Genomic DNA, 57,671 nt, shown 5'->3' with positions numbered 1-57,671 from the left:
GCCGGTCGTAGCGTTCGAGGTCGAGATGGACGCCGGCCAGCGTCGTCACCGTGCCGGATGTGCCCAGCAGATGGAATTTCGGGCTGGCCAGCACATGGCTCAGCCGATCGCGGCCGTCGAACGACTTCAGCCGCACCGCGACATCCTCGACCATGGCGGCAAAGATTTCGCGCGTCACCGTGCGGCCGCCAAAGCGTTCGGCCAACGAGACAACGCCGACCGGCAGCGAGGTCCACGACACGATGTGGTTGGCAAGCCGCGGCGAACGCTGGCCGGTGAGGTCGATCAGCGCGATTTCGGACGAGCCGCCGCCAATGTCGAACAGCACCACGCCTTGCGTGTCGCGCTCGACCAGCGAGCCGCAGCCGGAGACAGCAAGCCGCGCTTCGGTCTGGCGGTCGATGATCTCGAGTTTCAAGCCGGCCTCGTGCTCGACGCGCTGCAGGAATTCGACGCCATTGTCGGCGGTGCGGCAGGCCTCGGTGGCGATCAGCCGGGCTTTTCGGATCTTGCGGTTGCGCAATTTGTCGCCGCAGATTTTCAGCGCCTCGACGGCGCGGTCCATCGCCGCCTGGCTCAGATGCCCATTGGCGGTCAGCCCCTCGCCCAGCCTGACGATGCGTGAGAAGGCGTCGATGACGCGGAACTGGCCATGGCGCTGCGGCACCGCGACCAAAAGCCGGCAATTGTTGGTGCCGAGATCGAGCGCGGCAAACACCGGCAGTTCCTGCATCGGCGGACGATGCATTGGCTGTTCCGGTCGGGATTGTGGCGCCGAGGGCAAAGGCACCGGCGCTGGAGCGGCCGGGCCGACGGAGGCCGGCGCACCAACCGCTGCGGCCGTTGCGAGAGGGCTGTCGTCGCGCGCAAAAACCTTGCGCCCACGCCGGCGCTTGCGCCGCTTTCTCGCCTTGCCTCGCTGATGCTGGGCTTCGCCGGCCTGTCCGTTACCGGACTGAGGCCCCGCCTGGCGGGGCCGCCCGGCGGATGGGCTTGGCCCGCCTGACGGCGGCGAAGCCCTGGACACGCCCACTTCCGGCGCGCCAGCGCCGGTGTCGTGGTCTTCCACTTCAGTTCCTTCCGGCGCCGCGCGAACCGGAAAACCGGACGCAGCAGGCGCTTCAATCTTTTAAGTTGCCGCCAGAGTAGCAGCGCCGGACCGGATCACCAAGAGCAAGGGCTCAATTTTTGCCGGCTGCGTCCTGCCAGGTCCCCGCTGCTTTGCAGCGTCCCGGCGTTCGCTAGCCTTTCTTCGTGCCACTGGCACGATGAATTCGCCGTTGGCGAACCGGCTGCTCACCCTTGCCGGTTGAATAGCCGGCTTCGATGAGGCATTTCTGAAATGAGGGGGAATTGGTGAATCGCGGACGTTTTAACGCCCGCCTGGGCGATGGGCAGCAACACATGACGACAACTCCATGAATTGGGGGGCCACGAATTGGAAGCGCTATCTGTGGCCGGTCATCGGTGTCGCGGCGGTCATCGGGTCGCTGTTGTTGCTGTGGCATGAACTGCGCGGCATCTCGATCGACGATGTCTGGGACGGCATATCCGCCATCCCGACGCGCGGCTGGATGCTTGCGGCACTGAGCTCGGTGGTCGCCTATGCCTCGCTCGCCGGCTATGACCACATCGCGCTCTTGCATATCGGCAGACGAGTGTCGTGGCTGTTCGTCACCTTCTGCTCCTTCACCACCTACGCGCTGTCGCACAATATCGGCGGCTCGGTGTTTTCGGGCGCCGTGATCCGCTACCGCGCCTACGGCACCAGGGGGCTGACCGGCCAGGATGTCGGCATTCTGGTGGCGATCTGCTGGATCACCTTCGTGCTCTCCAGCATTCTGGTCGGCGGCCTGGTGCTGGTGTTCGAGCCTGCGATCATCGACCGCTTTTCCGGAGCGCCGCACCACGGGCTGGCGATCGCCGCCGGCATCGCTTTGCTGATCCTGGTCGGCGCCTACATCTTCGGCAGTTGGCTGCATCTGAAGCCGCTGAAAATCGCGGGCTTCCAGTTGCACTACCCGGCGCTGCCGATCGTGGCGCGGCAATTGCTGATCGGCCCGATCGAGCTTCTGGCGGCGGCGGCGATCATCTTCTTTGCCCTGCCCGTTGCCGGCAATCCCGGCTATTTCGTCATCCTCGGCGTGTTCCTGGTCTCGTTCTCGGTGGCGCAGATCTCGCATGCGCCGGGCGGGCTCGGCGTGTTCGAGGTCGTGTTCCTCGCCGGCCTGTCTGATATGGACCCGGTCGGCGTGCTGGCGGCACTTCTGGTGTTCCGGCTGTTCTACCTGATCATCCCGCTGCTGATCGCGCTTGGCGTGGTGCTGTTCTTCGAGCATTCGCAATACAGCCGGACGGAGAGCTGAGGATCATTGGGTGCGGCGCGCCACCCGGGCGTAATTGCCCCTATGAAACGCTGTGATTGAAACGCAGCTTAGGCTTGACTATTTTCCGGCGGCGGCTACAAGGCACGCGCGGCTGCTCCGGCGGCCCACCAGCGCGACAGCGCCTGCTGGGGAATAGGTTAACGGTAGACCCACGGACTCTGACTCCGTTAGTCCTGGTTCGAATCCAGGTTCCCCAGCCAAATGTCTCCTGGTCCATTCCGGACACATAGGTTACGGTTTATATCGGAGACATGGGTAACACTTTTGGCCCGAAGGGGTTTTGGAGTGGTTCGAGCCTGCATGTCTCATCATCGAAGTAGCCCAAATCATAATCCATGAAGGATGCCAGCCAGATATGGTCCTCGACCTGTTTGATGCCGACGGTCTGGCCGGCAAAGACGAGGCTGAGGTTGATCTTCTTGCGATTGTAGCAGATGCGGCCGCAGGTGGTGACGGTGACGGCCTTGTCGTGAAACGGATAATCGAGATCCGGCAGGCCGGCAATAGATGCGCGGTGACGGCGTGTAGCGCTCGGCTGGACAGGCCATGTCGAGCGCCTGATGTGGGCGTTCTGAGTTGAACTCATTGATGAAGTCATCGAACCTGGCCTGCTGCTGCAGGAAATTGGCGCCAGCCGGTTTGGTGGTTTCCTTCTTGAGAGTCAGGTGCATGCGCTCATGGCGCCCGTTCTGCTGCGGACAGCCCGGCTGGATGCGCTCGATGTCGATGCCCAGGCGCAGCCACCAGACCGACAGTTTGCTGAGATTGAACAGCGCGTTTGGGCTGGCAAAGGGAACGCCGTTGTCGGTCCTGATGGCGCTGGGCAGGCCGAACTCTTTGAAAACGCTCTCGAACACCGTGAAGGCATAGGCTTCCTTGGTAGTCGACAACGCCTCGCAGGCGATGAGATAGCGGCTGGCGAAGTCGGTGATCGTCAGCGGGTAGCAATAGCGCCGATCGGCGAGCATGAACTCGCCTTTGTAGTCGGCACACCACAGATCGTTGGGCCGATAGCCGTTTGAAAGTGGTGTTCCCATCGCCCTGTTGCGCCTTCGCTTGCGGCGCTCGACCAGGCCATGGCGGTCGAGAACCGCATGCACCGTCGAGATCGCAGGCCGGTGAACGTCAGGATACAGCCGGGCCAACCGTTCGCGTATCTTTGGCGCACCCCAGGTCGGCTTGTCTTGCTTGAGGCGCACAATCAGCTTCTCGATTTGAAACGGAAGCTGATTGGCGTGGCGGTAGGGTCGGCGTGATCGATCCGTCAGCCCCTCAAGGCCACTGTCATTGTAGCGTGTGAGGATCTTGTAGCCGGTCTTGCGCGAGATATCGAACTCACGGCAAAGCACCGATATCTTCTCGCCGTCCAGCAGCCGGGCAATGAACTTCAGCCGCTCTTCCATGACGTTACACTCCTTCCAAGGCACCTTGCTCTCCTTGCAAAGGGCCGAAAGTGTAACCCATGTCTCCGGAATGAACTGTCACCCATCTCTCGGGAAGGGCACCTGACTTTGAGTCGGACTGTCTTTTCCAATGATGCTTTTTCGTAGCCTCCTTGGTGCGCGAGAGTTCCTCGAATTCGATGAATTAAACCAGCAGGGGATTGAGCCAAAGGCGGTACTCTGGTCTCGCTAAACTAGGCTACGCGGGAACTGCCAAGGCGCGCCTTCCTCTTTCAAGGGCATCCACAAAGCGGTCCAGCCCATGGACACCACCATTCACCGCGCGTCTCGCTTCCCTAAGGTCGTTATTTGCAAGTGCCCGCCTCACACGCTGCTCATGGTTTTTCAGAAACTGCGCTAATATCAATCCGGCTGTAGCAGGGGCATTTGCAAGTTCTGGACTGGTTACAAGTCCGACCCCGATTGCATCTCCAATTGTCTGGTAGTTGGCCCTACCGGTCAATTGTACGTAGCCCCGCCCTCGAAAGAGTGGCCCGTCGCCTGCAAAAATATTGCCGAGATCGGCACGCCCCTCATACCGATCAAATGGCGTTGAAATTGTATTGAATCTACTCCGCCCTTCGCTTATCGGAACGAACCCTTCGGTTTCCGCACGAATTGTAGCAAGTGCCATCAAAACCATTTCCGAGTCAGTCAAGTCAATCCTCACAAGTCCCTGAAGGACAAATGGCAGGTTGGCAGCAATGTTCGACTTGGGCGTCACTGGGAACATTTTCGTGACAAGATCGGGGGTGAATTTGTCGACTGAATCGGTCGCGCCAACATTCTGAGCAGGAACAACAACGCCCTCGTTGCCGCCCTGCTGCAAGAAGCTGGTAAGCACGAAGCCATCGGCGACACCATCCGACTGCAGGTCTACCATCGACCAGTCGCCTTGTTGAAGCAGTACTGCGACCGTCGTGCCGAACGGCAACACCTTGACGATTGTCGCAGTTTGAGTTGGGCCTGAGCGCAAGCGAAGGCCGTTGCGCGCATTGACAATACATGCGCCAGCGCTGAGTGGTTGCGCGTTTGGCAGATTTGCATCGCCTTCGCCGAAGCCGCCGACAATTGCGTGGCCAGCAGCCGCGCCTGCGACGGTTGCCGTATCGATCCCGACAGCCAGGTCCTGTGGCGACAGGTCGATTTGAAAATGCATGCAATCCTTGCGATCTTCAAAGCGGCCACCCCACAGGAAAACTCGCTCGCCAGATTTGGTGCAGATGGCGGTAACGTCATCGATCATGGCCGAACTCATGTCGGTATCGGCTTTCCCAGCACGCACGTCGCCTGCGCGTTCATCTTGCGTTAGCTTCTGCGAAAACCGGACACTGCGTACTCCGCCATGGTCAATGTAAGGATTGGTAGTCCAGTTCACATCAAGCGCGATTCCAAATGAGTGCAGGCTCTTCGCCGTGCCACCTGTAATCGCCCGGCAATTGTAGCTGTCGGTGTCTTGAACCCTGATAATGTAGTCGTGATGTGCCATTACCGTTGCAAGCGCCTGGAAAGCCTCAGCCGTCGGGGGCGCTATCCGGATTTTGTCGGGACCGAACGGCACCACCACCATGGTCGTTTCGGAGCATTGGAACGACTGCCACTTCTGGCGAAGCTGCGCGGTGTTCAAGATCATTGTAAAATCTCCACGATCGCAATGGAAACGACGATCCCTGTGAGCAGGTCCAGCGTCGTTCCTTGATGAAGAACAAAAGCGTGACGCAACGAACCGTCATTCCACGCGGCTAATGACCTGCTGTTCAGCCACTTGCATTTGCAGCAAGCTCGGCATCCGATTTTGGTTTGTTATCGGGCGCTTTGGCGTCGTCCGCCGCGCCCCTTTCCTCTTCATCCGGCTCTTGTTCGCTCGGAGGATCCTGGACTGCCGGCTGATCTGCGGCAGCTTTCTGCGCAAGCAGCCGGGTCGCGTCCGCCTGAGCTTCGAGCGCCTTTGTTGGATCGCCCGATGACCTCGTTCCAAAATAGAAGCTGGATATCGATGTAACCAAGGTTCCGACAAGTATTAGAAGCTGCTTCGCAAAATCGACCCCCGCCGCTGAAGATTCCGTCCTGACCCAAACGCGATATGTACCTTTGTCGGTCAAGACCGAGATCACGTCCCCACCCGGGTGCATTTGTGTCACCTGATCCTTCTGACCTTCACTGAGGCCATCCAGTGCGGTCAGTTGACCAGAAGAGATACTGCCGAAGAGATAGATCGCGAGAATTGCAAATAGCACGATGAGCATGAGAGCGATGACCGCTCGTATTGATCCCTCCGGGAGGGCCAAAGCTTGCGTTTTGTCCTGGAGATCGAACGATGCGTAGAGGACTGACATCGACGCCAGAAGGCAAAGCATGACAACGACAGCTCCAACCACCAGCATTGGCAGGCCAACGACGACAGAAATATCAGATTTTATCAGAAAATAACTCGCCGCCAAAATCAGTATAAGGACGAGAGATGCAAGAAGTCCGATCATTATGGAACGCATTGCTTACTCCTGTTGTCCATAGACTATTATTGGAGATTATGGTTGGACGAAATCCATATTTCTATTGATTCGAGATAGACGGATGACGACTCCACCCCTCTTTGGATCCGGGAACAATACCTCGAGATCTCCATTATCAAGCATATCCTCTACGAGGATCGGCGCTTGCCTCATCCGTTCCAGCCGACGTCTGTTGATTGCCGGGTCTTCCTTGTCAGCTTTGGAGTCGCTTGGCATAAGGTCGGCGAGCGGCAAGGTTGGCCCAAGATGAACTGCTCCCGCACACCTTCCGTCCGCTCCGATTGTGAAAAGGGCCAGTTGGAGCGAATAGTTTTCGCCCTGCAGCTCCTTCGAAAAAATGCGCGACAACACAATTGTCTCGCTCCCGTCTCTCCCGCCGATGCCAATTGGCGGCCGGACCAGCCAATCACCGGGAAGATCCGGCGCGCAACTCGTTGAGTCGGCAATTATCGATGGGAGAACGCCATTTTCGTCGCCATCCGCCAGCGGCGGCAGATGCCATTGGCGGACCAGCAAGCGTTGCTTGCCTGCCTTATCGACATTTCGGAGGCTGACCAGGCTCGGGTGTGATGTTGTCCGCCCTGCCACGATGAGAGGCTCATCCGATTCTTCAAGATCGGCGAGCTCCACCGTTCCACGGGAACGGCCTGTGTAGTCTTTAGGCGCATCGCCCTTATGGGATATGCCCATACGCCTCAAACTGGCACTCGATTCGTAGTCGGCGTCTCTACGCAGCCAGACGAGGACAGGCTGTCGATCGCTGGTTGTGAGGATGAGAGGATGGGAAACGAAGTTCCGATATCGGTTGTTGTCTTGCTGCTTCTTCCCTGGAACCTCGGGTGAGAACCGATCCGTTACACGAAGAGGTTCCTGCTGCTGTAACTTCTGACCGCTGGTGGTACTGATCGAAATATCACGAAAACAAAGGCTGTTGGCGCCTTCAAGGCAACTGTGAGTCTGCAACGCGGATAACAGAAGCGTATCATCTTTGATTCGACCATAGTAGGCCGGTACGAGTTCTGAGGTTTCGATGTCATCGTAGTGCTTAGGCATTCCAAGAAATACGGTCAACATGGACGTCGTCTTGGTGTTGCATGGCTTGCCTTCGTCGGCCATCGCATCAGGCATTGCGGACAGATACAAACACTTCCAGTCGTTTGTCGAAGCACGGCGTGGCGCGATCGCCAGTATTCTGCCTCCGGTTACCTCAAGGCTACGTCTCTGCCACCAGACGAACCAGTCCTCATCTCGACCATTGTGCCGCGATCGCACGATGAATGGCGCGCCGACCAAATAAGCGGGATCTCCCGGAATGACGGCGATCAGCTCAAACCGCCCGTTGTCGGCAGCTCTGGAGACAAACGCTCCAGATGGCCTGATCGAAAATTTGTAAACGGCCTTTCCCTTGCTTTGCCCCTCCGTACCGTCAGGTGCATCTGCCACGCGATAGACTGCATATGAACCCGATCGGACCGGGTAGGGGTCATATTCGAAATAGGTTGAGGCATGATCGTCAACCACGATCCCATCTTCCGCAGCTGGCGTCTCGCCTTTGGCACGATACGAACGGAAAGAATCACCACCACCTACTCTTACGCCAAGCGTTACTAGGCGGGCATCTCTGATGCATTTACTCCTTTCCTCATCAGTAGGATCGTCAGATGCTTTATCAATAAATAGGCAAAGTCGAAATGCCTGTTCTTGCAGCATGAAATCACAGTCTGCCTGAGCGTAGCCGTAAGTAGCGCTACCGTGCCGATAGCAATAATCATGCGTTGCACAGGCTTGGCGCATCTGGAGTCCGATTGGCTCCCATCCTGCTTCCTGCGGAAAGGCGCGGCGAGCCAGTTGCGGCGGTAGACTACAACTCAGTCCTTCGCCTCGCCCGCCAATGATTTGGATGTCTTCCGATGAATAGGAGACCTGCCCCGTGGTTTCCGGCATTTCATGCGCAACAGGCATCACAGCATTGGCCAACACTCTGTCCGCAACCAGATGTGCAAAAAAATCAAGGCGATAGGTAAATATAATTGCAGCAGCCACCACCATAAAACCAATAAACGTAACTATTCTAAAAAGATATTTTATTAGCACCCAGGACAAATTGTGCCTTGCTTCCATTTTATGAGCTGAACTCTTAGTGGACATTGAACTCTACCTGTAGGTATCGGCTTCAATATTTCCTGCTTCAAATATTTCCTGGTTGGACGGCTCGCTTGCCGCAGATCCGTTTCCTCACAGCCTGTTTCGTATGCCCGCCCTTATAACAGTGACCAGTTTTTAGGAGAATCTCTTGAATAACTCAGCATGGCCCTGGCTCGACTACATACTGGGATTCAGGAAAGATCTTTACCAGAGCGCCGCCTCCACCAAGCTTCTGAACCTGGTCATCGGTCATGTTCAAGCAGAACCCATTGCTATTATCTTCTATTTTGTATTTCGGCACTTCCGTATTTTCCACATCCGGCGGAACTTGTAACCCAGGTATAGTTCCCTTTATGACGTCGCCCCAGAAGCCGCTCGCTACCTTTCGTCCCTTTCCACTCGTCAATTCCTCGGCGAAAACTTGAGTAACTAATAGGTTCCAACTGCTGGATTGAGGTGATATGGGGCTTTTTTCACCAAGTGACGCCCCGCTGAGAACGGAAGTAACCAACGCCGGTGCGGCAATTCCAATCTGTATTAGGGCCAATGAGTTTAGGACATCGCTATTCACGGCAGCCATTATTCCGCCGAGCACAAACAGCGCTACAACTCGGATCATGTAACCAACGCACATTCCTTCGGAGAGACCGTCGTGATCTATCAAGTAAGCGAACGCAGCAACGTCGACAGTGACCAAAGTCGCAACAATAGGAAGCAACCCTCCAACGCCTCCGATTAAGAATCGAGCAAACTTGGACATCTCACAACTCCATGCTCCACAGCCGACTAAACGCCAACGTGTACCTGCTCCATCATTTACGACAGATCGAACCCCTGAACGGCCTAGGCAAATTTCCGAGCATTTTCGACGAACAATGGCCCTGTTCCACGCCGGACCAACAGCGAATGATCGATGCGCAGAATCTTCCGCACACTCGCCAGCGCTGCCTCATTCACGTCGATATAAGCAACGATGTACCATTCGCCGTTTTCTTCCCTGGCCATGCCCATCGGCTCGGCCCGCCACTTCAGCGCGCCATGGTGGGGCATGAAGTAGGTTTCCTGGACGCCGCCGACGGCGTTAAGGCCTTCATCGAGTGCGTATTCCATCACCGCGCAGCAGAGCTGCGTCAGTGTACCCCTCAGCCCGGTTGAGCGCTTGTCGGGAACGACGAAGGTGCGCGTCCATTCGGCCCAATCGGGACGCCGCGGGACGCCCGATTTTTCGCACATGTGAGGAAAGACCTCCGAGACCATGTGCGGCTCGCTTGTTGGGATCAGCCGAGCCGAAGTCACCACGCGACCGTCTTCGATACCCAGCAGATAAGTCGCTGCGTCCGTATCGAATTGGTCTAGCTCTCGACCATCCGGGCTCGGAGGGCGCCATCTTTTTTGATGCACGAAAAAGTCGTGACGTCGGCGCAAAAACTCATCAAATTCGTTTTCATATAGATGTTTGTTCTGCGCATTGACGACATGAGCAGTTATCATAGCGCGATCCCCCGACCGTTCTCGGAGGAATAGTTGCAGTCATGCTAAAGTACGTCACCTGTCCGATCGGACAGTTGACGACATTAAGGGTGAATCAAACGCCTGCGCACTGCTTCAACGACTGCTTGCGTGGTTGTAGCGACGCCAAAAGCCTCGCGAGCCCGCGTCGAGTGCCATTTGACAGTCCGCTCGGTCAAACCAAGAATCTGGGATGTTTCCGACGAAGTCTTGCCGGCCGCCGCCCACAAAAGTACTTCCTTCTCCCGATCGGTCAGCAGACCTTCGTCGCCGCCATCGTCATTGGATAAGGCCTGGATCGACATGCCGGCATAGACCGCCATCGTCACCAGTTGGACCTGTTGTCGTGGCGAGAGCGTGCAGGATTTCGCGGATGAGGCAAACGACAGCACGGATTGCCAATGGTGAACGCTGAGCATGGGCACGGCAAAGCCGCTTGAAATGCCGAACTCCGTCGCTTCGCCGGCAACGCGTCGGGAGCCTGCCGTGCCGGACCATTTTGCCGGCACATCGGCCCAAAGAAATGGCTTCAACGTCTTCGCCGAATAGATGCAAACGCCGTCGACAGCGGCATGCTCGGCCTCGACATAGCGTTCAAACCAGCCCTCGGGCCAACCGTTCAACTCAACCATCGGAGCCAGCTTCTGCCCACCGAGCGGCACACCGCTCAGGATAAGGTGCTCGAAGCCGAGATTCCTCACGGTTTCGAGCAGGTCACCCAGAAGCGGACCTGTCGACGTGTGCCTCCTGCAGCGTTCGACAAAGTCGAACACGTCTGAATCGATCATGACAGAGGCCCCACCTCCAAGCCGTAATATACTACGAATTTATACGATAAATTAGATATTTTGATATGAAAATAAGCATGGCCGAAGCAGAGTTCTTCTGAACACGGAGCTCAGGCTACGACTCAGGGCAGTTGCCGCAGCAGAACATGCCTGCTGCCCTTCAAAGTCCGTCCACACGCATTGAGTTGGCGCTGCCGCAGCGCTATTGGGTTGCAACAGTCCCGTTGTCCCGAAACCAAGCGGTCATGGCGACTTCCTACCCATTACGACACCAGCGCGCCTTGCGAAGCGAAAAAATTGGTGGCGCGCTGGCGCGTGCCACTGGCTAAGCTTCGTGAAAGATTCCCGCACGAGGCCGCTTCATGCCCACCGATAGCCAGTACATTCTCGAACGCATCAGGCAGGGATGCGTGACGCTTGCCGAGGACGCGTTCGTCATCGACAGGTTAGTCAAGTATGTCGGCAACGGCAGGATCCGCTGGCATGTCGAATTGCGTAGGCACCGCATCGAACTGACGACCGGCCAGATCAAGAAGCAGCCGACCTTTCGCAGGAAAATCCTCGAACAGGCTGGCGTGCTGCCGCCGCAGCGTACCGGGGCCGACTACCGGCGATGGGCTCTCGATCTGAGGCGGAACGCCATCGAGCTTCCCTGGCGGGACAGGCCGGTCGATTCCGGTTTTGCCATCGACAGGCTGACCAGCCACGGCGATGGGCGCTGGACGGTGGAATACCAGGGCAAGGCGATAAAATTCACGACGACCAAACTGCGCAGGCAGCTCAGCTTCCGTAAACGCATGCTGGCCAAAGCCAAGGTGCTGCCGCCCGAACTGGCCCCAGCCGCTTATCGAAAGTGGATGGGCTGGCTTATTCAAAACGCCACTGAGGCGGCACCACAGGCCGGCGAAATCTTGATGACGGAGAAAAGCTGGCTGGACGACCTGCCGGAGCTGGCCGGCTGGCAAGATGAGGCGCCGCCCGAGAATTGATTGGGTTCCAATGATGTCATGCGCCGCTGGCGTGCGATCCGGTCGACGCTGTTGGGCACTTCACGTAAACAAGCTAAGATCGGTCCCGGCAGGGAGGACTTATGCAATGGCCGAACGAGAGGACAGAGATATCAGGGAATCGCGCCGCATCCTCCGGGACATCAAGCAACAGAACGGCCCGGCAGGCTTTAGTCGTCTCCCTTACGAGGACCGGTGCTTAGCCTGAGCGAGAAATATCCTGATCAGATCGTACGGTATTGGCCAGTTGGCCTTATCGTTGTCTTTGGACTCCTCGCCCTGTTGATCTATTTCGCCTAGCGCAGTGGGCATTGCCCTCGGTGCGCTTTGACGAGGTTCCTCGGCATCCCAACGCGGATCTATCCGCATTTAACTAATGTAGACAATCCTCACGGAGAACGTTCTCCCGGCTGGTGAGCAGTGTGGAATGGACTAACCTTGTGGATGAGGATGAGCTTCCGGCACCCAGCCGATCAGGCCGCTGGCGCACAATAGCTTTGGCGGCACTCCAAATCGTCCCACCGGTCATTTCGGTGGGATGCGCCATCATGGCCGGCTATTTCACCTATGGCTTCAAACAACAAGCCGCCCGCGGACATGGCCGCTTTGGCCGTGTCGATCATGAAATCCGGCGATGCCTCTCCGGAACTGCGCGATTGGGCAGCGGACGTTCTGGGGATACAGACCGATATCGGAATGCCTGCCAAAACTGCCCAGCAATAATCGCCTACCCGCCTCATATTCCTCCGGCGGCAATTTGGTCGCCGCCCAAATCAGCGGCCGGCGCCGCTCATTCAAGAGATGGCCTGAGGAGGCGCCGGCCAGGCGGGCATTGGGGTACCCGCCGACGCTACATTAGCATTCACGCATAGATTTGGTATGGCGCGAACGCGGAAGTGCCTTCACAGCAGCATTACCGCAATTTTTCCCAAGACCAGGAACCCGCAACGGTGCAAGGGTTGGAACGCCCAGCGTTTCGGCGCGGCTTGCCTGGAGACAATCATGGCGACGTTTCTTACCGCTCTCGCATCCGAAGGTCCGCCAGCCGACCGGCCGAAAGACATGGACCTGTATGGATGGTTGATCGGCAGTTGGGACATGGAGACGCTCCACCACCGCAACGACGGCACAATTCAGAAATGGGATGGCGAGTGTCACTTTGGTTGGGTGCTCGAAGGCCGCGCCATTCAGGACATCTGGATCAGGCCCAGGCGCCCTGCCCCGTCCACCATGTATGGCACGACCTTGCGCGTCTTCGATCCCGGGATCGGTGGCTGGCACATTATCTGGAGCGATCCGCTCAACCAGGATTACTCGCGCCAGATCGGGCGGGCCGAAGGCAAGGACATCGTCCAGATGGGCGCCGACTCGCGCGGCCTGCAGGCGCGGTGGCGGTTCACCGAGATCACCGCCGACAGCTTTCACTGGATCGGCGAGGAGAGACGCGCGGAGAGCGACCCCTGGCGCGTGACCTATGAACATTTCGCCCGCCGGGCGGGTTTCTGAAGCACGCCTGCGCGTTCCGCCCTCGTGCCCTTGCGCAACGCTCGATCATTTTCCCAACCGGCGCGATAACCCTCGTCCCGGTCGACGCCCCCGGCGAGAGCACGAAGGCGGTGGTCCCGCCGCCTGCCCCGCCCGCGAAAGGCAACAGCGCGCATACCGGCGTTTGAGCGAAAGACGGAAGCTTACTCCGCCGCTTTCGTAGCCTGCGATGCCCCTGATCGAGAGGAAATCCTCGAGCCTGTATCCGGCGTATTCGGCCGTTGCCGGATTGCTTTGCGCCGCCCGACCGGCAGCCTGCGCCAGCCGGGATGGTTGATGCAGACATTGTGGTGCGCATGGCGGGCGAGGTACGACCATAGATTAGCGATAGCTCAATTAACACCAAACGAGTATCTCAAAACCCGCCGGTACAAGCGCGCCCAAGAACCTTCATATGTACTGAGCGCGAACAGAGGCTAGACAAGCGAAGATTCCAATAGCATTGTTGGCACTGGGACGGGGCTCGACCGGCAAGCGCAGAGGATGCTTGTCGGTGGTTGGCAACTGCTAAACCGTACAGCCGTAATTGCCACGGCTGCGAGACCAAGGAGCCCAAGGATGCCGAACCCAAGCCAAACCAGCGATCAATGGTGGGTCAACGACCAGACGCCGGACAACCCGTACGGCAAAAGCGAAGATTACGGAGCCTTCCTCACCTATCTTGGAGCGCTGGACCGGTCGATAACGCCGGCGATCGCGGCGGGAACGCTGAGGATCAATGTCTCCGAGCTCAATGACCATCCCGAATACAAGGCCGCCGCGATCGGCGCCTTGCAGATGTGGGCCAGTGTCACCCCGTTGAAGTTCGAAATCGTCGACAATGCACCATACAACAGCGCAACGGACTGGATGCAGGTTGTCAGCCCCGAACTGGGCCAAGAGGACGACGGCAGCGCCTATTCCAACGACCGCTATGTCAGCATCGGCCAGCGTTTCCACGACACCGAGGTCAACAAGACGGATATTGGCGGCTATGTCTTCGATTCCTTCATCCATGAATTCGGTCATGAGTTCGGGCTGAACCATCCCGGGCTCTACAATTACAGCGGCCCAGGCGGCGTACAGATCAATTACCTGAACAATGCGACCTGGACCTACGACCGTCAGCAATACAGCGTCATGTCCTATTTCGACGGGATCGATGTCGGTGAAACCAGCCGCTGGTCGGCGTCAACGCCGATGATGGCCGACATCGAGGCTGTCATCCGCCGCTTTTTCTCGACCGTCGACGAGAACGGCGTGCGCACCTATCAGCATATCGATCTCAACACGGGCGACAACGTCTACGGCTTCGGCAGTGCCGTGGACGGCTACCGGCTGACCTCCTCGGGCATGCAGCACGATATCGGTTTTGTCATCCATGACACCGGAGGAACCGACACGATCGACTTCTCCGGCTCGACGGCCGGCACGATCCTCGATCTGCGCGCCGGGCAGTTCTCCAGCGTCAACGGCCATAGCAACAATGTGTCGATCTTTGCCGGGCACAACGCCGACGGCACGGACTATTACATCGAGAACGGCATCGGCAGCAGCTATGACGACGTCCTGATCGGCAATGACGGAGCCAACGTGCTGGATGGCCGCGGCGGCGGCGACCGCATGGCCGGCAATGGCGGCGACGACACCTACTTCGTCGATTCTCTCGACGACATCGTGCGCGAGGAAGCGAATGGCGGGAATGACACGGTCGTTCTGCTGAACCGGAACTTGAATATCCGGAAAATCGCCAACGTCGAACACATCATCTACGCCGACGAGTCGACACTCCAGCCTGGAGACGGCGGCACCGAAACCGCACCGACCATCGGCGACAACACGATGACCAGCGTCATCTTCGGCGACAATGGCAACAATACGCTCGACGGCGGCGCCGGCGACGACACGATCTTCGGCCAGGGCGGCGATGACCTCATCATCGGCGGCCGCGACTCGCTCGCCAGCCGCGACATCAACAACACCATCGATGTCGCCGACCTTCCAGACCAGACCGAGAGCGACGACGGCAATGACACGCTCTATGGCGGCCGCGGCAACGATACGATCCTCGGCGGCCAAGGCAACGACATCCTCGACGGCGGCGACGGCGACGATACGCTGAGCGGCCAGGATGGCGTCGATATATTCAGGGGCGGCGCCGGCGTCGACACGGTAGACTTCAGCAAGGAGAGCCCCTTCCAACTGCTCGTCAACCTCGAGACGAACGTTGCCAATGGCGGCACCGCCACCGGCGACACCTTCTACAGCATCGAAAACCTGATCGGCTCCGATGACCGCATCGACCGTTTCATCGGTACGTCGGCGGCAAATCATTTCTGGGGCCGGGGCGGCGGCGACTATTTCAACGGCGGCGGCGGCAACGACATACTGAATGGCGGCAATGACGGCGACATCCTGTACGGTGAAGCCGGCAACGACACGATCATCGGCGGCGCCGGCCAGGACTATCTGGATGGCGGCGCCGGCATTGATACGGTCGTCTACGAAGGCAGTTCCGCCGGCGTGACGATCGACCTCGCCAATGGCACGGCCAATGGCGGCGACGGCGATGGCCCGGTGCAGATCGTCGGGCGCGGCACCGTTATCCGGCACGACATCCTGGTCGGCTTCGAAAACGCCGTCGGGTCGTTCTTTGACGACCATCTCATCGGCAACGCCCAGGCCAACAAACTTTCCGGCGGCGCCGGCAACGACACGCTGACCGGCGGTGGCGGCGCCGATATATTGAATGGCGGCGCCGGCAGCGACACGGCGGACTACGCCGACGCGGCCAGCGGGCAAAACCTCAAACTGGGTGGCGGCAAATCCGGCGGCGACACCTATATCTCGATCGAAAATCTGGCTGGCTCGGGCTTCAACGATCACCTGACCGGCGATGGCGCGGCCAATGTGCTGACCGGCCAGGGCGGCGCCGACAAGATCGACGGCGGCGGCGGCGATGACACCCTGCTCGGCGATTTCGCCTATCAGGGCGATGCTCCGCCACGCCCGGGCATGGGCACCGGCTACGCCACGCTCGGACCGGACGCGACCAACAATTCGGTCTCGACCGCCTTCGACATCTCGAACAACTTCTCGCTGACCGCCGACCCCGACATCTTCGATTCGACGACCACCCTTCACACCACCGTCAATGCCACCGGAAACGGCTTGGGCGGATATTACAGCATCAACCTGGCGGCCGGCACGATCATCACCATCGACATCGATGGCATTGCCGACCCCAATGTCCATGACAGCATCGTCAGGGTGCTGGACAGCGATGGCAATATCGTCGCCCAGAACGACGATGGCGGCAACGACCCCGGCTCCAACAACGGCCGCGATTCGAGCACCAGCTTCATCGTTCAGGAAACCGGAACCTACTATATTGTGGAGGGCGAATGGTCGGACTCGGCTCCTGGCGATGGCTGGGTCGAATCCGTGCCGGAGGGCTCGACTTACAAGCTGAACGTGTCGGTCGAATTCCCGCCGGCACCAGCTCAGCCGGGCGTTGCGGGCGCCGATACGCTCAACGGCGGCGGCGGCAGCGACCTTTTGGATGGCGGGCTGGCTGCCGATACGCTGACCGGCGGCGCCGGCGACGACTATTTCCGCTTCTCGACAGAACTCGGGAACGGCAATATCGACTGGATCAAGGACTTCAAGGTCGCCGACGATACGATCCTGCTGGACAACCTCATCTTTGCCAGCGTTGGCGGCGACGGCGCCCTCGCTTTGGGCTCATTCTACAAGAGCGCAGCCGGTGCTGCTCATGATGCCGACGACCGCATCATCTACGACACCGACAGTGGAATATTGTCTTACGACGCCGATGGTTCCGGACAGGGAGCAGCCGTTCAGTTTGCACACCTGAACACAAATCTGGATCTTTCGGCTGCAGACTTCATTGTCATCTAACGCGTTGCCGGGGGAGGGGTGCCGTCAGGCTCCCCTCCCGCATACCCCAGCGCAGTGAAAAGGGAGAGGACGCGATGACCGACCGCCGCACAGTGTTAATGGCCGCCGGAGTTGCGGCAGTCGCCGCGGCCACCGGGGCAGCGGCAGCGCAATCGCCAGATATTCGCGCGCCAGATATTCGCGCAACAGATATTCGCGGCGCCGTCACCTTTGTGGGCGGCAAGGCTATCCCGGAAGGTCATCTTGAGATCTATCTTGAGGATCCCGCCATTCAGGACAGTGGGCGACGCCGCGCCGCCAAAACCAGCCTCAAGAGCGAGGGCGGCTCAAAGACCATAGAATTTTCCTTGCCCCTGCCCGCAAGCTCGACCGCTTCACCAACGCTGCAGGTCGTTGCGCGCCTGGAGCGTGCGGACGGCTGGCTGGTGGCGCGGGGCAGCGCGCAGTTCCAGGCCGGCTTGCCCGTCCATGTCACACTCAAGGCAGTTATCTATTGAAGGGACGAGATGCCATATCCTGATTGCGAGCCTGCATGCAGCTGACGCCATCGACGCCGCTTACGCTGGTCGGAATCCTGGCGTCCTTTCGACGTGCGTTTTCGGGCATCGTCCTGATGAGCGGGGTCGTCAACGTGCTGACCCTGACCGGCTCGTTCTTCATGTTGCAAGTCTATGACCGCGTCGTTCCGGGTCGCAGCGTGCCGACGCTGGTCGGCCTGGCGGTGCTTGCGGGAACATTGTTCGTGTTTCAGGGAGTGCTGGAGCTGATCCGCTCTCGCCTCATGGTGCGGCTGGGACAGGGGTTGGACGCAAAGCTGAGCCCGTCGGTCTATTCGGCGCTGATGCGCCTGCCGCTGCGCGCCAAGCCTTCCGGCGACGGGCTGCAACCCCTACGGGATCTCGATCAGGTCCGCTCCTTTATCGGCAGTGCCGGACCGACCGCTTTGTTCGACCTGCCATGGATGCCGCTCTACATCGGCATCTGTTTCATTTTTCATTTCTGGATCGGCGTTACCGCGCTTGCCGGCGCCGTTGTCCTGTTTGCACTGACGCTTCTGGCCGAATTCCGGACCCGCGGCCCGACAAGGATCGCCGGACAGCACGCGGCCGTTCGCAGCACGTTGGCCGAGGCGACAAGGCGCAATGCCGAAGCCATGCAGGCCATGGGTTTTGGCGGGCGTATCGCCGAGCGGTGGTCTGCCGTCAATGCCGAGTACCTGAACGCCCATGCGGCGGCCAGCGATGTCGCGGGAACGCTTGGCACGATTTCCAAGATCCTGCGGTTGATGCTGCAATCGGCAATGCTGGCGATCGGCGCTTATCTGGTCATCAAGCAAGAGGCGACCGGCGGCATCATGATCGCAAGCTCGATCATGATGGGCAGGGCGCTGGCTCCGATCGAACTGGCGATAGCGCATTGGAAGGGTTTCATTTCGGCGCGGCAAAGCTGGGCACGCCTGAAGCAGCTTCTGTCCGCGCTGCCGGAAGGCGCAACCGGCGTGACCCTGCCCGCGCCTGTCAGCGCGCTGGCGGTCGAGAATGTCAGTGTCGCGCCGCCGGGCGAACGCACGCCGGTGGTGTGGGATGCAAGTTTTTCACTGGCCAAGGGAGCAGGCCTGGGGGTCATCGGCCCGAGTGCTTCCGGCAAATCATCGCTGGTGCGTACGCTTGCAGGTGTCTGGCTGCCGGCGCGCGGCGCCGTGCGGCTGGACGGAGCGACGCTTGACCAGTGGCCGGCCGACGAGTTGGGCAAACATATCGGCTACCTGCCGCAGGATGTGCAGTTGTTCGACGGCACGATTGCGCAGAACATCGCCCGCTTCGACCCGGATGCGTCATCCGACATGGTGCTTGCGGCAGCCAAGGCCGCCGGCGTGCATGATCTCGTCGTGCATCTGGCCGACGGTTACGACACGAAGGTTGGCGAAGCCGGCGCCTCGCTGTCGGCGGGGCAACGGCAGCGTGTCGCCCTTGCCCGCTCTCTCTATGGCGATCCGTTCATGGTCATCCTGGACGAGCCGAATTCCAATCTCGACTCGGAGGGTGAAGTGGCCTTGTCCGCAGCGATCCAGGGCATCAGGGACCGCGGCGGCATCGTTATCGTCGTCGCGCACCGGTCCAGTGTGCTGGCCAATGTCGATACGGTGCTGGTGATGGCCAATGGCCATGTGCAGGCCTTCGGTCCGAAGGACGAGGTGCTGAACAAGGTCTTCCGATCGGCAGCGCCGCTCAAGGTCGTTGCCGCCACGGAGCGAGGCGTTCCGGCATGAGCGAGGACAGAAGCGCTTTGCATCACCGGCAGGTCCGCCGCTATCTCGTGGCTGGCGTTGCTACCTGTCTGCTGCTTGTCGGAGGTGTTGGCGGCCTGGCGGCAGTGACCAAGATGTCGGGTGCGGTGATCGCAGCTGGCCGGCTGGTGGTCGATTCCAATGTAAAGAAGGTTCAGCATCCGACGGGCGGCGTGGTCGGCGAGATCAGGGTGCGTGAAGGCGACCGGGTCAAGGCGGGCGATATTCTGGTGCGGCTGGACGAGACGACAACGCGCGCCAATCTGGCGATCGTCTCAAAAGGTCTGGATGAGTTTTATGCACGGTTGGCGCGCCTGGAGGCGGAGCGTGACGGCAAGGACACGATCAGCTTTCCGGACGTTTTAACATCGCGGCGCGACGAAGCCGGTGTCGCCGCATCGATGGCCGGAGAACAATCGCTGTTCGATTTCCGGCACCAGGCGCGATCCGGCCAGCGATCTCAATTGCGCGAACGGATCGCCCAGTTGACGCAGGAGACCGCCGGCCTGACCGAGCAGCGGCAGGCGAAACGCCGCGAGATCGAGCTGATAGGGATCGAGCTGGAAGGGGTGCGGTCGCTCTGGCGTCGCAAGCTGATAGGGATCGAGCGGATGACGGCGCTGGAACGGGACGCGGTGCGGCTCGAAGGCGAGCATGGCCAGTTGACCGCCGGAATTGCCCAGGTGAAGGCAAGGCGTCCGAGATCGAACTGCAGATTATCCAGATCGACCAGGACCTTCGCAGCGAGGTCGCAACCGACTTACGCGAAACCCAAGGGAAGATCTCCGAGTTCGTCGAACGCAAGGTGGCGGCCGAGGACCAGTTGAAGCGCATCGATCTGCGCAGCCCGCAGGATGGCGTGGTGCTGCAGTTGGCCGTGCATACGATCGGCGGGGTGATCACCCCCGGCGAACAGGTGATGCAGATCGTACCGGTGACGGACGACCTGACCGTTGAAGCGCATATCGCACCGCAGGATATCGACCAGGTGACGATGGGCCAGAATGCGATTTTGCGCCTGTCGGCCTTCAATCGGCAAACCACGCCGGAGCTGACCGGGACGCTGTCGCGGATCTCGGCGGATCTCACCATCGAAGAGCGCACCGGAGCAGCCTTCTATGTGGCGCGGGTGACGCTGCCCAAAACCGAGGTCGCCAAGCTGCGCGGGCTGGCGCTGGCGCCAGGCATGCCGGCCGAAGTGTTCTTCCCGACGGGCGACCGGACGATGCTTTCCTATCTGGTGAAGCCGCTGTCGGATCAGATCCAGAAAGCTTTCCGGGAAGAGTGAAGCCGCACCTTTGAGAGCTGAAGCCTCGGGACCGGCTGGTTGCCGGTCCCCAAGGGGTAGCCCCTACTCCGCTGCCTTATACCCCGCGATGCCCTTGATCTCGAGGAAATCCTCCAGCCCGTATTCGGCGTATTCGCGGCCGTTGCCGGATTGCTTGTAGCCGCCGAATGGCAGGCCGGCGTCCCATTGCGGATAGTTGATGTAGACAGTGCCGGTGCGCATGCGGGCGGCGACTTCGCGGGCCTTCTCGATATCCTTGGCCTGGATGTAGGACGCCAGCCCATAGACAGTGTCGTTGGCGGTGCCGATCGCCTCTTCCACTGTGTCGTAAGGCATGATCGCCAGCACCGGCCCGAAGATTTCCTCGCGCGCGATGCGCATGTCTGATGTGACGTCGGCGAACACGGTGGGGCGGACATAGTAGCCGCGGTTGAGCTCGGCCGGACGCCCCGGTCCACCCGCGACCAGCGTGGCGCCTTCATCTATGCCGGCCTGGATCAGGTCCTGGATCTTGTCGAACTGGATCTGGCTGACCACCGGGCCGAGCTTGGTGCCGGCCGCATCGGCCGGGCCGACGGTCAATTTTTCGGCCGCCGTCTTGGCGTAGCCGGTCGCCTCGTCATGGCGGTCGCGCGGCACGAACATGCGGGTCGGCGCGTTGCAGGACTGGCCCGAGTTGCTGAAGCAGCCGGCGACGCCCTTGCTGACGGCCTTTTCGAGATCGACATCGGGAAACAGGATGTTGGCCGACTTGCCGCCGAGTTCCTGATGCACGCGCTTGACCGTGTCGGCGGCCGCCTTGGCGACCAGGATGCCGGCGCGGGTCGACCCGGTGAACGACATCATGTCGACATCGGGATGGCTGGACAGCGCCTGGCCGACGCCCGGGCCGTCGCCGTTGACGAGGTTGAAGACGCCCTTGGGAACGCCTGCCTCGTCGATGATTTCGGCAAAGATGATGGCGTCGAGCGGGGCGATTTCCGAGGGCTTCAGAACCATGGTGCAGCCGGCGGCAAGGGCGGGGCCGACCTTGCAGGTGATCTGGTTCAGCGGCCAGTTCCACGGCGTGATCAGGCCGACGACCCCGATCGGCTCCTTGACGATCAGCGACGAGCCCTTGACGTGGCGGAATTCGAACGACTTCAGCACCTCGGCCATCTTCCGCAGATGTGCCAGGCCAATGCCGACCTGGCTGTCGAGTGCCATCTGGCGCGGCGCGCCCATCTCGCGCGATACGGCCAGCGCCAGATCGGCGCTGCGCTTCTTGTAGACCTCGATTATGCGGTTGAGGATATCGAGGCGCTCCTCGACCGAAGTGAAGCCGAATGTCTCGAAGGCGCGCTTGGCGACCGCAACCGCCTTGTCGACATCGGCCTTTGAGCCGAGCGAAATCTGCGCGAAAGCATCTTCGTTTGACGGGTCGATGACGTCGAGTGTGCTGGGCACGACAGGATCGACCCACACGCCGTCGATATAGAACTGCAGATTGTGTGACACGGGCTTCTCCTCGGGGGATTTCTGAATTGATGGGGGCGATCGCCGGATCGTCGTATCGGGGATAACGATGGGGCAAGAGCGATGTCAAACGCAAGGGCGGGCGATTGAGCCTACGGCTACAGAAGCGTGTGCCCCGCCGCGACCAGAAGCCCCCTTGCCGCGGCTTCATCCTTGGCTTTGACGAGCAGATGGTCACCATCGAAGGTGGATACCAGAAAAATGCCGAGTTCGTTTTCCGACAATGGTTTTATCACCGACAGGACGATGCCTGTTTCGTCGAAGGCAAAGGGACCTTGGAGTTTCAGGGCGACCCAGTCCCTGTCATGCTTCACCCCGTCCGGCACCCGATCCTGCAGGCAGACAACCGAAAGCTCGTCGTCGGTCCTGGTAATGCTGACGAAGCCCGGCCCGTCCGCCCAGCCGGGAATGCTGTCTTTTGCTTCGAGGCGCGAAACGGCATACCGCCCCGAGAGCGGCTTCAACCGGACCCTGACTGCCATCCGATCCTCCCTGTTATCGGCCATTACCCCAGTTTCTTGCTCATATAGACCGTGATGCCGTTCATGAACGGCTCCTCCCGGTCGATCGTATAGCCATGCCGTTTGTACAACAACACATTGGCCATGAAGGCGCCATTGGTCAGCAGGCGCAGCTCGAAGCAACTGGCCTCTAGCGCCTTCTGCTCCGCCCGTTCCAGCAGCAGCCGGCCGATTCCCCTGCCCTGCGCCTCTGGCGCGACGCAGACATTCTCGATCCAGAGATGATCGTCGGCCAGCATGGTCTCGATCATGCCGACGATGCGGCCATTTTCGATGGCGAGATCGAACGGATGTTCGGCGACCGCCTTGTCATAGTCGGCGCGCATCGGCAGCGGCTCGCGGCCGATCAGAGGCACCCATTTGGCATAGGCGGCACGCACAATGTCCTTGATGGCAGCAGCGTCCGCCGGTTGGGCCGGCCGAAACAGGATGGAAGAATTGGACATGGCAAAGGCTCCAGACATGAAAACCCCGCCGGCAGACGTCGCGGGCGGGGCTGGAACGAACGAACCGGAATTTTATTGGGCCGGTCCTTTTCGTCGCGCAAACAGCTTGCCGCGCTGCGTGGTGCAGGAACGGCGTCGCTTGGCGATGGCGAACGAGAAAACGAACATGACGCCACGCTGGAGCAGGAAGCGCGGCGCTGTCAAGATTTTGGCGTTGGCCCAGCCTCCGAGTTGACCCGCGCGGCTAGAGCGGGCGGCGCCGGCAAGGCCATAAGTGTACTGCCAGGCAACGCCAGTCTTCACCTTGCGCGGTGGTTGCTCGCCTAAACTGCTGCGCCGTCGAGTAGGGCTCTCGTACGCGTACAAAAAAACAGCAACAGCTAATATTGTTGGACATTCAACCTACCATTGGTTCAAATTTCTATTTGATCTAATCTTGGCATCATAATATAAGCGGAGAAGCACTGGACGGGCTGACGGGGGGGGGCGCCATGCATCGGGGGCTGGCAAAGCGTACAATCTCACGTTTGTTAGGCGCGATGACGGTCGTCTACGCGCTCGCGGGCACGACGTCAGCGCTCGGGCAGTCTTGTAGTCCCACACAGACAGCTCATGCTTTTAGCTTTACTGGCGGCGACCAGTCCATCTCGGTTCCTGGCAACACCCATTCCGCCACAGTATACCTCAAGGGAGCGCAAGGCGGGGTTGGCAAGAGCGGCGCCGGCACCATCGGGGGCAGCCCATTGAGCCCAGGCGGCGCCGGCGGGCTCGGCGGCCAGGTGAGCGGTTCCTTGACTGTCGCGCCGGGTGACATCCTTTCTGTCGGCGTTGGCGGCCGTGGCTCGCTCGCGGTCAATCCCGGTGGCGCGAGCGGTACTCCCGACGGCGGCAATGGTGGCGGGGCGACCGACCTGCGGCTGGGCGGAACCCGCCTGGCAATTGCTGGCGGCGGTGGCGGCGGTGGCAACGGGGGCTGGCACACTACAAATTCGATAGCTGGTGGCGCCGGTGGCAAGAGCGGGGGATCCGGCTCGGCAGGAACCGATGTTTCGGGCGGCCTTGGCCCCTTTGGCGGTGAAGGTGGCACTGTAGGTGCCGGTGGCGCGATCGGCGCTGGGTGCGATAGTTTTCCTGGCACGGCCGGTCAGACAAATGGCCAAGGCGGAACTGCACGAAATTTCTCAGGGTCTTTCCTGGGCGCCGGATATGCTGGTGGCGGCGGTGGCGGGGCTACTGTCGGCGGCGGTGGTGGCGGCGCAGGCGTCGGCACGACCTCGTGCCAGCAGAACTGGAACGGCGCCGGCGGCGGCGGCGGCGGCGGATCATCGGATGCCGGCTCGCTGCAATCGGCTGCGGTGGCGGAAGGCGTCAATTCAGGCGATGGGTCCGCATTGATCTGTTTTGATGAGCCGCTCTATGTGATCAGCGGCACGGCGAGCGGTCAGACCGGGACGGTGAGTTTGAAATTGACATCAAGCTCGCCGGCAGGGACGCAAACCAGGGACGTGAATGTCGGCGATACCACCTTTGCCTTTGCGGATGGCCTGCTGACCGGCTCCAACTGGAGCGTTGATGTTACTGCCAAGCCGGCCGACCAGACATGCACGGTCACGACGGCCTCGGGCACGGTGGCGGGAGCCGACGTGACCAATCTTGTCCTGTCCTGCACCACGGTGACGGTGGAGTTTTCGCCGGCAACATTGCCGAATGCACATATTGGCACGCCGTACAGCCAGACCATCACCGCAAGCAGCCCCAATGGCGGCGCCGCACCCTACACCTTCACCGTGGTTTCCGGCTCGGTGCCTCCCGGCCTCGCACTCTCGCCTGGGGGTACACTGGCTGGCACACCCACTGTCGCGGCCAATTACGATTTTACGGTGCGGGCCACGGACAGCAACGGCTTTACCGGCCAACGTGACTACACTGTGGTCGTCGAGATCCACTTGCCGTCGGCACAGGACCACACGCTGGACGTGATGGCCGGAACGACCGGGTCCCTCGACCTGACGCAAGGGGCTACGAATGGGCCGTTTACCAGCGCCACGATTGCCTCGCCGCCGCCGAGCGAAGCGGGCACGGCTTCCATTGTGCCCGATGGCGGCGCTTATATCCTGCAGTTTGCCGCGGCAGCCACCTTTGCCGGCACAACCAGCCTGACCTACACGCTCTCGAATGCCGACGGAACGTCACCTCCGGCAACCGTGACCATCAACGTCACGGCACGGCCCGACCCCTCCCGCGATCCGGAAGTGATCGGCCTGATTCGGGCACAGGTGGAGGCGGCAAAGCACTTCGCCGACATTCAGATCCAGGGATTTGGACAGAGGCTGGAACAGCTCCACAATGAGGGCGACCAGCGCCACAATTCGATAGGCCTCAGCGTTGCCGTCCAGCAATCGTCGGACAATCCCGACGCATACGCTCAGCAGCAGAATGCGGCGAACGATCCGGCGCTCGCCGCAATCGCCACGGCATCGTCGCAGTCCACTTACGGAGCGCCCAATCCGGAGCGCATTCAGCCCAACGCCAACGCAAAGCAGGACAGGACTTCGACCGGCGCGTCGCCGATCAAGACCGGACAGTCTTCAACTGGCACGGACGTGGACACCCAGACGTCGTCACTGCCGGCCGAGAACCCATTTGGCGAACTGGCCTTCTGGAGCGGCGGCTACGTCAATTTCGGCACCGATGACGATGGAGCCATCAAGCTCGACCATACGCTGGTCGGCGTGAGCGTCGGTGCCGACTACCGCTTTTCCCCGACCTTCACCGCCGGTCTCGGGTTTGGCTATGGCCATGACGTCACCGACGTCGGGAGCAACGGCACCGAAAGCCGCGCCCATGCCATCTCGGTCGCCGCCTATAGCAGCTACCGCCCGGCGCCAGATTTTTTTGTCGATGGCCTTGCCGGCTATGGCGCCCTCAATTTCGACAGTGAGCGCTATGTGACCGATACCGGCGATTTCGCGTCTGGAACGCGCGACGGAAGCCAGGTCTTCGGGTCGCTGACGGCGGGCTACGAATTTCGCCGGCCGGACTCTCTGATATCACCCTATGGACGTCTGTCGGGGTCCCACTCCACGCTTGACGGCTTCACCGAGACGGGTGGCGACATCTATAATCTGACCTTCGGCAAGCAGACCGTCGACACGCTGTCGGGCACCCTTGGCCTGCGCATCGAGAACAACATTCCTACCAGCTGGGGTCTGCTCACACCGCGCGCGCGCTTTGAGTATACGCACGACTTTGCCGGCTCCAGCCGCGTCAGCCTCGGCTATGCCGATATCGGCACCACGCCCTACGCGCTGGACGCAGATGCCTTTTCCAACGACTATTTGTCAATCGGGCTCGGCGTCGATGCGCAAATCGGCGGTATTGCCTTCGGGCTGAACTACAGCACCGCGGTCGGCAGCAACGGCGACAGCCAGGACCATACGATCGCCGCGCGAATTGGGATGAAATACTAGGGCATGATCCCAAAAAGTGGGGTTAGATCGTGATGGGAATTCATCATGATCTAGGGCGGCTCCAGGTTTCGCCCGGCCGCTCTTTCTCATTCTGACCTCGGCCGCCCTAAATGTTCACAAAAATCGATCATTTCAACAAAAACAATTCGTTGGAAAGATCGATTCTGGAATGACATTCTCCTAAGGTCCTTGCGTGGAGAATTGCATTGTCTTCCGCCGCCCAGCTAGCGAACGATATTCCGATCAGCATGATTTCCGCCGATCTGGCCGTGGGCCGGAAGCGGCTCGGTTCCGTGTGGAATGGCGTCATCCCCGGGATCGTGCTGGTGGCGATGATCACGGGGGTGGCCTTCTCGGCCCATAATGTCTCCGGCTTCGCGCTGTTCAGCCCGATGATCCTCGCCGTCGTCGCCGGCATGATCTATTCCAACGTGCTCGGCACGCCCGCCCACGCCAAGGCCGGCATTGCATTCTCGCAGAAGCGCCTGCTGCGCTTTGCCATCGTGCTGCTCGGCTTTCAGCTGACGCTCGGCCAGGTCGTCTCCATCGGCGCCGGCGGCGTCGGCATCGTGGCGCTGACCCTTGGAGCGACCTTCGTCTTCACCATTACGCTTGGCCGGCTGATCGGCGTCGACGCCAAGCTGGCGCAGCTGATTGCCGCCGGCACCTCGATCTGCGGCGCTTCGGCGATCGTTGCCACCAACATCGTCACCGATGCGCGCGACGAGGACGTCACTTATGCCGTCGCCTCGATCACGCTGTTCGGCACCGTCGCCATGCTCGGCTTTCCGCTGCTGGCGCCGGTGCTCGGCCTCGACCAGCACGCATTCGGCCTGTGGGCCGGCGCCTCGATCCACGAGGTGGCACAGGTCATCGGCGCCGGCTTCCAGAACGGCGCCCAGTCCGGCGAGATCGCCACCGTCGCCAAGCTGACCCGCGTCGCCCTGCTGGCGCCGATGGTGATCGCGCTCGGCCTGATGACGCGCCGCAAGAGCAATGGCGATCGCCCAAGCAGCCAATCCGGTGCGCGGCCGCCGATACCGTGGTTCGTCGCCGCTTTCGTCGCCGTCGTGGCGCTGAACAGCCTGGTTGCCGTGCCGGCCGAAGTGAAGTCGGCCATGGCGTTCGCCACCACCATCATGCTGACCATGGGGCTCGCCGCCATGGGTCTGCAGGCCAACATTTCGCAGCTGCGCTCGCGCGGCCTTCGCCCGCTGGCGCTCGCCTCCTGCGCCTTCCTGTTCATCGGCTGCTTCAGCCTGATGCTGGTGAAGTTCGCTTAGTCCTCGAACGAACTCGCCGCGACATAGATCGCGGCAAGCGCCTCGATGCCGGCCTGGTCGTCCTTGTCGAAGCGGCCGGGCGTCGGGCTGTCGAGGTCGATCAGGCCGAAGACGCCGTCACTGTCCCTCAGCAGCACGACGAGTTCCGAGCGCGAGTCGGCGTCGCAGGCGATGTGGCCGGCAAACTCGTGCACATCCTTGACCAGCATCGACATTTCGAGATCGATCGCGGTGCCGCACACGCCCTTGCCGACGGCGATGCGCACGCAGGCCGGCTTGCCCTGGAACGGTCCAAGCACCAGCTCCTCGTCGGACGCCAGGAAATAGAAGCCGGCCCAGTTGAGATCGGGCACCATCTGGAAGATCAGCGCCGATGTGTTGGCGGCGTTGGCGACGGAGTCGCTCTCGCCTTCCAGCAGCGCCTTCAACTGGGTGGCCAGTTCGCGGTAGAAGGCCGGCTTGTCGGTGCTGTCGATGGTCTGGGCCGCAAACATGGCGTCGTCTCCATTGCCGGCGGGCCAAAAAGCCCGTTACATTTCCTGTCTGCCACCAATGACGCTCCCAGGAAATACACAATTGTGAATACCGACCGTGCCAGCCAAACACACGACCGGGCGCAACCCGCAGCGAGCGAAGGTCCCCTCACCTTCGCCGTTCTGGTCTTTCCCGGCTTTCCAATGATGGCGTTCAGTTCGGTGATCGAGCCATTGCGCGCCGCCAACGTGCTGGCCAAGCGCGAGTGCTATCGCTGGGTGATCGTCGGCGCCGACCAGGGCACGGTCGAGGCATCCAATGGGGTTGTCATACAACCGGGATTCTCAGCGTTCGGCGCGCCGAAGGTCGATCGCATCGTCGTCTGCTCGGGCGGCAATGCGGACCTCGTCGTCGCCGACGATGCGGTTGCCTGGATGCGCAAGAGCCTGCGCGCCGGCGCTCACATAGGCGCGGTGGCCGACGCCGCCTTCTTCCTCGCCAGGGCCGGCCTGCTCGACGGCCATGCCTGCACCTTGCACTGGACCAGCCAGGCGGCATTCACCGAGGCCTTCCCGGATATCGAGCTCCGGCGCGATCTCTACGTCATCGACCGCAAGCGCTTCACCTCGGCCGGTGGCGTCGGCAGCCTCGACATGATGCTGGAGATCATCACCAACGATTATGGCGGCGAGCTCGCGGCCGGCGTCGCGGAATGGTTTGTGCACAGCCCTTTGCGTTCGAGCGTCGACCGCAAGCTGATGCCGCTCAGGCTGCGCACTGGCGTCCAGAACGAACTGGTGCTGTCGGCCATTGCCATCATGGAGGATGCGGTGGAAGAGCGGCTTGGCATGACGGAACTGGCGGCCCGTCTCGGGGTCTCCTCCGACAAGTTGGAGCGCAATTTCCGCGCCCAGCTCAGCATTTCGCCCAATGGATATTACCGGCGGCTCCGGCTGCGGCGCGCCGCCGACCTGTTGGCCCATTCGACGCTGATGGTGCGAGACGTGGCGCTGGCCTGCGGCTTCGCGTCCATGTCAAGTTTTGCCCGAGCGTTTCGCGAGGAGCATGGGCACGCGCCGAAGGCGATGCGGCGGCATTAGAGGGCGCTGCGCGCTAACGCGGTGAGATGCTGGCGGGACAGCGCCCCCCTCTGTCCTGCCGGACATCTCCCCCACACGGGGGGAGATCAGATGTCGCCTCGGCTTTCGCCAATCACCAACGTTGCAGGGCGAGCGGGACGCGAAAGCTGCTAATCTCCCTCCTTGTGGGGGAGATGTCCGGCAGGACAGAGGGGGCGCGAAGGATCGCTACATTGCCCTTTGTATCCATGCCCTTCTTGCGGCATTTCGCACGACATCTGCGGATTCTCGCACAGACATTTTTCGGCGCATGGCTATGGTCTAGCCCTTCAGGAGGCGCACCCAATGAGCATCGTCGTTTTCGACCCCGACAGCACCGAGGATGTGGATTTCAAGGACCGCATGCGCCACCCGGTTGCGGCTGACTCGGCCGGTGGCATGTGGCTGTCGGACACCGAGCCGTCCTTCATCGATGCCGACGCCTTGCGCAAAGGGCGGCTGGCGAAACTGCGCGGCTGGATGCGCGAGGCGGGCTATGGGGGCGTCGTTTTGTTCGACCCCTACAACCAGCGCTATGCCACCGGCTCGCGCAACATGTTCGGCTATTTCCTGCGCAACTCGACGCGGTATTTCTTCATCCCGACCGACGGGCCGATCGTGCTGTTCGAGTACCCGCAGAGCTACCATGTCTCGATGGTGCTCGACACTATCGACGAGGCGCGCCCGTCCAAGCTGGTATGGTCTTCGGTGTCGGGCCGCGACGACGAAACCGCCGACCCCTTCGCCGACGAGATCGCCGAGCTTTTGAAGAAACATGGCGGCGGCTCGATGAAGCTCGGGCTCGACCGCTGCAGCCATTTGCAGGCGCTGGCGCTGGAAAAGCGCGGCTGCGACGTCAGGGATTGTCAGGGCGAAATCCTGGCGGTGCGCGCGGTGAAAACACCCGAGGAAGTCAAATGCCTGCAGGTATCGATGGCTGGCGCGGAAGCCGCTGTTTATGCCGTGCGCGAGGCGATCAAGCCCGGCGTCTCCGAAAACGAGCTGTTCGCCATCATGTATGGCGAGGTGATCCGCCAGGGCGGCGAGTTTATCGAGACGCGGTTGCTCACCTCGGGACAGCGCACCAATCCGTGGTTCAACGAGGCCAGCGGCCGCAAGATCCGGCCGGGCGAGCTTCTGGCGCTCGATACCGACACGATCGGCTGCTATGGCTATTATTCCGATTTTTCGCGCACCTTCCGCTGCGGGCCTGGCAAGCCGACCGACTATCAGAAATCGCTCTACCGCATGGCGCACGACCAGGTTCAGCACAACATTTCGATTGTCAAACCTGGCATGGCGTTTCGCGAGATCGCCGAAAGAGCGTGGAAAATCCCGGACCGTTTCGTCGACCAGCGCTATACCTCGGTGATGCATGGCGTGGGCATGCATGGCGAGACGCCGTTCATCGCGCATGCCATGGACTATGAGACCTATGGCCGCGACGGTGTTGTCGTGCCCGGCATGGTGGTGAGCGTGGAAAGCTATATCGGCGAGAAAGGCGGCCGCGAGGGCGTCAAGCTGGAGGACGAAATCCTGATAACCGACACCGGCACCGAGCTTCTGTCGCGCTTTCCCTACGAGGATGAGTTTCTGGAGAAGCAGGTTTGATGGTCGTTTCGCATCCCTTGGCAACCAGCGCGAACGCCAATCCCGTCGTCATCCTAGGGCGAAGCAAGGAGCGCAGCGACGCGGCGCAGACCCTAGGATCCATGCCGGGACTCATCCGCGCCGCAACGGTGCAAGTTCTGCTCCGCCGCATTCCTTGGCCAATGTCACGGCATGGACTCCAGAGCGCCGCAACGGTGCAGATCCTGCACAGTTGCACTCCACGGTCGACGTCACGGAACGGATCCCAGGGTCTCCGCGACGCCGCTGCGCGGCTGCTTCGCCCTGGGAGGACGAAGTTCGGAGGACGCCGACCAATCTCCACCACTTGCGCTGCCCTTGCGAGAAGAGCGGCGGCGTTGGTCGCGAACCAAGGCCTATCCGCATGAAAAGCCCCATCTCCATCAAACGCGGCACGGTCGCCGCGGCGTTCATCGACCTCCAGGAAGAGCATCGGCAGGACAAGCGCTATCTGGTCGAAGGTTATGGCGAGGTGCTGGCCAACGTCCAACGCCTGCAGGCGGCGGCGCGGCGCAACTTCGTGCCGCTCTACCACTGGGCCTATATCGTCGATGCCGCCAAGGCGCATCCCTTCCATCCGCTCGACGCCGACGGCAAGTCCGCCTTTTCCGACAAGAGCGATCCTCTGACGGAAATCTGCCCGGAAGTGGCGCCCGCGGCCGGCGAGACGATGCTGGTCAAGACGCAGGCCAGCGCCTTCGGCGGCGGGCCTGCCGCAACCGAACTCAAGGCGCGCGGCATCGAATGGCTGATCGTCGCCGGCGTCTGGACCGAGGCCTGCATCGACGCCACCGTGAAGGACGCGGTGGCATCCGGCTTTCGCGTGCTTCTGGTCAAGGATGCCTGCGGCAGCGGCAGTGCCGCCATGCACCAGACCGCCATCCTCAACCTTGCCAACCGGCTCTATGGCGGCGCCGTCACCAACACGATAGACGCGTGCCGGCTGATGGCGGGCGACACCATCGATGCATGGCAGGTCGAAGGCTCGGTACCGCTGCGCTTCACGTTTGAAAACGCCGAACGGCTCTACGGCGAGCTCTGAGAGATGGGCACGGTCCACAAGCTCAAGACCGCCAGGCGGGGGAAATACGCCACCCTGCTCGATCCGGCGCTGTGGGAGTATATCGACCTGGTCAATGACTGGTTCCCGCCAGAAATCGCCGAACTTCCGATCGCCGAGCAAAGGTCGGTCTATGATGCGATGTGCCGCGCCTTCCATCAGGGTTATCCCAAAGGGGTTTCGGCCAGCGGCGGCATCATCGCCGCCGATGCAGGGCACGCCATCCCGATTCGCTACTACCGGATGGCGGGCAAGCCCGTGCGCGCCGTCATCCTCTACTATCATGGCGGCGGCTTTGTGCTTGGCGGGCTCGACAGCCATGACGACATCTGCGCCGAAATCTGCGCCGGCACCGGTTTCGACGTCGTCTCGGCCGACTACCGGTTGGCGCCGGAGCATCCGCACCCGGCCGCCTTCGACGACGCGCTGACCGTGTTCGAATGGGCGGCGGTGACAACGGACCTGCCGATCGTGCTTGTCGGCGAAAGCGCCGGCGGCAACCTTGCCGCCGCGGTCGCGCACGCCTCGCGCCGCCACCTGCGCCGGGCGGTCGGCCAGGTGCTGATCTATCCCGGCCTTGGCGGCGACGAGAGTGCCGGCTCCTATGTCGAACATGCCGAGGCACCGCTGTTGACACTGCGCGACATCGCGTTCTACCGCACCATTCGCGCTGCCCCGGCACAGTCGCCCGACGACCCGACTTTTTCGCCGCTGAGCGACAATGACTTCTCCGGCCTGCCGCCGACTGTCATCATCACGGCCCAATGCGATCCGCTGTCATCGGACGGCGAGACCTATCGCGACCGCATCGTTGCGGCAGGCGGCCGCGCCTGGTGGTATGAGGAGAACCGCCTCGTGCACAGTTTTCTGCGCGCCCGCAAAAATGTTCCGCGCGCCGGCGAGGCGTTCGTGTGCACGCTTGCAGCCATCGCCGCCGTGCCGTGCTCGGCAAGAACGACTGGCCATATTGAGGCGGCGAAGCGCTGATCTCCCCCTCATGGGCAGGCAATCGCATATGAGATTTTTGCGAAGAGGACCCCACCCTAGTCCTCCCCACAAGGGAGGGAACGCTGCCGCCCGCTATATTGCGGCGCTCAACGTGGCCAATCTGCCGAGTTCAGCGCTGCCGAGTCTCCCTCCCCCTTGTGGGGAGGGATTAAGGGTGGGGGTATTCGTGGAGCGCAAAGCGCCGAAATCCATATGCGATTGCCGCGCCCACAAGGGGGAGATTGTCTGCACTCCCACTGCGGAGTGGCGCACAAGAATTGCGGAAAAGAGAACATTTCCCGGGGTCGGCCCGCTTTATCATCACCTGCTCAGGCAACGGCGCCCGATGATCGCATCCGCCCCAGCGGAGGCGGACCGTCGGGGCGCCCAACAAAAGAGGGAACGACGATGAAATTCATGCTGACCGACCGCAATTTGCACCCGCAGGCCAAACCCGTCGCCCAAGATTTCACAAAGGGCGGCGTCAACCGGCGCGAATATCTCGCCATCATGGCCGGCTTCGGCGTCAGCGCGGCCGGAGCACTGGCATTGGGCGGCCTCAGCGCGTCGCCCGCCCGGGCAGAGGAGCCGAAGCGCGGCGGCACCTTGCGCGTCGCCATGAACGTCAAGGGTTTCAAGGATCCGCGCACCTTCGACGGTGTCGAGATGTCCAATGTGGCGCGCCACTGCAACGAATATCTGGTGCGCTGGAACCGCGACTTCACCTTCGAGCCGTGGCTGCTCGAAAGCTGGGAAACCAGCGACGACGCCAGGACGCTGACGCTGCATGTGCGCAAGGGCATCGCCTGGTCGAATGGCGACGTCTTCAACGCCGATGACGTCATCCACAATCTCAACCGCTGGTGCGACGCTTCCGTCCCCGGCAATTCGGTCGCCGCGCGCATGGGCGCGCTGGTCAATGCCGACACCAAGAAGCCGGTCGATGGCGGCATCGAGAAGGTCGACGATTTCACCGTAAAGCTCAATCTGCCGAAACCCGACATTTCGCTGATCGCAGGGATGGCCGACTATCCCGCGCTGATCATGCACCGCTCCTATGAGGGCGGCGACGATCCGATGAAGGCGCTCGCAATCACCACCGGCCCTTGCGAACTGGTCAGCTGGAATGCCGAGACCAGTGCGGAGGTGAAGCGCAAGGACAAGCCCTGGTGGAAGGGCGACTTCTACCTCGACGGCATCAAATGGGTCGATTACGGCTCCGACCCCAACGCGATGCTGTCGGCGTTCGAATCCGGCGAGATCGACACCGACCACGAGACCGCCTCCGACGCCGTGTCGCAGACCGAGCAGATGGGCTTGCTGAATTCCGAGATCGCCACCGGATCGACCATCGTTGCCCGTTTCAATGTCGGCAACGCGCCCTATGACGACGTCAAGGTGCGCCGCGCCGCCCAGCTTGCCGTCGACAATTCCGCCGTGCTGGCGCTGGGCCTCGGCGGTCGCGGCAAGCCCGCCGACAACCACCATGTCGGTCCGATGCATCCTGAGTTTGCCGATATCGGTCCGGCCAAGCGAGATATGGATCAGGCGAAGAAACTGCTCGCCGAGGCCGGCAAGACGGACCACGAATTCGAGCTGATCTCGGTCGACATCGAATGGCAAAAGAGCACCGGCGACGCGATCGCCGCGCAGATGCGCGAGGCCGGCCTGAAGATCAAGCGCACCGTGCTGCCGGCGGCGACCTTCTGGAACGACTGGAGCAAATACCCCTTCTCCACCACCGAATGGCTGGGCCGCCCGCTCGGCGTCCAGGTGCTGGCGCTCGCCTATAAATCGGGCGCCGCCTGGAACGAAAGCGCTTACGCCAACAAAGAGTTCGACGAACTCCTCGACAAGGCGCTGGCAACGCCGGATGCTGCCCAGCGCAAGGAGATCATGGCCAAGATCGAACAGAATCTGCGCGATGCCGGCATCATCATCCAGCCCTACTGGCGCTCGGTCTACCGCACCTATCGCAAAGGCGTGCAAGGCTGCGAACAGCACCAGTCGCTGGAACAGCATTTTGAGAAGGTGTGGCTGGAGGGCTGATTCAATTGGTGTCGCCCGGTCGGGGTAGATAAGACAGAATTAGAGCTAGGCGACGACTGGCCCAGCAGCTGGAACTACTCCTTCGTATGCTGTGCACCCTTCTATCTCGATCTTCCAGATGGCATTGGGGTTCGGATTTACGATGGCCGGAAGGCGCCATCTGCTTGGAGCTATCTCATATCGGAAATGCTGATCGCCGCAGGTCACCTTGACCTCATACTGGGGTTTCGATGCAGAAACAGGTGATCTGAACTCGAAATGCAATTCCCCGTTTTCGGTATACAATTCACTGATAAACATACCACGACGAAAAAAGACTGATCCGCCTTTCTCTACCGCGAAATTGTAATTCCATGCTCCCGGTCCAAGCAGCCGCTTCAGATAGCGCTCTTCATGGATCGTCCTGCACACAACGTAATTCAGGGTTGCGAGACTCAGTCTTTGGGGGACGACAACCTCAGACATTCTCATATTGTGAATGTGTTGCATTTCGTCCTGAGAGACTGCTGAGTCATGATATATATGTTCAAATTTGAGTTGGTCAAATTGATTGTCTCCGTCTCTCGGTATCTGATTAGAATTAGCAAAGTTTCCGGCAACAAAACGGCTAGACGCTAGGGTGAGCACCGATTTTAGGTCAAACACTAACATCACAGGAATGCACATATGAGGATCCGCCCTATTGGGGTCACTCCGAGCCTTTATAACTTCGGTCTTTAAATGGAATCTGTTCTTGGGCCTGAAATATAACCGTACATAGTTATGAGCGGCTGGATTGTTGTTCAAAGCACCCTGATTGGCGACGTCACATAGCAAAGCGGGCACTCCATTGCGGCATATAATCTCGCCACCACGCAAGATTTCTGCGGCAACTTCGATTTGGCATGCGTGATAGAGAGACCGACCCCAACCCGTCCTTGATGCAAAACGATCAAGGCGAGGTCCCCAGGTCGCGATATGCTGATCGGCCCTCGCTATTGAAATAGCCATCCTTGCGTCGGTTTCGCCACAGTGTAGGGAGTGTATTGATCGCGATCTAAGAAAAGCGCTTCTGCCCGAGATGCGGTTGAAGCACCTGTTCGAGACTTCACCGAACAGATATAAGGAAGCTCGGACAGGATCGGAAAAAGGTAACTCTTTAGGCGCTGTGATTTTGCGTCTGAGAAACTATCTATTGAGAGTATCCTCTCTCGCAGCCTGACCCATGAGGCTTGGAGCAACTCCCCATCAATTCGCTCTTTCTTCCCCGACTGATGCTCCACAACAAGAGAGTTGTCTGTTTGCATCTGCACCGTGAATTGAGACTCTTTGGAAGTTGCGAACACGTGACCTTTGGCAAGCTTCCTAAGATCCTCAGAGAACTCCGCAAAATCTTCCGGGATTCTTACTCGCTCTTTGTGCTCTGCTACAAAATCCGAAGGAACCTGTATGTCGTGGATGTAAACGGGGATACTTACTCGAGCCAGATAGCGTTCCATCAAAGGACGAACGTCTTCCCAATTCAAGTTGCCGTTGCCGCATCCCAGAGGCGGAAAAGAAACCGAGGTGATCCCTAAGTCCTTATAAGCCGCGACGAACTTCTGCAGACCGTGCTCGATGTACTCTATCTTCGATGGCAGTTTCCAAGTGGTTTTAGTTGGAAAATTCAACACCCACCGCGTGTCGGATCGCCACAGATGGAGATTGCCAATCCGAAGGGCGCGCGCCTCGCAAAGATCGCGATACTCCCGAAACATTCGCGGGTACCTGCTTTTGAACTCCCTGGCGATTCCCTTACCCATGACACCCACCGTGTTGACGGTGTTCACCAGCGTCTGCGCGGGAGATTCAAATACGCTGCTTTCAAGAAAAGTGATCATTCGCTTAGATGCCCCAAGGTCAGAACGAATGAGAACATATAGAGAACATTAAGCAAGGTTTCTAGCACGATTCTGCAGCGCTGTCGTTGGCGGCTCGGCATTCCGCCTGAGGTTATACACACTTCGACGTGTTGCACCTATCGGCGACTCGTCGGTGATATCCAGCATCAGCTAGTCCCATGGCACTTCAATGTGTGAGAAATGTACGCATGGATCATTTCGACCTCGGCACCTACCGCCGCCCCATCTCCACCTCTTCGGATGAAACACAGCGCTGGTTCGATATCGGGCTGAACTGGTGCTACGGCTTCAACCATGAGGAAGGCATAAAGTGCTTCGAAAAGGCGCTGGAGACCGATCCTGATTGCGCCTTCGTGTATTGGGGCATCGCCTATGCCGCCGAGCCTTTTTACAACCTCACCTGGAAGGAGCACGGCAAGGACGAGGCTAACCGCGCCGCGCGACGCTGCTTTGATCATGTCCAGCTTGCGCGGGCTGGTTCTGCGGGCGCAAGCCCCGTCGAGCAGCGGCTGATCGAGGCGCTGGCCGCACGCTTCCAGCAGCCGCATGGCGTGACGCCGGCGGAATTCGAACAATGGGACAATGCTTACGCTGCCGCCGCGATGCGGTAGGTCTATTGTGACTTTCCCGACGACCATGACGTGATGGCTCTCACCGTCGAGGCGCTGATGATGCGCACCGTGCGGCGGCTGTGGGATTTGAAAACCGGCAAGCCGGCGCCGAACTAGATGTGCTGGAGGCGCTGGAGGTCTGCGAGCGATCGATCCGGCTGTCGGACGAAGCCGGCACTGCGCCGCATCCGGCGATCCTGCACCTGCATATCCATCTGCTCGAGATGTCGACGCAGCCGGAACGCGGCATGCGCTCGGCGGACCGGCTCGGCACCATGTGCCCCGATGCCGGCCACATGAACCATATGCCGGGCCATATCCATGTGCTGTGCGGCGAGTACGAGAAGGCAAAGCTGGCCAGCGAAAAGGCGGTGCGCGCCAACGACCTCTACCTCGCCTATGCCGGTGAGACGACCTACTATCTGCTCGGCTGCTGCCACGATTTGCATCTGATGATGTTCACCTGCATGTTCCTTGGCCAGTACCAGCCGGCACTGTGGGCGGCTGACAAGGTGCGCAGCCTGGTCACGCGCGACGTGGTCGCCATCCAGGACCGGCCAAAGCTGACGCAAACAGTGGAGGGCTATCATGCGATAAAATCGCATGTGCAGGTGCGCTTCGGCCGCTGGCAGGAGATCATCGATGAGCCGATGGTGGACGAGCCGGCACTTTATGTGCTGGCCGCCGCCATGCAGCACTACGCCAAGGGCGTCGCCCATGCGACGCTCAAGCAATTCGCGGCAGCCGAGCGTGAGCGCGAAAATTTCCGCAGGCATGTCGAGAGCATTGCGCCCGAGCGGCGCTTCCTCAGCAACCCGGCACGGGCCTCGCTAGCCGTCGGCGCCGCCTTGCTCGATGGCGAGTTGGCCTACCACCAGGGGCAGCATGACGACTCTTACGCCCATCTGCGCCAATCCGTCGAACTCGACGACAATCTGTCCTACACCGAGCCCTGGGCCTGGATGCACCGCCGCGCCATGCGCTGGCGGCACTGGTCCTCGACCAGGGCCACACTGACGAGGCCGAGCAGGTCTATCGCGACGACCTCGGCCTGAGCGGCAAGGTCCAGCGCTGCGCCCAGCACCCCGACAATGTCTGGTCGCTGCACGGGTTGGTGGAATGTCTGAAGCGGCGCGGCGAGAGCGTGGAACTGCCGGGGGTGCAGGAGAAGCTCGACGTAGCACTGGCCAAGGCTAATGTGGCGATCACGTCGTCATGCCTGTGCCGGACGAGACCGCAGGCGGACCGTAGCTGCTGTCGTTGAGAGGGCAGCCAACCGACCGAAATCGGCGACGTTCGCTCACGAGAAAATCTCAGCCAGATCGTCGATGCTGGTGCCTTCCTTGAGCTGTCGCAACTCCACATACATGACGACGATGGCGATCGATACCACCAAGCCTTGGGCTGTATCGACCAGGGCGTTGAGCAAAAAGCCCAGTGTCAGACCAAATGAGAAAAAGAAGGCGTTCGCCCAAATATCCACGGTGATTGAAGGCACGAGCACGACAAGCCAGATGCACAGCAACGGCCAGCGGCTGCCTTTGGTCAGGTCGCGGCTGCGTTGCATGCTGGCGAACACGCCACGCCCTTCACCGACAATTACCGGCGTCGTGACCGACCAGCGCGCCAGCAGCAACAGTCCGGGAACGATGATGAGTACCAGGCCCAGCCAGAAGGCGAATGTGATCAGGATCGAGGCGGCGCTTGCCGGTAGCAGAAGCGCACAGGCTGTTCTGATGCAATCGCGTGCCGACGGCCGTTCGCCGCGCAGATCTATCAGGGCCGCTCGCGTCAATGCCGCCTGCATGAAAGCCCCCAGCACAAAAAAGCCCAACATGAAGATTGCCGTGATCGTCAACCGTCGCATCGAGTATTCGGGCTCTACCGACCCAACGGATACCCAGAACCAGTAGGAAAATCCAAACTCCGGCAAGGCGTATACGAACAACGCCACTCCCAAGCACAGCACCGGATTGCGCCGGATAATCGCGAACGTATCGCGGAGAACCCTGCCGATGCGAAATTTGCCTGGCTGCTCCGGCGTCATCGACGTCACGATTGCCCTACCCCGGTCGATGTGCCGTTACGAAAAAATCTGCGCCAGTTCGTCGACGCTGGTGCCTTCCTTGACCTGGCGCAGTTCGACATAGGTGACGGCAATGGTCACCGACAGCATCGTCGAAAAGATCGTCGACACCAGAGTGCTGCCAATCGCTCCGACCAGGACACCGACACCGGTGACGCCGCCGGCGGTGGCGAGCGCCAGTCCGAAAAACAACGAGAACACCGCCTGGATGAGCATCGCCGCCACGCCAATGATCAGCAGCAGCCAGAATATCGACCAGCGGCTGCCTTTGGTCAGGGCACGGCTGCGCGATATCGAGCCGAACACGCCAAGCCGCTCCTGAACCGCAATGGGCACGGAAACCGATACGGAAATCAGCCACATGAAAGCGGGAATAAACGCCAGGGCAAGCCCGATCAGCCACCCGATAGGGGGAATGACCCAGGCGATGAAAACCATCACAAAAACAGCCACCACCAGAGTGACAATGATCAGAATGCCTATGCCCAGCGTGGGCAAGAAGCTGCGCAATGCTATCTGGATGCAGTCGCCGATGACCGGCCGCTTGCCGTTCAAATCCTCGATTGCCGCCCTGACAAGCGCCGCTTGCACCAGCAAGGCCAGAACGAAAATGATCAAGGAAGCGACTATCGATAAGCCCGAGTAGTCTCCCATGGCCGACGTTTCGAAAGCGGCGGCGTTCCCGGCGCTGTCGACGTTCACCAATGTAGCGACCCGGGACAGGTTCCAGAGGTTGTACAGCAGTGCGGGCAGGGTTGAGAAAAGTCCGACGACCACAGCAAGGAAACCCAGATTGCGGCCGATGACCGCGAAGCTGTTGCTGAAAACCCTGCCGATGCGGAATTTTTCCGGTCGGTCCTGCGCCAGTGACGTCACGATGCCTCCTGCCCTGGCACCCGCCTTGACCTGACCGGGTCAAGGCGGTGCAAACCCGTCGGCTTACGAGAAGATCTCGGCCAGTTCGTCGACGCTGGTGCCTTCCTTGACCTGGCGCAGCTCGACATAGCTGACCGCGGCGGCGACCGACAGCAACATCGACATCACGCTCTGCACCAGTGCCGCCACGACAGTAGCGACAATGTCGTGAAACAGGTAGACAAACACGCCCACCGCGCCCTGGATGACCATGCCGATGATGATCAGGACAAGGAACAAGCCGAAGAGCGACCAGCGGCTGCCCTTGGTCAGGGCGCGGCTGCGCGACATCGAGCCGAACACGCCGAGCCGCTCCTGGATCTGAACCGGTATCGCAACCGACCAGCCCAGCCACAAGATGATGCCGGGCACCAGCAACGCAAGCGCGGCTAGGCCTGCGCCCAGGCCGACGAGCAGGCCGATCGCCAATGTCGGCAGAAAATATCGGATGGCTATCTGCAGGCAATCGCCCAAGGTCGGCCGCTTGCCGTTCAAATCCTCGATTGTGGCTCGCACGAGCGCCGACTGCAGCACCAGTACGAAAAGGGAGGCAATGAAACTGGCCGGGAGCGTCACCCAAATGTTGCTAAACACCAGGGCGGGGTCGGCCGCAGCGCCGGGATTGGCCGTCAGGAGCGCCTGCATGCGCGATTCGGTCCATAGCCGAAGAATAACTGCCGGCACCCCCGCAAACAGCACCGAAAGCCCCACGAAAAGTATGACGTTGCGGCCGATGACGGAGAAGCTGTTGTTGAAGACCCTGCCGATCTGAAATTTCTCAGGCCGTGCAAATGTTTCCGAAGTCATGATGCGCCCCCTGTTCCACCGCCGAATATTGTCCGGCAGCCGCAGTAGTAAATTTGCCAAGATTAACGACTGGCGTCTAGCCCACTTGCAAAAGTTACGCTGCATTGCCAGTGTCGGCTCGCGAACCGCAGGTTGCAGGGGGGCGAGAAGGTGACTGCTGCACAGCCGGACGCTGCGCAAGCCGAATGGCTGGCCAAACTGCACAAGCAGTTGCTGTCGGACGATTCGATCCAGTTCGACCTGCCGGCCTACAGACCACCCGAGACACCCGAGTGGCTGAGACCGCTGGGCGAGTTCCTGAAATCGCTCGGCCCGTACATGATCTACCTGTTCTGGGGCGCGGTGATCACAGGTGCCGCGATCATTCTGCTGCTGATTGCCCTTGAAGTGAAAGGCGTCGCCTGGCGCCTGCCCTGGTGGCGCAAAAAGAGCGTGACCGAGGCGGAAGCGATATGGCACCCCGACGTTGGCGCCGCGCAGATCCTGTTGTCGGAAGCCGATGCGCTGGCCGCCCGGGGCGAGTATGACGAGGCGGTGCATCTCCTGCTGCGCCGCAGCGTTGCCGACATTGCCGGCCGCCTGCCCGACTTCCTGCGCCCGTCGCTGACCGCGCGCGATATCGCGGGAGCGGCGTCGCTGCCAACGCGGGCGCGTGGCGCCTTTACCCAGATCGCGCGCATCGTCGAGGCGGCGTTGTTCGCGCGCCGGCCGGTCGGGCCCGAGGGCTGGCAGGAGGCGCGCAGCGCCTATGAGCGATTCGTCTTCAGGGATGCCTGGACGTGAGTGACGCGACAGCCGACATCGCCCAGCAGGAGCCGTTCAGCCGCAGGACGCTGTTCTGGGGCATTTTCGCCAGCCTGCTCGCGGCCGCAGGCTTCTTCCTGTTGTCCACCTATGCGCCCGACTTTCGCCAGCCGAGCGTCGGTGGCGCAACCCCGCTGTCGAAGAGCGGCATCGGCTATGCCGGCTTGGCGGAATGGCTGGAGCTGACCGGCGAAGCGCCCGACATGGCGCGGTCCGACAGCGATCTTCAGATCGACACGAACCTCCTGATCGTCACCATTTCGCCCGACAGCGACCCGGATGCGCTTGCCAACATCATCAAGCTTCGCAAGGGCCTGGATACGCTGTTCGTGCTGCCCAAATGGGCGACCTTGCCGCTGGCCTTGCACGAAGGCTGGGAGATGAAGATCCAGCGGCTGCCGGATGTGGTGGTCAACGACTGGCTCGGCCGCATCGCCAAGGCCAAGCTCGGCGAAGGTGAGACCACGGTCAAGCAACTCGACGTCTCAGGGCAAATGGTCAGCGTTCCCGGCCAGTTGCAATGGGTGGCCGACGAACACCCGCTGATTGCCGCCGGCAACGGCAAGGCCGTGCTGACCGAGATCGAAGACGAGCGGTTCTACATTCTGACGGACCCCGATCTCATCAATAACGCTGGCTTGAAAGATCCCGACAAGGCGGCGGCGGCGCTCAAGCTGATCGAGCTCCTGCAGCCCGAAGAGCGTGCCGTCATGTTCGACCTGACGCTGCATGGCGCGGGGCGAAAATACGACCTCGCCAAGCTTCTGGTCGAACCGCCTTTCCTGGCGCTGACGCTGACCATCCTGGCGGCCGCGGCACTTGCCTTCCTGCATGGTCTTGGCCGGTTCGGGCCGCCACGGGCCGATCAGCGCGCCATCGCCTTCGGCAAACGCGCGCTGGTCGACACCACGGCGATGCTGTTGCGCCGCGCCGGCCGGCTGGAGGAACTGGGCGACCGCTATGGAGCACTGGCACGCGTGCGCGCCGGCGCGCTGCTCGGCGCGCCGCACGGTTTGCAGGGCGAAGCGCTCGACCGCTGGCTCGATTCCCGCGACAAGGACGAAGCCGGCGGTTTCACGACCCGCCTGCAAGCTGCGAACGCGGCAAAGACCCTGACACAAATGCATGATGCAGCCGAAAAGCTGCACGACTGGACGGCAAGGAGGCTCGGTGAACGTCGATGATGTGAAGGCCCTGGCGACACAGATCAGGGAAGAGGTGGCCAAGGCCATCACCGGGCAACACGATACGGTCGATCTGATGCTCACGGCATTGTTCGCCGGCGGGCATATATTGCTCGAAGGACCGCCGGGCACGGCCAAGACGATGACGGCGCGCTGCTTTGCCCAGGCGCTGGGCGTCGCCTATGGCCGCATCCAGTTCACACCCGACCTGATGCCCGGCGATATCGTCGGTTCCAACATCTACAATTTCCAGACCGGGCAATTCACGCTGACGCGCGGCCCGATCTTCTGCGACCTTTTGCTCGCCGACGAGATCAACCGCACGCCGCCCAAGACCCAGGCTGCCCTTTTGGAGGCGATGCAGGAGCATGCCGTCACCTTCGACGGCACCACTCATGCGCTCGGCCCGAACTTCATGGTGGTGGCGACGCAGAACCCTATCGAACATCAGGGCGTCTATCCTCTGCCCGAGGCGCAGCTCGACCGTTTCCTGTTCAAGCACCGGGTGAGCTACCCCGGCGCGGAAGAGGAAAAGGCGATCATCATCCACCATGGCGGCGGCACCGCCTCGCACGACATCAAGCAGTACGGCATCACCGCCCAGGCCGACCGCAAGACGCTGGAAAAGGCGCTGGCGACCGTCGGCGAGGTCACGCTGGTCGACGATGTCGTCGACTATATCGCAAGGCTGGTGCGGGCTACGCGCGAAAGCCCCGATCTGGAAGTCGGCGCCAGCCCGCGCGCGGGCGCCATGCTGGCGAGAGCCGCGCGCGCCCGGGCGGCGCTCGACGGACGCGCCTATGTCATCCCCGACGACGTCAAGGCGCTTGCCGTGCCGGCGCTGCGCCACCGGGTGATCCTGTCGCCTGCGGCGCAGATCGACGGCCGCCTGGTCGAGCAGATCGTCACCGACCTCGTCGACCAGACGGAAGCGCCACGTTGATCTATCCGAGCGGCCGGGCAGTCTGGGCAGGTGCGGCCGGTGCAATACCGGCCTTCCTGATCGCGCTCGCGCTGCCGTCTCTGTGGTATCTCGGTCTTTTGTGGATTTGCGTGCTGCTTGCTTTCCTGGCCGTGGACGCGGCCGCCGGGCGCGGTCGGGCTTCTCTGAACGCCAGCATCCATGCACCGCCGCAGGTCAGCGTCGGCAGCCAGTTCACCGTCCACGTCACGGCCAGGCTTGGCGGGCGTCCGCGCGCGGTGCAGGCGCGTCTCGGCCATGATGCGCGGCTAGAGCCGCTGGGCGGCACCGGCGGGGCATTGACTGCTGAGGCCGGCAGCGCATCGCTCGACCTCAAATTCCAGGCGCTGCGGCGCGGCATGGCCAGGTTCGACCGCCTGTGGGTGCGCTGGCGCGGGCCGTTCGGGCTGGTCTGGAACCAGGTCGTGCTGCCGATGGACAGCAAGGTGGCGGTGCTGCCCGACGTCAGCAGCGCCCGCGACGAGGCGATCACGCTTTTGCAGCGACAGGCGCTGCCCGACGGCCATGCGCAGCGCCGAGCCGGCCAGGGCCGCGAATTCGAGGCGCTCAAGGATTACCAGCCCGGCATGGGCCGGCGCATGATCGACTGGAAGCGCAGCGCCCGCCACGGCAGGCTTCTGGCGCGCGAATTCCGCATCGAGGAGAACAACAACATCGTGCTGGCCATCGATAGCGGCCGCTTGATGTGCGAGCCCGTCGACGGCGTGCCGAAGGTCGACCGCGCCGTCACCGCCGCTTTGCTGTCGGCGTTCATTGCGCTGAAGGGCGGCGACATGGTCAGCCTGTTCGGCTTCGACGCGCGACCGCGCGTTTCCAGCGGCGCCGTGCGCGGCTCGGCCAGCTTCGCCATGATCCAGAAGCGGGCGGCGGAGATCGACTATTCTACCGAAGAGACCAATTTCACCCTGGCGCTGACGACGCTGGCGGCGCGGCTCGACCGGCGCTCGCTGGTGATCATCTTCACCGATTTTGTCGATCCGATCAGCGCCGAACTGATGCTGCGCACCGTAGGCCGGCTCACCGAACGGCATCTGGTGCTGTTCATGATGATGAAGGATGTCGAGCTGGAGACACTGGCCGACATGCCGCCGGACACGCCGGAGGATGTGGCGCGCTCCGTCGTCGCCGGCGGGCTGCTGCGCGAAAGGCAGGTCGTCATCGGCAGGCTCAGGCTGCTCGGCGCGCACGTCATCGAAGCCGACCACCAGAGGCTCGGACCGGCGCTGGTCGAGCGCTATCTCGAGTTCAAGCGGGAGGATCTGTTGTGAACGCGCTGGTCGGCAAGGATGCCGTGCGCCAGTCGCTGGCGAGCTTCCGTTCGGAGCGCGAGGCCGACTGGAAGGCGTTCGAGGCGCTGCTCGCCCGGGTCGAGAAACGCGCGCCGCGCACGCTCTCGGAAGACGAGTTGCTGTCGCTGCCGCTGCTCTACCGCTCGGCGCTGTCCTCGCTCTCGGTGGCGCGGGCGACCTCGCTCGACAATGCCTTGGTCGGCTATCTCGAGGCGCTGTGCCTGCGCGGCTATTTCTACCTCTATGGCGCACGCCGAGGGTTGCGGCAGCGCATCGGCGATTTCTTCCTGCATGACTGGCCGCATGCCATTCGCGATTTGTGGCGCGAGACCTTGCTGTCGGTCGTCCTGACCTTTGTCGGTCTCGGCGCCGGCTACTGGCTGGTGGCGAAGGACAAGGGCTGGTTCGACGCCATCATTCCGCCGAGCCTGGCCGGCGGGCGCAACCCGGATGCATCGGCGGAAGTGCTGCGGCAGGTGCTTTATGACGGCGCCGACAGCAATTTCCTGTCGGGCTTCGCCGCCTATCTGTTCACGCACAATGTCCAGGTGGCGATCCTGGCCTTCGCGCTCGGCTTTGCCTTCGCGGTGCCGAGCGTGCTCCTGATCCTGATGAATGGCTGCCTGCTCGGCGCGATGTTCCAAATCTATGTCGCCAAGGGGCTTGGCATCGAGCTGGGCGGATGGCTGTCCATCCACGGCACCACCGAGATGTTCGCGATCGCCTTGGCGGGCGCCGCTGGCATGCGTATCGGCACGCGTATCGCCTTCCCCGGTGAACTGACGCGGATGACGGCCGCAGCCGATGCCGGGCGCGTGGCGGCAACCACCATGGTCGGGGTGACGATCATGCTTTTGTTCGCCGGCCTGCTCGAAGGCATCGGCAGGCAGGTGATCACCAGCGACGTCACACGCTATGCCATTGGCGGCGGCATGCTGACGCTGTGGCTCTGTTATTTCTATTTGTTCAGGGTGGTGCGGCATGGCGACCGTTAGGCGCGCCGCCGTCTCGACGATACGGCCGCTGATCACGCCCGAAGGCGTCGATCTCCGGATCAAGCTCGTCGATGCCGGCACTCGCGCCGCCGCCTTCCTGCTCGACTTTGTCATCATCATCGTCACGGCGATCGTGATCTCGATCGTTGCACTGTTCGGGCTGGCCGGCCTCAAAGGCGAAGGCGCGCAGCCGCTGTTCATCGTCTGGATCATCCTGATCTTCTTCCTGCGCAACGCCTACTTCATCGTCTTCGAAGCCGGCCGCCGCGCCGCCACACCCGGCAAACGGATGCTCGGCATCCGGGTGGCATCGCGCAGCGGCGCCGGCCTGTCAGTCGATCAGGTCATTGCCCGCAACCTGATGCGCGAGATCGAGATCTTCCTGCCGCTGTCGATCATCCTAGGCCGCAGCCAGATGGGGCTCGCCGACACGCTGTCGACGATCTTCGGGCTGGTGTGGACGCTGCTGTTTGCGCTCTTCCCGCTGTTCAACCGCGACCGCATGCGCATCGGCGACCTGCTGGCCGGAACCTGGGTGGTGGAGGCGCCCAAGCTGGCGCTGGTCGAAGACCTGTCGCAACGCCAGGATACCACCACCCGCGCCTTCCGCTTCACCCAGGCGCAGCTCGATGCCTATGGCATCGCCGAACTGCACAAGCTGGAAGAGGTGCTGCGCCGCGACGACTATTTCGCGCTGAAAGCCGTGGCCGAAACGATCGGGCGCAAGATCGGCATGACGATCGAGCCGGTCGATTCCAGGGCCTTCCTCACCGCCTATTATGGCGAGCTGCGGGCACAGCTTGAGCGCAAGCTTTTGCTGGGGACGCGTAAGGCGGATAAGTACCAGCGGTAGATCGGAGTTCGGGATGCCGGCTCAAGTTAGCGAAGCGGAAAAAGCCAGAATAGAACGCGCCATTCAGGCGGCAGTCTCCGGATCCTGGAAGGAATTTGCAGAACTCACCGACGAACCGTTTCCAAACGATGCATCGATGAGGGAGCAATTCGGAGATACTTCTTCCCGACTTCAGCAAGCCGACGGAAATTGGGAAATGACCTCAGGCATAGGTATCGTGCCTGACGGCAGCGCGCGCCTGATCACAGTCTTGATCAAGGCGCCGCCCACCGTGGATATTGTCCTGACGCTGCACAGCACGAGCGATCGGGATGACAGCACGATCAGCATCTGGACGTTCTTTCAGCAGGTGAATTGGGGCGATTAGGCATCGCCTACCCCACCCACTTCTCATAGTCGGACACCAAAAGGTGCACCGGCGCGACATCCTCGTCGATGTTGGAGAAGCGGCCGATCGGCTCGCGGAAGACGTTGTCGGTGAGATCGTCATTGACGGTCGAGACCTCACCGATCAGCACATCCTTGCCCTCGGCCCAGAAGGCGTGCCAGACGCCGGGCAGCAGCGTCACGCTCTGGCCCGGGTCGAGCTTCAGGAGCCCGCCTGCCGGCAGCCTGTGGATGGTGCCGTCGACCGGCACCGTCACTTCGGCCTTCGGATCGATGCCGCCGTCGCGATCGTGCATGAACAGTTCCAGCACGAGCTTACCGCCGCCGCGGTTGATGATGTCCTCGGCCTTGATGTTGTGGCGGTGCATCGGCGACAGCTGATCCTTGCGCGAGATCATGATCTTCTCGGCATAAAGCATGCCCATGCCCTTCTTCATGTCGGCATAGACGCCGTTGCGAACGGTGAACAGGAACAGGCCGAGTTCGTCGAATTTTTCCTGGCCGTAATCGGTGATGTCCCAACCGAGCCGCGAGGTGAAAATGGCGGCGGAGTCGGCCTTGCGCGCCTTCATCTCTTCCGGGCTCCAGTAGGCGAAGGGCGGCATGATGTAGCCGAACGAGCGGATGAAGGCGTCTGCATCGCGGATGATGTCGTTGACGGTGGAGCGTTTCATGATCGTGATCCCTTCGCGTCGCGTTCCCTGGAGTTATCTGAAGCGCATAGCCGAACAGCGCTGCGGTGTCGACGCAAACTGCGTGCTGGCCCCATGACATCCGTGCGGATCGGGGCCATAAGTCAGCCAGATTTCCCAGGGTGATATTTCATGCAAGGCATAGACGACCTCGACACGCCGGCGATCCTCATCGACGCAGCCCGCGCCGAAGCCAACATCACACGAGCGCAGGCGCATGCCGACCGCCACGGGCTGAAACTCAGGCCGCACATCAAGACGCACAAGCTGCCTTATTGGGCGAAGAAGCAGATGGCGGCCGGCGCGGTCGGCATCACCTGCCAGAAGATCGGCGAGGCCGAAGTGATGGCCGATGCCGGGCTGACCGATATTTTCCTGCCCTACAACATCCTTGGCCGCGCCAAGCTGGAGCGGCTCAAGGCCCTGCATGGTCGTGTGACGCTGTCAGTGACGGCCGACAGCCGCGAAACGCTGGAGGGGCTCGCCGCTACTTTCATCGATGCCGGGCGGCCCCTGCCCGTGCTGGTCGAATGCGACACCGGCATGGGCCGCTGCGGTGTGCAGAGCGCCGCCGAGGCGTTGGCCTTGGCGAAAATCATCGACCAGGCCAAGGGGCTCACCTTCGGCGGACTGATGACCTACCCCGCGGCAGGCCGCGCCGCCGAGGCCGAATCCTGGCTGGCCGGCGCCAAGCAGGCCCTTGCGGCGTCGGATCTCGCCTGTGAACGCATCTCCAGCGGCGGCACGCCGGATATGTGGCGCTCCGGCGAGGACAGCGTGGTCACCGAATACCGCCCCGGCACCTACATCTATCTCGACCGCTACCAGGTCGCCAAAGGCGTCGGCACGCTCGACGATTGTGCGCTGACGGTGCTCGCCACCGTGGTCAGCCATCCGACGCCGGCCCGCGCCATCCTCGACAGCGGCAGCAAGGCGCTGTCCAGCGACACGCTGGGGCTCGCCGATTTTGGCGAGCTGCTCGGCATGCCCGGCGCCCGCGTCACCAGCTTGAGCGAGGAACATGGCACGGTCACGCTTGCGAATGGCGCGAGCCTGCGCATCGGCGAACGCGTTCGCGTGGTGCCTGATCATTGCTGCGTGGTGACCAACCTGTTCGACCAGGTGCATCTGATCGACGGTGACAAGGTGCTGGAAACGCTGAAGGTGGAAGCGCGTGGGCGGATGGGGTGAGGCTTTTCGTTTTGGAGGCTCGCCCTATTTCGACATTGACGAATTGGAAAAATCTATGATTTCGATCCCGCCGAAATGCTCGATTCCGATACGGCAATCGAGGCGTTTCTGGCAGAGGCAATGGAAACCGGAGACGCCAAATTCGTCGCGTCCGCCCTCGGTGTCGTTGCCCGCGCCAAGGGGATGAGCAACATTGCCAGAAAGACCGGCTTGGCTCGCGAGCATCTTTATACCTCGCTCAGCGAAAACGGTAATCCTACGCTAGAAACCACACTGGCGGTCATGAAAGCATTCGGCTTTCATTTGGCCCCAAAGCACGATGCAACTCAGGTCTAATCTACGCCAGCGCGCGTCGAGCGCGAGGTTGTTCGGGCCAACTGAAATCAGGACGGATAAACCGGACCCAGCGCCGCCTTCAGCGGATCCAGCGCGTCGCCATACAGCTTCCAGCGCTCGACCGAGGATGAATAGATCGGCTGGCGCACCTGCCAGCGGCTCGGCGTCCGCACGGTGCGCTCGGTCTCGTTGAAACGCAGGCAGGCATCGTCCCACTCGATGCCGAGGAATCCGATCAATCCGCGGGCGCGATTTTCGAAATCGGCGACCGTTTCTTCGTAGGGCATGTCGTGGATATCCAGCGGGATGACCTTGGCCCAATGGCGCATCAGGCGGTCATACTGCCGGTAATACTGCCCAAGCTTGGTCAGATCGGCATTATAGCCGTGCGCCTCGGAAAAATTATGCATGAAACAGGACGCGCAATTGTCCATCGGGTCACGCCGGCAATGGATGATGCGGGCATTCGGCAAGATCAGGCTGATGAAGGCCAGCAGCTCGAAATTGTGCGGCATCTTGTCGACGACAAGCCGCACCGTGTTGTTGCGCTTTTTGAGATCGTCGAGATATTTCGATCCAAGCTCCTTGGCCTTGGCTGCAGTGAGCGCCGCCATGGCCTTGGTGAAAATGGCTGGGTCGAGCTTGTCGAACCCAAGTTCGCCGGCAAGTGAACGAATGGTCGACAACTCCCCGGCGCCATGGATATCGCGATGACTGGCGCATATCTGCTCGGTCAGCGTCGTTCCCGACCGTGGCATGCCGACGATGAAGACCGGGCGTCTGGATGGATTTCCCAAATTGGCTCGCGCCTCGAAGAAGCCGGCGTCGAAAGTGTCGATGAAGCTGTCGTAAAGCTGGGTGTGCCGGTCGATGTCGAAATCATTGCCGGAAATCGCCTTGGCCCTCGCGAAATGGCGGATGGCCGGGCTATACTCGCGCTGATCATTGAGCATCTTGCCGGCGGCGTGGTGCAGCACTACCCGCTCGCGATCGGTGGTTGTCGGCAATTCCAGGCGTTTCAGCACCAAAGGCAACGTCGGATCGTCCTTGACCGCCCGGCGCGCAAGCGCCATTCCAGCCAGCGCCTCGACATGGCCCGGGTCGATGGCAAGGGCCTTGCTGAAGCATTCGACCGCCTCGGCCGGCCGGCCAATGTCGGTGAGCAAATCGCCCATACCGGCAAGTGCCATCACCGACTGGCCGTCGATAGCCAGCGCCCGGCGATAGAACCCTTCGGCAATGTCGCCCTCGAGCTGGCTGCGGTAGGAGCGGCCGAGATTGCACAGCGCTTCGATGAGCCCTCCGTCGAGCTCGATCGCCTTTCTCAGATGTCTGCGCGCCTTGTCGACGTTGCCGGTGACATTGTAGGCATTGCCGAGATTGTTGCGGAAGATGGCGTTGTCCGGTTCGAGCTTGACCGCCCTTTCCATATAGGCAATGGCGGCGTCATGATGCTCGGCCTCGATGGCGAGCGTGCCCATCAGGTTCAGCGCCATGGCATTTTTGGGCTGCGTGCGAAGCACCGTCTGGTAGCAGAACTCGGCCTCGCGAAAACGCTTGCGCCGTTGCAGGTCGATGCCGCGCTGCAATGTCATTTCCGCCGGCTCACCGGCGGTCGGCAGCGAGGCTGGGATCATTGCCGGCAGGCCCAGGGGTTGCCGGCGTGGCAAGAGCGGCATCCGTCAAATCCCGGTCGCGGCCTGCGACGAACCAATCAGAACTTCAGGGTTACGCCAAGCTGGAGATTGTGGGAGTACAATTTGGCGTTCTCGTATGTGCCGCCGCCATCATTGTCGTCTAGATCCACGCTTGTCACGGCCTTAAAGCGGTAACCGAAATCGAGGTCGACATTCTGCGTTACCGCGTAGGTAACACCGGCGCCCACTTGGCCGGCGAAACCCCAGCCGCCAGGCCCGTATCCAAAGGCGTGGCCATCAAAGTGAGTATCGGCGGTAACATAGGCCGCGCCGACACCGCCGCCGACATAGAGTTTGGCATCACCAAAATGCGCAACATCGGCCCAGACGTTGGCGAGAAGATAGGTGGCCGACAGATTGCCGGAAGCCGGATAGTTGCCGACGCCCGTGTAGCTGTATTCGCTTGCCTTGTAGCGCGCGTAGGACAGTTCGCCTTCGACACGAAACACATCGTTGATGCGCCGACCGACAGCGCCGCCGATTACGAACCCGGTATCAAGATCGACTGAATAGCCAGTACCATTGTAGTCCGTTTTCACATGGTTCGGGAAACTGGCGCCGCCGAAGAGCGTGACGTACCAGAGATCCTCCGCCCTCGGAACGTCGACAATCGCGTCGGCGGCGTAGGCCGAACTCCAACCAAGCGCCAATGCAAATGTCGAGACGCCAGCCAACAAGCGCAGTTTCATCGCCGATTCCCTCGCTACAACTAGTGACTGGTATCACTCTTGCTTCGCGGCCGAGCTGTCAAGAAAGCAAACGAGATCAAGGAGCCAAGCGAAGTCGGGAACAATCTTTTGAGAATTCTTGTTGCTGCACCGCAACATAGCAGCACATGCTAATGTTTGGCGGCAGGCGTATGGCTTCGGTTTTGAAAATCGCGCTAGTCGGCCTGCCGTGCTGCCACCCTGCGCATGGCGATCACCCGCCGGCGGCGGATTTCGGTGCGCATCGCCGTCAAATGCAGCGCGAAGAACAGCACGGTGAAGCCGAGCGCCATCACCAGCAGCGGCCATAGCAGGCTGGGATCGATCGTCGGTCCGCCGAGCCGGAACACCGACGCCGGCTGGTGCAGCGTGTTCCACCAGTCGACCGAGAATTTGATGATCGGGATGTTGATGAAGCCGACGAGCGTGATGATGGCGGCGGCCCAGGCGGCGCGGCTGGCGTCATCCAGCGCACGCGTCAGCGCGATGATGCCGAGATACATCAGGAACAGGATGAAGACCGAGGTCAGGCGGGCGTCCCAGACCCACCAGGTGCCCCACATCGGCTTGCCCCAGATCGAGCCGGTGACCAGCGCAAGTGCGGTGAAGGTGGCGCCGATCGGGGCTGCCGACTTCAGCGCGACATCGGCCAAGGGATGGCGCCAGACCAGCGTGCCGAGCGCGGCGACGGCCATCACCGTGTAGCACATCATGGCGAGCCAGGCGAAAGGCACGTGGATATACATGATGCGCACCGTGATGCCCTGCTGGAAATCCTCAGGCGCGGCAAAGCTCATATAGAGACCGATGGCGAGCAGGATCGCGGCGATCGACGCCAGCCACGGCACCAGCCTATCGGCCAGCCCGACAAAGCGCGTGGGGTTGGCGAGGTCGGTCCAGCCGGCGAGGCGTGAGGAGGTATCGCTCATAAGGTCTAGATAGACCGGCGGCGCGTTCGGGGCAATCGAGGGAGTGTCGCAGTCTTATTTACCCTCCCCCTCGTGGGGAGGGTCGCTGCGAAGCAGCGGGGTGGGGGTGGTGGGGCACTACCCCCACCCGGACCCTACGGGTCCGACCTCCCCACAAGGGGGAGGTAAAAAAGCTACGCCGCTTCGATATTCACGGTGCGGCTGAGGCGGCGGACTTCCTCGTCGTTGAGCAGGCCGCCGGCGCGCAGCAGGCTGGCGAAACGGCCATTGCGCAGCGACAGTTCGGCGAAGCCGCCCATCTCGACCACCTTGCCCTTGTCCATGAACACGACCAGGTCGGCGTCGCGGACGGTGGTCAGGCGGTGGGCGATGATGAAGGTGGTGCGGTTGCGCCTCAGTTCGTCGATGGCTTCCTTGACGCGGTCCTCGGTCTCGACATCGAGCGCGCTCGTTGCCTCGTCGAGCACCAGGATCGGTGCGTCCTTGAGCACGGCGCGGGCAATGGCGATGCGCTGACGCTCGCCGCCTGAAAGCTGGCCGCCGCGCTCGCCGACGACGGTGTCATAGCCGGCGCTCTTGGCAAGGATGAAATCCTGCGCGGCAGCCGCATTGGCGGCGGCGTGAACCTCGTCATAAGTCGCCTCGGCACGACCGACGCGGATGTTGTCCTCGATCGAGCGGTTGAGCAGGCCGGCATCCTGGAAGACGGTGGCGATCGAATGACGCAGCGACTTGCGGGTCACCGTGCGGGTGTCGATGCCGTCGATCAGGATACGGCCATGAGACGGCGAGAAGACGCGCTGCAAGAGGTTGATCAGCGTCGTCTTGCCGGCGCCGGTCGGGCCGACGATGGCAACCGTCTGCCCGGCCTGGACTTCGAAGGAGACGTCGTCGACGCCCTGCCTCGAATTGGCAAACTCGAAGCCGACATTCTCGAAGCGGACGTGGCCGGTGACGTTGGTGAGGTCGCGCAAGCCGTCCGGCTCGGCGGAGTCGGCGGCCGAATCCTCGAGGTGATAGAAGTCCTCGAGCTTGGCGCGGGCTTCAGAAATCTGGTTGGCGAAAGCCGACATCTGGTCGAGGCGGGCAATCAGCAGCGTGGCAAAGCCGGTGAAGGCGATGACGTCGCCGATCTTGAGCTGGCCATGGGTGACCAGATAGGCGCCGATCAAAAGCACAACCATCATCGAAATGGTCGACGACAGGCGGTGCAACGCATTGGCCATCGCCCACCAGTCGAGCACCGGGTTCTGCGCGTCGAGCAGGTTCTTGACATAGCGGCGCAGCGTATCGGCCTCGTGGCCGAGACGGTTGTAGCTCTGCAGCACGGCGACATTGCTGACCGAGTCGGTCACATGCGCGAAGACCTGATGGTAGTGACGCTCGACCGCGGCCTGGCCCGCCTTGGTGCGCTTCATCACAAGCCGGCCGATGCCGACATAGAGAACGCCCAGCGCCATCAGCACCAGCGACATGCGAAGATCCATGCTTATCGCGGTCGGAATCAGCAGAGCCAGCGCAACAGCCGTCGACAGATGCTGGCGCATGAATTCAAGCCACAGGCTGAACAGCGTCTCGACGGCGCGCAGCAGCGTGTGCAGCGCGTTGGAGGTGCCGCGCTGGTGGTGCCAGGCGAGCGGCATGGTGATCACGCGCTCGAACGACTGGCACAGCACCTCGCTGCGCCGCTTGTGGGCAAAACGGTCGGCGCCGCGCGCCACCAGCACGAAGGCGACGATGTTAAAGGCGCCGAGACCGGCCCACAGCGCCAGCGTCGAAAACACCGAACCCTTATCGGAGATGGCGTCGATCACCCGGCCGAACATGATCGGCTCGAGGATGGCGATAATGGCAAGCGCGACATTCGCACCGCAGATAAACGCAACGCGCTTCCTGTCGGCTGCGAGATAACCCAGCGCTCTCCAGTAGATTTGCAGAAGTGACACTTCAGCTACTCCGCCCAAAACATTATTGTGCACCGCACCATTTCTTGACACGTACCGGTTAACGGGTCGCAAAACAATGCCCGTCTACCTCTTCCGTTCCCATTCTGCGAACAAAAGATGACGACGTTGCGAAATCTGCCGTGATCACCTAACGGTTTGAGATAAAAGGTGAAATGTCAGTCTTGCGGCAAAATCATGGCAGCAGCTGGCGCTGCCACATTTTTAGTCACTGCACGCTTGGACCGCCGGTATCCGGGAAGACACGCCGTTCTGCGCCAGGAGCATGCCGAAGTAGAAAACGCGCGCCTCGAAAGGCGCGCGTCAATAATCTGAAGCCTTTGATTTTACGCGGGTATCTTGACGACCACCTCGGTCTTGTCGCCGGCTTTCGGCTGAAAACCGGAAGACTTTGTCTTGGTTCCATTGACTTCGAGCGAGATGGATTTGGCCTTTTTGTCGCGGATGACGCGAACCTTGACCTCCGCCCCCAGCATCTTCAGCGTTGCAGAATAGCCGTCCCAATGGCTGGGCAGTTTCGGCCGGAACGTGATCTGCTTGCCCCGCCGCTCGATGCCCAGAATGCCTTCGACCGCAGCACGGTAGAGCCATCCCGCTGAGCCCGTATACCAGGTCCAGCCGCCGCGACCGCCCTTGTCCTCACCGGAATAGATGTCGGCGGCGACGACGTACGGCTCGACGCGGTAATGCTCGGCCGATGCATCGTCGAGAGCATGGTTGACCGGGTTCAGCATCGAGAAGCAGCGATAGGCATCGTCGGAGCGGCCCATTTCGGCGAGCGCGATCACGAACCAGGTCGCCGCATGGGTGTACTGGCCGCCGTTCTCGCGCACGCCCGGCGGATAACTCTTGATGTAACCAGGGTCCTTTCTCGTGTTCTGGAAGGCCGGGGTAAACAGTTTGACGATCTTGAGCTTGTCGTCGACCAGCAGGTTCGTCGCCTGCTGCATCGCCGTGGTCGAGCGCGCGGGGTCGCCCTCGCCGGAGAGCACGCTCCACGACTGCGCGATGGAGTCGATCTTGCACTCGTCCGAATTATGCGAGCCAAGCGGCGTGCCGTCGTCGTAGCTGCCGCGGCGATACCACTGGCCGTCCCAGGCGGTGCTTTCCAGCGCCCGCTTCAGCACATCGGCGTGTTTTGTCCAGGCCTGCGCCCGTTTGGTGTCGCCCTGCCCCTTGGCCACGGTGGTAAAGTCGCCCAGCGTCTTCAAAAGGAACCAGCCGAGCCAGACACTCTCCCCCTTGCCGGCTTCGCCGACGCGGTTCATGCCGTCGTTCCAGTCGCCGCCGAGGATCAGCGGCAGCCCGGCCGGGCTGCTGCGCTTGATCGCAAGGTCGAGCGCGCGCGCGCAATGGTCGTAAAGCGAAGCGTTCGTCTTGGAGATTTCCGGCGTGAAGAAGGCGTCGTGCTCGCCCTCGCCCAACACCTGCCCGTCGATGAAAGGCAGCTGCTCCTTCAGGATCCCTGTATCGCCGGTCACCTCGATGTAGCGATTGGTGGCATGCGCCAGCCAGACCACATCGTCGGAGATCATGGTGCGCACGCCGGCGTCGGTGCGCGGCAACCACCAATGCTGGACGTCGCCTTCGGGGAACTGCCGGCGCGCCGCATTGAGGATCTGGTCGCGCGCCAGTTTCGGATCATGCGCAAGCAGGGCCAGCGTGTCCTGCAGCTGGTCGCGGAAGCCGAAGGCGCCGCTTGCCTGATAAAAGGCCGAGCGGGCGCGGATGCGGCAGGCCAGGCTCTGATAGGGCAGCCAGTGATTGACCATGGCGTCGAGCGCCTTGTCGGGCGTCTCGACCTGGATGGTGTCGAGGAAGCCGCGCCAGACGCGTTCATTATCGGCCAGCCGCTGGTCGAAATCCTTGCCCGAATGGGTCTGCACCAACGCGCTCGCTTCGGCTGATGTAGCGGCGTCGCCAAGCAGCCAGACCAGCGTGACGTCGCCGCCGGCAGGGATGTCGATGTCGCTGGCGACAGCTGCGCACGGATCGTCGC

46 protein-coding genes, 1 tRNA gene and 3 pseudogenes (2 of these 50 only partly in view) are annotated in these 57,671 nt (G+C 61.4%); 27 read left to right on the top strand and 23 right to left on the bottom strand.

Annotation, left to right across the window (positions count from 1 at the left end; all coding sequences use genetic code 11):
- A protein-coding gene (locus NKJ80_RS07450) for a Ppx/GppA phosphatase family protein (RefSeq protein ID WP_352497337.1) crosses the window boundary here: on the bottom strand, nt 1-1,069 show its 5' portion. Its footprint begins 275 nt before the window's first position; only the first 1,069 of its 1,344 coding nucleotides appear in the window; the start codon lies at nt 1,067-1,069; the stop codon falls past the left edge of the window.
- Nucleotides 1,070-1,418: 349 nt separating this feature from the next.
- On the opposite strand from NKJ80_RS07450, the gene NKJ80_RS07445 reads away from it, so the two are divergent.
- Both NKJ80_RS07445 and NKJ80_RS07440 read left to right on the top strand, forming a co-directional pair.
- A complete protein-coding gene (locus tag NKJ80_RS07445) occupies nt 1,419-2,366 on the top strand; it encodes a lysylphosphatidylglycerol synthase domain-containing protein (RefSeq protein WP_023747698.1) in 948 nt (315 codons plus the stop codon).
- Nucleotides 2,367-2,513: 147 nt separating this feature from the next.
- Nucleotides 2,514-2,587: transfer RNA gene (locus NKJ80_RS07440), tRNA-Gln, on the top strand.
- Nucleotides 2,588-2,625: 38 nt separating this feature from the next.
- On the opposite strand, the pseudogene NKJ80_RS07435 reads toward NKJ80_RS07440, so the two are convergent.
- The 7 genes and pseudogenes from NKJ80_RS07435 to NKJ80_RS07405 form a co-directional block, all read right to left on the bottom strand.
- Nucleotides 2,626-3,814 (bottom strand): annotated as a pseudogene (locus NKJ80_RS07435) (helix-turn-helix domain-containing protein).
- A 214-nt stretch (nt 3,815-4,028) separates the two neighbouring features.
- Nucleotides 4,029-5,462 (bottom strand): M15 family metallopeptidase, encoded by a 1,434-nt coding sequence (locus NKJ80_RS07430; RefSeq protein ID WP_352497336.1) that lies wholly within the window; start codon nt 5,460-5,462, stop codon nt 4,029-4,031.
- Nucleotides 5,463-5,586: 124 nt separating this feature from the next.
- Complete coding sequence (locus NKJ80_RS07425) at nt 5,587-6,321, bottom strand: hypothetical protein (RefSeq protein WP_352497335.1); 735 nt, start codon at nt 6,319-6,321, stop codon at nt 5,587-5,589.
- Between the two features lie 36 nt (nt 6,322-6,357).
- Nucleotides 6,358-8,490 (bottom strand): hypothetical protein, encoded by a 2,133-nt coding sequence (locus tag NKJ80_RS07420; RefSeq protein WP_352497334.1) that lies wholly within the window; start codon nt 8,488-8,490, stop codon nt 6,358-6,360.
- A gap of 154 nt (nt 8,491-8,644) precedes the next feature.
- Nucleotides 8,645-9,247: a hypothetical protein gene (locus NKJ80_RS07415; RefSeq protein ID WP_352497333.1), complete on the bottom strand. Its 603-nt coding sequence runs from the start codon at nt 9,245-9,247 to the stop codon at nt 8,645-8,647.
- An 83-nt stretch (nt 9,248-9,330) separates the two neighbouring features.
- Nucleotides 9,331-9,978 (bottom strand): acyl-homoserine-lactone synthase, encoded by a 648-nt coding sequence (locus tag NKJ80_RS07410; RefSeq protein WP_352497332.1) that lies wholly within the window; start codon nt 9,976-9,978, stop codon nt 9,331-9,333.
- 83 nt (nt 9,979-10,061) lie between these two features.
- Nucleotides 10,062-10,784, bottom strand: a complete 723-nt coding sequence (locus tag NKJ80_RS07405) for a LuxR family transcriptional regulator (protein ID WP_023672561.1) — start codon at nt 10,782-10,784, stop codon at nt 10,062-10,064.
- A 362-nt stretch (nt 10,785-11,146) separates the two neighbouring features.
- Here NKJ80_RS07405 and NKJ80_RS07400 point away from each other — a divergent pair, with 362 nt between their 5' ends.
- The 8 genes from NKJ80_RS07400 to NKJ80_RS07365 all read left to right on the top strand — a co-directional run bounded on the left by NKJ80_RS07400 (nt 11,147) and on the right by NKJ80_RS07365 (nt 20,811).
- Entirely contained in the window at nt 11,147-11,773 is a 627-nt protein-coding gene (locus NKJ80_RS07400; RefSeq protein WP_352497330.1) for a hypothetical protein, read from the top strand.
- Between the two features lie 585 nt (nt 11,774-12,358).
- Nucleotides 12,359-12,514, top strand: a complete 156-nt coding sequence (locus tag NKJ80_RS07395) for a hypothetical protein (protein ID WP_023698054.1) — start codon at nt 12,359-12,361, stop codon at nt 12,512-12,514.
- 279 nt (nt 12,515-12,793) lie between these two features.
- Entirely contained in the window at nt 12,794-13,297 is a 504-nt protein-coding gene (locus NKJ80_RS07390; protein ID WP_023698053.1) for a hypothetical protein, read from the top strand.
- 597 nt (nt 13,298-13,894) lie between these two features.
- On the top strand, nt 13,895-17,236 hold the full coding sequence (locus NKJ80_RS07385) for a M10 family metallopeptidase C-terminal domain-containing protein (protein ID WP_352497329.1): 3,342 nt from the start codon (nt 13,895-13,897) through the stop codon (nt 17,234-17,236).
- A gap of 74 nt (nt 17,237-17,310) precedes the next feature.
- On the top strand, nt 17,311-17,733 hold the full coding sequence (locus NKJ80_RS07380; RefSeq protein WP_023682883.1) for a hypothetical protein: 423 nt from the start codon (nt 17,311-17,313) through the stop codon (nt 17,731-17,733).
- A gap of 35 nt (nt 17,734-17,768) precedes the next feature.
- Nucleotides 17,769-19,505, top strand: a complete 1,737-nt coding sequence (locus NKJ80_RS07375; RefSeq protein ID WP_023705801.1) for a type I secretion system permease/ATPase — start codon at nt 17,769-17,771, stop codon at nt 19,503-19,505.
- Complete coding sequence (locus NKJ80_RS07370; protein ID WP_352497328.1) at nt 19,502-20,350, top strand: HlyD family secretion protein; 849 nt, start codon at nt 19,502-19,504, stop codon at nt 20,348-20,350. Before NKJ80_RS07375 ends, NKJ80_RS07370 begins: the two co-directional genes overlap by 4 nt.
- On the top strand, nt 20,233-20,811 hold the full coding sequence (locus tag NKJ80_RS07365) for an HlyD family type I secretion periplasmic adaptor subunit (protein WP_352497348.1): 579 nt from the start codon (nt 20,233-20,235) through the stop codon (nt 20,809-20,811). Before NKJ80_RS07370 ends, NKJ80_RS07365 begins: the two co-directional genes overlap by 118 nt.
- A 63-nt stretch (nt 20,812-20,874) precedes the next feature.
- On the opposite strand, the gene NKJ80_RS07360 is transcribed toward NKJ80_RS07365, so the two are convergent.
- From NKJ80_RS07360 to NKJ80_RS07350, 3 genes are all read right to left on the bottom strand, one after another.
- Nucleotides 20,875-22,308: an aldehyde dehydrogenase family protein gene (locus NKJ80_RS07360; RefSeq protein ID WP_023730527.1), complete on the bottom strand. Its 1,434-nt coding sequence runs from the start codon at nt 22,306-22,308 to the stop codon at nt 20,875-20,877.
- A gap of 116 nt (nt 22,309-22,424) precedes the next feature.
- Entirely contained in the window at nt 22,425-22,808 is a 384-nt protein-coding gene (locus tag NKJ80_RS07355; RefSeq protein ID WP_023700600.1) for an ACT domain-containing protein, read from the bottom strand.
- 23 nt (nt 22,809-22,831) lie between these two features.
- Nucleotides 22,832-23,293: a GNAT family N-acetyltransferase gene (locus NKJ80_RS07350; RefSeq protein WP_023672550.1), complete on the bottom strand. Its 462-nt coding sequence runs from the start codon at nt 23,291-23,293 to the stop codon at nt 22,832-22,834.
- Between the two features lie 539 nt (nt 23,294-23,832).
- Here NKJ80_RS07350 and NKJ80_RS07345 point away from each other — a divergent pair.
- Both NKJ80_RS07345 and NKJ80_RS07340 read left to right on the top strand, forming a co-directional pair.
- The gene (locus tag NKJ80_RS07345; protein WP_352497327.1) at nt 23,833-26,763 is read left to right on the top strand and encodes an autotransporter domain-containing protein; all 2,931 of its coding nucleotides are present in this window, start codon (nt 23,833-23,835) and stop codon (nt 26,761-26,763) included.
- 248 nt (nt 26,764-27,011) lie between these two features.
- Nucleotides 27,012-28,046, top strand: a complete 1,035-nt coding sequence (locus tag NKJ80_RS07340; RefSeq protein ID WP_460221790.1) for a YeiH family protein — start codon at nt 27,012-27,014, stop codon at nt 28,044-28,046.
- On the opposite strand, the gene msrC is transcribed toward NKJ80_RS07340, so the two are convergent.
- Nucleotides 28,043-28,540, bottom strand: a complete 498-nt coding sequence (msrC, locus tag NKJ80_RS07335; protein ID WP_023730524.1) for a free L-methionine (R)-S-oxide reductase MsrC — start codon at nt 28,538-28,540, stop codon at nt 28,043-28,045. The genes NKJ80_RS07340 and msrC overlap by 4 nt on opposite strands.
- 183 nt (nt 28,541-28,723) lie before the next feature.
- Between msrC and NKJ80_RS07330 the strand changes: the two genes are divergently transcribed.
- The 5 genes and pseudogenes from NKJ80_RS07330 (at nt 28,724) to NKJ80_RS07310 (ending at nt 35,363) form a co-directional block, all read left to right on the top strand.
- Nucleotides 28,724-29,620, top strand: coding sequence for a GlxA family transcriptional regulator (locus tag NKJ80_RS07330; protein ID WP_352497347.1), 897 nt, complete (start codon nt 28,724-28,726; stop codon nt 29,618-29,620).
- Nucleotides 29,621-29,944: 324 nt separating this feature from the next.
- The gene (locus tag NKJ80_RS07325) at nt 29,945-31,249 is read left to right on the top strand and encodes a M24 family metallopeptidase (RefSeq protein WP_352497326.1); all 1,305 of its coding nucleotides are present in this window, start codon (nt 29,945-29,947) and stop codon (nt 31,247-31,249) included.
- A 382-nt stretch (nt 31,250-31,631) separates the two neighbouring features.
- A complete protein-coding gene (locus tag NKJ80_RS07320) occupies nt 31,632-32,309 on the top strand; it encodes an isochorismatase family protein (RefSeq protein WP_023705793.1) in 678 nt (225 codons plus the stop codon).
- Between the two features lie 3 nt (nt 32,310-32,312).
- Nucleotides 32,313-33,298, top strand: a pseudogene (locus NKJ80_RS07315) (alpha/beta hydrolase).
- A gap of 424 nt (nt 33,299-33,722) precedes the next feature.
- Entirely contained in the window at nt 33,723-35,363 is a 1,641-nt protein-coding gene (locus tag NKJ80_RS07310) for an ABC transporter substrate-binding protein (protein WP_023753702.1), read from the top strand.
- Nucleotides 35,364-35,408: 45 nt separating this feature from the next.
- Here the strand turns inward: NKJ80_RS07310 and NKJ80_RS07305 are convergent, their stop codons facing one another.
- Entirely contained in the window at nt 35,409-36,353 is a 945-nt protein-coding gene (locus tag NKJ80_RS07305) for a DarT ssDNA thymidine ADP-ribosyltransferase family protein (RefSeq protein WP_352497325.1), read from the bottom strand.
- A complete protein-coding gene (locus NKJ80_RS07300) occupies nt 36,338-37,222 on the bottom strand; it encodes a macro domain-containing protein (RefSeq protein ID WP_023702282.1) in 885 nt (294 codons plus the stop codon). The genes NKJ80_RS07305 and NKJ80_RS07300 overlap by 16 nt, the downstream gene beginning before the upstream one ends.
- A gap of 209 nt (nt 37,223-37,431) precedes the next feature.
- On the opposite strand from NKJ80_RS07300, the pseudogene NKJ80_RS07295 reads away from it, so the two are divergent.
- Nucleotides 37,432-39,118 (top strand): annotated as a pseudogene (locus tag NKJ80_RS07295) (hypothetical protein).
- Between the two features lie 36 nt (nt 39,119-39,154).
- Here the strand turns inward: NKJ80_RS07295 and NKJ80_RS07290 are convergent.
- The 3 genes from NKJ80_RS07290 to NKJ80_RS07280 form a co-directional block, all read right to left on the bottom strand.
- On the bottom strand, nt 39,155-39,910 hold the full coding sequence (locus NKJ80_RS07290; protein ID WP_352497324.1) for a hypothetical protein: 756 nt from the start codon (nt 39,908-39,910) through the stop codon (nt 39,155-39,157).
- Between the two features lie 27 nt (nt 39,911-39,937).
- Nucleotides 39,938-40,816, bottom strand: a complete 879-nt coding sequence (locus NKJ80_RS07285) for a hypothetical protein (RefSeq protein WP_023715255.1) — start codon at nt 40,814-40,816, stop codon at nt 39,938-39,940.
- Nucleotides 40,817-40,879: 63 nt separating this feature from the next.
- Nucleotides 40,880-41,767 carry a hypothetical protein gene (locus NKJ80_RS07280; RefSeq protein ID WP_352497323.1) on the bottom strand — a complete coding sequence of 296 codons (888 nt, stop codon included), beginning with the start codon at nt 41,765-41,767 and terminating at the stop codon, nt 40,880-40,882.
- A 45-nt stretch (nt 41,768-41,812) separates the two neighbouring features.
- Here NKJ80_RS07280 and NKJ80_RS07275 point away from each other — a divergent pair, with 45 nt between their 5' ends.
- From NKJ80_RS07275 to NKJ80_RS07245, 7 genes are read left to right on the top strand one after another with little or no spacing between them, the layout of a single operon-like run.
- The gene (locus tag NKJ80_RS07275) at nt 41,813-42,445 is read left to right on the top strand and encodes a DUF4129 domain-containing protein (RefSeq protein ID WP_352497322.1); all 633 of its coding nucleotides are present in this window, start codon (nt 41,813-41,815) and stop codon (nt 42,443-42,445) included.
- Nucleotides 42,442-43,650 (top strand): hypothetical protein, encoded by a 1,209-nt coding sequence (locus NKJ80_RS07270; protein WP_023736408.1) that lies wholly within the window; start codon nt 42,442-42,444, stop codon nt 43,648-43,650. Before NKJ80_RS07275 ends, NKJ80_RS07270 begins: the two co-directional genes overlap by 4 nt.
- Nucleotides 43,637-44,593 (top strand): AAA family ATPase, encoded by a 957-nt coding sequence (locus NKJ80_RS07265; protein WP_023805069.1) that lies wholly within the window; start codon nt 43,637-43,639, stop codon nt 44,591-44,593. The genes NKJ80_RS07270 and NKJ80_RS07265 overlap by 14 nt, the downstream gene beginning before the upstream one ends.
- A complete protein-coding gene (locus NKJ80_RS07260) occupies nt 44,590-45,900 on the top strand; it encodes a DUF58 domain-containing protein (RefSeq protein WP_023753709.1) in 1,311 nt (436 codons plus the stop codon). Before NKJ80_RS07265 ends, NKJ80_RS07260 begins: the two co-directional genes overlap by 4 nt.
- Complete coding sequence (locus NKJ80_RS07255) at nt 45,897-46,916, top strand: stage II sporulation protein M (protein WP_023715249.1); 1,020 nt, start codon at nt 45,897-45,899, stop codon at nt 46,914-46,916. Before NKJ80_RS07260 ends, NKJ80_RS07255 begins: the two co-directional genes overlap by 4 nt.
- Nucleotides 46,903-47,769 carry an RDD family protein gene (locus NKJ80_RS07250; protein WP_352497321.1) on the top strand — a complete coding sequence of 289 codons (867 nt, stop codon included), beginning with the start codon at nt 46,903-46,905 and terminating at the stop codon, nt 47,767-47,769. The genes NKJ80_RS07255 and NKJ80_RS07250 overlap by 14 nt, the downstream gene beginning before the upstream one ends.
- Before the next feature lie 13 nt (nt 47,770-47,782).
- The gene (locus NKJ80_RS07245) at nt 47,783-48,136 is read left to right on the top strand and encodes a hypothetical protein (RefSeq protein ID WP_023702292.1); all 354 of its coding nucleotides are present in this window, start codon (nt 47,783-47,785) and stop codon (nt 48,134-48,136) included.
- Nucleotides 48,137-48,143: 7 nt separating this feature from the next.
- Here the strand turns inward: NKJ80_RS07245 and NKJ80_RS07240 are convergent, their stop codons facing one another.
- Nucleotides 48,144-48,830 (bottom strand): D-lyxose/D-mannose family sugar isomerase, encoded by a 687-nt coding sequence (locus tag NKJ80_RS07240; RefSeq protein ID WP_023694398.1) that lies wholly within the window; start codon nt 48,828-48,830, stop codon nt 48,144-48,146.
- Between the two features lie 150 nt (nt 48,831-48,980).
- Between NKJ80_RS07240 and NKJ80_RS07235 the strand changes: the two genes are divergently transcribed.
- Both NKJ80_RS07235 and NKJ80_RS07230 read left to right on the top strand, forming a co-directional pair.
- Nucleotides 48,981-50,039, top strand: a complete 1,059-nt coding sequence (locus tag NKJ80_RS07235; protein ID WP_352497320.1) for a D-TA family PLP-dependent enzyme — start codon at nt 48,981-48,983, stop codon at nt 50,037-50,039.
- A gap of 42 nt (nt 50,040-50,081) precedes the next feature.
- Complete coding sequence (locus NKJ80_RS07230) at nt 50,082-50,375, top strand: addiction module antidote protein (protein WP_352497346.1); 294 nt, start codon at nt 50,082-50,084, stop codon at nt 50,373-50,375.
- Between the two features lie 47 nt (nt 50,376-50,422).
- Here the strand turns inward: NKJ80_RS07230 and NKJ80_RS07225 are convergent, their stop codons facing one another.
- The 5 genes from NKJ80_RS07225 to NKJ80_RS07205 form a co-directional block, all read right to left on the bottom strand.
- A complete protein-coding gene (locus NKJ80_RS07225) occupies nt 50,423-52,054 on the bottom strand; it encodes a tetratricopeptide repeat-containing sulfotransferase family protein (protein WP_352497319.1) in 1,632 nt (543 codons plus the stop codon).
- 35 nt (nt 52,055-52,089) lie between these two features.
- Complete coding sequence (locus NKJ80_RS07220) at nt 52,090-52,761, bottom strand: outer membrane protein (RefSeq protein WP_023742739.1); 672 nt, start codon at nt 52,759-52,761, stop codon at nt 52,090-52,092.
- Between the two features lie 194 nt (nt 52,762-52,955).
- Nucleotides 52,956-53,708, bottom strand: coding sequence for a heme ABC transporter permease (locus tag NKJ80_RS07215; RefSeq protein ID WP_023682911.1), 753 nt, complete (start codon nt 53,706-53,708; stop codon nt 52,956-52,958).
- Nucleotides 53,709-53,881: 173 nt separating this feature from the next.
- Entirely contained in the window at nt 53,882-55,654 is a 1,773-nt protein-coding gene (locus NKJ80_RS07210) for a glucan ABC transporter ATP-binding protein/ permease (protein ID WP_023672897.1), read from the bottom strand.
- A 344-nt stretch (nt 55,655-55,998) separates the two neighbouring features.
- Nucleotides 55,999-57,671 carry the 3' end of a glycoside hydrolase family 94 protein gene (locus NKJ80_RS07205; RefSeq protein ID WP_352497318.1) on the bottom strand. The gene runs 6,907 nt beyond the window's last position, so only the last 1,673 of its 8,580 coding nucleotides appear in the window; its start codon lies off the right edge, out of view; it ends in the stop codon at nt 55,999-56,001.

Source organism: Mesorhizobium sp. M0030, from assembly GCF_040323695.1.
Taxonomy (GTDB): Bacteria; Pseudomonadota; Alphaproteobacteria; order Rhizobiales; family Rhizobiaceae; genus Mesorhizobium.
The sequence above is the reverse complement of the archived record's forward strand: the minus strand, read 5'-3'. Positions and strand labels throughout refer to the sequence as shown.

Bases quoted from the DNA above. Each gene is read 5' to 3' on its own strand.
- NKJ80_RS07395 (WP_023698054.1), top strand. From the start codon at position 12,359: ATGGCTTCAAACAACAAGCCGCCCGCGGACATGGCCGCTTTGGCCGTG.
- NKJ80_RS07320 (WP_023705793.1), top strand. From the start codon at position 31,632: ATGAAAAGCCCCATCTCCATCAAACGCGGCACGGTCGCCGCGGCGTTC.
- NKJ80_RS07225 (WP_352497319.1), bottom strand. From the start codon at position 52,054: ATGCCGCTCTTGCCACGCCGGCAACCCCTGGGCCTGCCGGCAATGATC.
- NKJ80_RS07390 (WP_023698053.1), top strand. From the start codon at position 12,794: ATGGCGACGTTTCTTACCGCTCTCGCATCCGAAGGTCCGCCAGCCGAC.
- NKJ80_RS07445 (WP_023747698.1), top strand. From the start codon at position 1,419: ATGAATTGGGGGGCCACGAATTGGAAGCGCTATCTGTGGCCGGTCATC.
- NKJ80_RS07215 (WP_023682911.1), bottom strand. From the start codon at position 53,708: ATGAGCGATACCTCCTCACGCCTCGCCGGCTGGACCGACCTCGCCAAC.
- NKJ80_RS07400 (WP_352497330.1), top strand. From the start codon at position 11,147: ATGCCCACCGATAGCCAGTACATTCTCGAACGCATCAGGCAGGGATGC.
- NKJ80_RS07310 (WP_023753702.1), top strand. From the start codon at position 33,723: ATGAAATTCATGCTGACCGACCGCAATTTGCACCCGCAGGCCAAACCC.
- NKJ80_RS07340 (WP_460221790.1), top strand. From the start codon at position 27,012: ATGATTTCCGCCGATCTGGCCGTGGGCCGGAAGCGGCTCGGTTCCGTG.
- msrC (WP_023730524.1), bottom strand. From the start codon at position 28,540: ATGTTTGCGGCCCAGACCATCGACAGCACCGACAAGCCGGCCTTCTAC.
- NKJ80_RS07380 (WP_023682883.1), top strand. From the start codon at position 17,311: ATGACCGACCGCCGCACAGTGTTAATGGCCGCCGGAGTTGCGGCAGTC.
- NKJ80_RS07375 (WP_023705801.1), top strand. From the start codon at position 17,769: ATGCAGCTGACGCCATCGACGCCGCTTACGCTGGTCGGAATCCTGGCG.
- NKJ80_RS07350 (WP_023672550.1), bottom strand. From the start codon at position 23,293: ATGTCCAATTCTTCCATCCTGTTTCGGCCGGCCCAACCGGCGGACGCT.
- NKJ80_RS07250 (WP_352497321.1), top strand. From the start codon at position 46,903: ATGGCGACCGTTAGGCGCGCCGCCGTCTCGACGATACGGCCGCTGATC.
- NKJ80_RS07355 (WP_023700600.1), bottom strand. From the start codon at position 22,808: ATGGCAGTCAGGGTCCGGTTGAAGCCGCTCTCGGGGCGGTATGCCGTT.
- NKJ80_RS07330 (WP_352497347.1), top strand. From the start codon at position 28,724: ATGATGGCGTTCAGTTCGGTGATCGAGCCATTGCGCGCCGCCAACGTG.
- NKJ80_RS07235 (WP_352497320.1), top strand. From the start codon at position 48,981: ATGCAAGGCATAGACGACCTCGACACGCCGGCGATCCTCATCGACGCA.
- NKJ80_RS07325 (WP_352497326.1), top strand. From the start codon at position 29,945: ATGAGCATCGTCGTTTTCGACCCCGACAGCACCGAGGATGTGGATTTC.
- NKJ80_RS07385 (WP_352497329.1), top strand. From the start codon at position 13,895: ATGCCGAACCCAAGCCAAACCAGCGATCAATGGTGGGTCAACGACCAG.
- NKJ80_RS07220 (WP_023742739.1), bottom strand. From the start codon at position 52,761: ATGAAACTGCGCTTGTTGGCTGGCGTCTCGACATTTGCATTGGCGCTT.
- NKJ80_RS07420 (WP_352497334.1), bottom strand. From the start codon at position 8,490: ATGTCCACTAAGAGTTCAGCTCATAAAATGGAAGCAAGGCACAATTTG.
- NKJ80_RS07300 (WP_023702282.1), bottom strand. From the start codon at position 37,222: ATGATCACTTTTCTTGAAAGCAGCGTATTTGAATCTCCCGCGCAGACG.
- NKJ80_RS07245 (WP_023702292.1), top strand. From the start codon at position 47,783: ATGCCGGCTCAAGTTAGCGAAGCGGAAAAAGCCAGAATAGAACGCGCC.
- NKJ80_RS07280 (WP_352497323.1), bottom strand. From the start codon at position 41,767: ATGCAGCGTAACTTTTGCAAGTGGGCTAGACGCCAGTCGTTAATCTTG.
- NKJ80_RS07345 (WP_352497327.1), top strand. From the start codon at position 23,833: ATGACGGTCGTCTACGCGCTCGCGGGCACGACGTCAGCGCTCGGGCAG.
- NKJ80_RS07425 (WP_352497335.1), bottom strand. From the start codon at position 6,321: ATGCGTTCCATAATGATCGGACTTCTTGCATCTCTCGTCCTTATACTG.
- NKJ80_RS07410 (WP_352497332.1), bottom strand. From the start codon at position 9,978: ATGATAACTGCTCATGTCGTCAATGCGCAGAACAAACATCTATATGAA.
- NKJ80_RS07430 (WP_352497336.1), bottom strand. From the start codon at position 5,462: ATGATCTTGAACACCGCGCAGCTTCGCCAGAAGTGGCAGTCGTTCCAA.
- NKJ80_RS07415 (WP_352497333.1), bottom strand. From the start codon at position 9,247: ATGTCCAAGTTTGCTCGATTCTTAATCGGAGGCGTTGGAGGGTTGCTT.
- NKJ80_RS07305 (WP_352497325.1), bottom strand. From the start codon at position 36,353: ATGGCTATTTCAATAGCGAGGGCCGATCAGCATATCGCGACCTGGGGA.
- NKJ80_RS07370 (WP_352497328.1), top strand. From the start codon at position 19,502: ATGAGCGAGGACAGAAGCGCTTTGCATCACCGGCAGGTCCGCCGCTAT.
- NKJ80_RS07240 (WP_023694398.1), bottom strand. From the start codon at position 48,830: ATGAAACGCTCCACCGTCAACGACATCATCCGCGATGCAGACGCCTTC.
- NKJ80_RS07405 (WP_023672561.1), bottom strand. From the start codon at position 10,784: ATGATCGATTCAGACGTGTTCGACTTTGTCGAACGCTGCAGGAGGCAC.